We start from the raw sequence: 57,671 nt of genomic DNA, 5'->3' as shown, positions 1-57,671 counted from the left end.
CGGTTTATAAGTTCCTATCAATAGTTGGATTGAAATTTGTGGGTAACTTGTGAATTGTCATGAATTTGCAAAAATCCCGTTTCAGCTTTCTCCAGATTGCTCATTATTCTTATGTAAATGAGTATGCTTACCTGGGCAAAAAACCATGAGTTATTGGATTTAATCTTCGTAAACTCTGGCTTCTAAAGCATCGGGAAATTCCTGACAATACATCTCAAAATAGCTTTTTGGATTTTCCACAAAGTCACTTTTTCTGAGAATATCAGTAATTGAGATGATTCCTAATAGCTTACCTTTAATTACAGGAGCGCGACGGATGCCTGTATTGGCAAATAAGCGGGCTATATACTCCACACCAAGCTCAGGATTGACGACAATACAAGGCTTGGTCATAATTTCATAAACTCGCACTTGTTTGGAGTCTTGACCATAAGCACCAACTTTATAAACAATATCAGTTTCAGTGATCATGCCGTAGGGGTCATTTTCTGTGCGAGGTTCGACAATTAAAGATCGCAAATGGCGTTCTTTCATCAGTGCTACGGCTTCGGCTACGGTTGCTGAACCACGGATTGTGACAACTTCTGTGGTCATTATGTCTTCAGCTTTGATCATGGTTAAAATCCTGAAAGTAATGAGTATGAATTTGTGGGACTTTGATTGGGTAAATGTCTAAATATGGAGCAGATGGAAATAGATTCACTCATTTCTAATATTTGCTGCTTAGACACTTCTGGAGAAAGATTAGATGTCGTTAATGGTTGAAAATTACTTGGTATTCCAGGTGCGTAAGCTTCAATGACACTTCCATCCAGAGAGCGTATTACCATCAGGTAGTCACAAACTGGACACTCTGTGCGGATAATTTGATTAATCAAAGAATACTTGTGAGCTAGTTTTTCATCAGTTAAAAACTGACGTTTTGCTTCACTACCGCAATTAGGACATGGAAATATATACGCTCTCTGCATGGAGAAACCCCCTCAAGAATGTTAAAGTATTTTGTTTAAAGCTGTGGTGAATTTTTCATAGGGAACTACCCCAACAACTATTTCTGATAATTCACCGTTATTGAAAAACATAACTGCGGGAATACTGCGAATACCGTACTTTTTCGCAATGCTTTGGTTTTCGCCGTCACCAACGTCTAATTTGACCACTTTTACCTGATCTTTGTATTCTTCGGCTAGTTTATCCATTAAAGGAGCAACCATCCTACAAGGTCCGCACCAAGTTGCGGTACAGTCCATGACAAACAACTCCTTTGCCTCTAAGAGCGATTCAAATTCTGATTTTTGGATATATTTAACAAGACTTTCATTCAGACTTTCAGAAGTAGCCATAGGTTTCTCCAGCAAAAATTTAAATTGGTGATTATGTAGTTGTAAGATGGAAAATTGTCAAATAATTGAGGTTATTTGTTGAGGTAACACAAGGCTCAGAAGTTCTATAACTCTGATGCCATAGAAATTGTAATCTTTTGATTTTTCTTTTCTTTCGCATAAAATAGGAAATATTTTTCCAGCAGTTAAATTTTTTTATTTGCTGTTAAATAAGATTTGGCAACGGAATCTTGTAAAAACTGAGTTACTATTTCAACTGAGCGATCGCCATTAATCATGGTTAAACAATTTTGTTGGCGATAATACTGAATTAAGGACGCAGAATGCTCATGATAGATTTCTATTCGCTTGTAAATGTTATCATGAGTATCATCTAGGCGACTTTGTTGCAGTAACCTTGGCAACAAAACATCAATGGGGACATAAAAGCTAAAAACTTGGTCGTAAAGCTGTTTTGATGAAGTATTGTGGTTTTTAGCCTGGATTTCTAATAGTAGTTGATCAAGAAGTTTCGCCTGGGATAAGTTACCAGGAAATCCATCCAGAATCCAACCCTGTTGAGCAGAGGCATGATTTAAGCGTTGGCGGATGATATTCAGCAGGAAATCATCTGGAACTACATCACCTCTTTCTATATAGGGCTTGACTTTTAAGCCGAAAGAAGTCTCCTTGGCGATCGCCTGACGGCATATATCATCAATGGAAATATGCGGAATTTGCCATTGGCTTGACAGTGCTGCCCCCTGGGTACTCTTGCCAGCACCCGGTACTCCTAAGAAAATCAATCGCATTCAAACACCCCCTATTTCCAACCTAAGATGAGATGAAATCAACAACCAATACAATCCCCAAATATAAGATTCCTCTAGGAATAGCCAATATTTGAGATATCATATCTACAGAGGTGATTGAATTCTCAAAACTATGGCAACTGAAAAATCAAAAGACTCTTACCTGTGGGAAAAGCTAGACCAAGCCAGAAAAGCGAAAGCTGCCAGTGGCGGCTATGCCGGCTATGGTTCACCTGCTTTTGGTCAACAGTCAGTTAATGGTGAACTAGTAGAAAATCCATCTGAACAACAGATCATTGAATTAATTCGCCGTCACCACAAGTCAGGAAAATCACTTCCACAAATTGCCGCGTGGCTTAACCAGCAAGGATATACAACCAAGCGAGGCAGTCAGTGGCAACCTGTATCAGTTAAAAGGGTTTTAGACAGGCTGTATGGTAAAATACAAAGAATTTCCGGCATGGACGAAGACTGATGCCCACATTGGCTCTGATTTAGAACCACAACGTAAAAATGTTTTCTTTTGCCCTATTTGAATAGACAACTTTAAATTTTATCCTCTGTTTACCTTTTAATCGTTAAACCCTTTATATGTAAACTGTTTCCTCGATTTATCCTTTACATCCCTCGTATCATAACTGAAATTTGTAGAAATAATATGTATATGACAAAAAACTTTACAAAACTTCATAAATTAACTTCATCAGCTATTGTCAACCATGCAAATTGATGACCCACTCATTGGCGTTCCCTGCTTAGAAGAGGCGATAGATAGGCATCCACTGGTTGTTGCGCCCCATACTTCCCTAATTAATGTTGTGAATTTAATGAATCAGACGCGAGGTAATAGTTGTTTATTACCTGATTTTGATTCAGCAATTGGCTTTAGTTCCATGGGAGGTACGCGTTCAAGTTGTATTTTAGTCATGGAAGAAACAGAAATACTGGGTATTTTCACGGAGCGAGATATTGTCAAACTTACAGCGGCGGGTAGAAATTTTGCTGATGTGAAAATAGCTGATGTCATGGTGCATCCAGTCATAACCTTGGCGGAAACTGCATTTCGAGATATCTTTGCCGCACTGTTTTTGTTTCGACGATATCGCATTCGCCACTTGGTGATAGTCAATGCAGAGGAACAACTCGTGGGGATTGTCTCCCCAGAAAGTATTAGGCAAGTTTTGCGCCCCACCAACTTGCTGAAAATGCGGCGGGTGTCAGAAGTAATGACCACTCAGGTAATTCATGCACCACCTACAGCTTCTGTACTCAGCTTGGCGCAGATGATGGCGGAGAATCAAGTTAGTTGCGTGGTGATAGTCAAAACAGATTCCTGGAACGATGTCTTATCAGCCTTTAAACCAGTAGGAATTGTGACAGAAAGAGACATCGTACAATTTCAAGCATTGGGATTAAATTTGGCTCAAATTCAAGCAAAAACAGTGATGAGTACACCATTATTTTTGCTTAGTCCAGAAGATTCTCTCTGGTCTGCCCATCAAGAAATGCAGCAGCGACGAGTGCAGCGATTAGTTGTATCCTGGGATTGGGGAGCAAAGTTAGCGATCGTCACTCAAACCAGCTTGTTGCGAATATTTGATCCACTGGAGATGTATGGAGTCATAGAAACATTACAAATAACTGTAGCTCAATTAGAAACAGAGAAAGCTAAATCTTTCCATAACCAAAGTAACTCCACCGAACTACCACTACAGCCAGACTTAAAGCAGATACAGAAACAACATATAGTTGCTGACGAAAACTTAGATAACTTGATTGCTACTGTGCAAAGCCGGATAGAACATTTGATCAAAAACCCTGATTTATCCACAGAATTACAGCAAATGTATTTAGGTTTAGCGACAACGGAGATGGAAAAAATCCGCCATTGTCTTCATAGCTGAAAAAATATATAGGACTATTGGGCGTTGCTGATTAAGAGTATGATTTTGTTTCACGCAGAGGCGCAGAGAGTAAGAGTTTGAAATCATTGATTTTTCAATTTCATACCCTAATTCAGCAACGCCGACTATTGTTTAGTAAGCATTCTAAAAATAAGATGCGTTTGCCCTGGGTTCTGGAACTAGCTCTTCATTAGATTCCATATCAGTTACTGCATCTTTTACTAAATCTGTAATACCTTTGAGTGTAGCATTCTGATCTTTATGAAGATAAGACAGACTGGGAAATTCAGCACACAATCCCACGAATTCTTGATCTTCTTCCGACCAAGTAACTTTATATGTGTAGTGGGTATAGTTAACCATCTTCCATTTCCTCAATTTTTTTATAGGATAGGTAAGATGCTTATGATTAGCATTAAATAAATAATAGTATCAATATTAATACTATGTCAATGGGAGCGTTAAACTAATTTGACGTATAAAATCACAAAACCTCTATTCATAACCATTTACCAGATACAGCAGATTCCGCTCTAATGAGGTACAAACTTGAATTATGAAACTCTTGTAGTGCGGGCATCTTGCCCGCTGGATATCTACCTCATAACACCCGAAAGTGCTGTATTATTCAGAATAATCACTACCAGAACCAAACTTCCATTTATCTATTAACCGATGCCAATAATATCGGTTTTCTGGTGATAGATTATTAACTAATATTTCTAATCTTGGACTTAGAGAGAACAAACTAGTATACACAATTAAATTCACATAATGTAACATCCAATCCAACAAACTCAATAAACCAACTTGGGGAATGATTTTCGCAACTAATAAAGGATGAGATAAACCAGTTTTTAACAAAGTTTTTGTTAACGCCCCAAACTGAACAATATCTTGTAAAAAAGGTTTTAAAATAGGTGTTCCTAACTGCTGCATTTGGGCAAATACAGCGGAGAGTAATTGGTTAATTTGATTGGGGTCAATTTTTTGATTTACACCTACACTCATCGCTTTTTGGAATAACCAAGTTACACTTAAACTCGGTTGATAGGGTTGCAATATTGCCAAAGATTGGGCAGATAATTGATCAGTTTTTAATGCTTCTGCAATTCCTAAAGTCAACCTTTGTAAATGACGTACCATAGCCCCAAAACCACCAAAACTTAAAGGTGATTGATTTCCGCTACTATCTCCCACTGGTAAAATCCGATTCCAAGGGGTTTGCAGAGGACTTTGACGATAACTAGGAAAGAAACCAAACAACGCCCTTTGAAAATTTAGGCGATTAATTTCCACACCTTGATATTCTGGTAACAAGCGTAAATATTCGTCAAATAAAGTTTCTAAACTCAACCGTTGTGGATCTGCATCCATATAGGTAAATAAATATGTAGTTCTTCCGTCTTTTGCGGGAAATGCTTCCCAAAAATATTGACATTGATTTTCCAAAGCTGTGAAAGATAACAACAAGTCTCCTGAGTTATTTTCTGGATATCCTTTAGCACAAGTTCCCACAACTAAACAAAGTGCATCTGGTTTTTTTCCTTGACGCGCTTGTTGGCTAATGGGGGAAAGATTTCCCATAGCATCTAGTAACAATTTTGCAGTAAATTGATTATTGACTATGACTCCATTTGGGTGAACTACAATATCGCTAAATGGTGTATTTTCAAATAACTTTCCTCCAAGCTTAAGAAAGCGGGTTTTTAAGGTTTCGAGGAGATAAATAGGATTGACACCAATGTTAAGAACATCTTCTACCCAAACTTCTGTACCTCCTTGAAAGCTAACTCTTGCGGGGTTATATTCAGTGACGATAGCTTGTGCTAATTCGTCTGCTGTCAACAATTCCAATTCCCGAAATACTTCTAACTCTTTGCGAGAAATATTCCATTCCTGTTCTCTTCCGCGCAAAATTCCCCTTTCTAGTAAGGCTACGCCCACACCACGTACAGCTAAAGCGCAACCAATCAAAATTCCTAAAGTTCCACCGCAAATAATCACATCAAATTCTACAGATTCTAAATTTTTGGGATTTTCTGTAACTACGTTGGGTATGGGTGCGTTACCTGTTCGCAACGATGTTAATATGCTGTCAGTACGATGCAAGCCGCCTAAAACATCGCCTGGGAGTTGGGAAAGAATTTCTTCGGTTAGGGACATAAAATTTAATTCCATCTGTGTATTTGATGATATACTAAATTTATAACTATGTAATAGTTAGTTGATACAATAGCTAACAAATATGAAATCTATATTTTCACCAATATCAAAACAAGTAGAATTACCTCTAAAATTAGTAACTCATCAAAAACAATTCACTTTTATTGATCTTTTTGCTGGTATTGGTGGATTTAGAATTGCTTTAGATAAATTAGGTGGTCAATGTTTAGGCTATTCTGAAATAGACAAACAAGCAATTAAAGTTTATCAGCAAAATTTTATTAGTTACTTTAATAAACATGAAATTGAATTAGGAGATATCACAAAAATTAGTCAACTTCCACATAGTGTTGACATCATTGTTGGTGGTGTTCCCTGTCAACCTTGGTCTGTTGCCGGTTGTTTAAGAGGATTTGAAGACAAGCGAGGAAAATTATGGTTTGATGTAATTCGACTAGTGAATAAAAATCAACCGAAAGGATTCATTTTTGAAAATGTTAGTGGATTAGCAAGTCCTAAAAATCGGGATAATTTGGAACTGATTCTTAACGAATTGGCAAATACAGGATATTGCATGAAATGGAAAGTTCTTCATGCTTACGATTTTGGTTTACCTCAAAATAGAGATAGAGTTTTTATTGTTGGGATTAGAAGGGATATAGAAAGATGTCAGGAGTATAAATTTCCTAAACCTTTGAATATTCACCCAAAAGTTTTAGATATTTTGGATGAATTAAAAAATATTAATTTTGTTGAAAAAGTTAAACTAGATGCAAATACTTTATTTAAAGGTGTAATTCCACCATCAAGAACAAGATTTCAAAAAGATGATGAGTTAAATGATTTTTTCATTTTTTCTGATTTAAGAAATGGACATACAACAATTCATTCTTGGGATATTATCAATACTAGTGACAGAGAAAAAATAATTTGCTTAACACTTCTTAAATATAGAAGAAGCAAGAAATATGGCAATAAAGATGGTAATCCTTTATGTTTTGATGATTTCCGAGAAATCATCACTGATATAGAGATCAGTGAATTAAATATTTTAGTTAAAAAAGGAATATTCCGGTTAACATCTGATCATAAATATGAATTTGTAAATTCTAAAAATATGACAGGTATTAATAATATTTATAGAATTATTTTACCTACTGCTGAAATTTTCCCAACTTTAACTGCTACTGGTTCTAAAGACTATATTGCAACTGTGTCTATTCATGCTAATCATCCACAGGAATATAAAAATCTTTTCTTAGAAAAAATTTATCAACCGCAGAAATATATACCCATTACTGCAAAACACGCTTGTAAGTTACAAGGATTTCCTCTGAATTTTGAATACCATAAAAAAGATGAGGTTGCTAAAAAACAGTTTGGTAATGCTGTTCCTGTACCTGTTGTTGAATATGTAGCTAAAGAATTACTAAAGATTCTTGATATCTAACTAATTTGGATAAAAAATATCACGAAATTCTTCTGCAAAGTTTTCTTGTCCTAATTCAACAAAAAGTGATTGTAACTCCTCAAATGTATTTTCCTTTCCAGAACAAAAATCCCAAAATTCATTTTCAACCCATATATCTTGGGTAGTATCTAGAGGTGAACTAGATAGCATACTCTTTTGCTTTTCATACCAAGATTTTTTAAAAGGATTAAAAGAATGCAGAATTTAGAATTTAGAATTACGTTTTGCAACGGGGATTTTACCCCGACGCAAAACCCGCTGCTTTTAGAAGCAGGGGACTTTAACCCCCAAAGGTAAATTAAAAGGAATAGTGATACGTGCTTCTAAGTTAGCATGAGGATTTTTAGCAAATCTGTAAGCATACCATTCTAGAATTTGTTTGTTAAATCCTTTGAAACCACTTTGATTTGGTTGTGTAGTTTTAATATCAAAAACATATTCAATACAATTTTTGGAAAAATGAATATCTACACCTGTTCCAGAAGGAGGAGATTTGTATTTGATGATTTCTTCGGGATTAATTTTCAAAGCAGCTTGTTTAAGTCGCTGTATACATTCTTGCGTATCAACAATATTTCCATTATATTTATTTTCACGTTCGGAAATTAGCTTATTTAGTTCAATATCTAATTCTTTAGGAAATGGTTGAGGACGTAATATTTTTTCAGTAACGATTTCAAATCCATTTAATTCTGCTAAAGTTTTAGCTATAGGTTCCCAGCAAGTTGTTCCTAAACTTGTTTCTAGTCCACCAATCAGAGAACGTATTCGCCTTTCTTTGGGAAAAATATCATCTAATACTTGGTAATTTTCTATTTTCTTACCTTTGAAAAAATTCCTAATTGATTTTTTGAGATTTTCTTTAATTATCTGTTTAATATGCTTATCCATAATTCAATTAGTATGATATGTTTGTGTAATTATTCGCGCATAAACTGGATTAGATAAATATATAGTTTTAGCTAATTTTGTCATGTAAGAAAACATTACATTAGTTATGCGATTTCTGTGGACTGCTGAACGCTATCGCTTTGATCCCTTTTAAATTAAACATATTAATTTATTAATTTAGTGATAAGTACCTGGACAGAATTAATTACATATTGGTTATTTACCAATTCTTTGCCAGTCAAGGATTTCAGCCCGGATTTTTGTGTAATTAATTTTGTCCGATTACTTATATACGGTCATTCTCGTTATCTTATCAGTTTTGGATATATTTTGGCAAATGAAACTGATCTCAGAGTTTATGCCAATCTAGATATAGAAGTCTCTCAATAACTTAATTTACAGGAAACACCCATGAACCGTTCTCAAATAGTTGCGATTATTACAGGGGCAATTTCTATACTTCTGGCGATCGCATACCTAATTGTTGTCCAGATTATTGATTACCGGGATATGAAACCAGCGCCCATTAGCCAACTCAGCCCAGCAGTGATCATTGCGGAAAGTAATTTACCCAATTTGCAGCTTGACATAATTGCTAAAGTGTGAATTTGATCGGGGTGGAAAATGCCGCCCCTATACTATAGATACTATAGACAAATACAATCCATAGACTCAAAATAATAGTTACCATTTGATAATTCAATTGATTGAAATATAAGAATTCTTTACAAGAAATATCGTGAATTTGTTTAATTAGGTAATTCTTTTTTGGCACAGATAACGGTAAGCTATTTCTAACAATATTAAATCAAGATAAATTTTCATTATCTGTCATCACTAGGTTGAGAGGGATCAACGCTAGTAAGTCTGTTTTCTTTAATTTTTGCTGCAAACTATAGGAGTAATTGAATGGATCAATATTTGCTAGACACTATTTGGCTAATTCCGGTTTATGCTTTGATAGGTGGGCTTTTAGCCATACCTTGGTCGCCGGGAATCATTCGCAAAACTGGTCCTCGACCGGCGGGATATGTCAACGTGGTGATGACCTTTATCTCCTTTTTCCATGCCGTCTTTGCTTTCTTTGCTATTTGGAATCATCCAGCTAAAGAAGTATTTATTCCTTGGCTATCAACAGCAGGTTTAAATCTGACAATTAATTTAGAAATTTCTGCTGTCAGCATCGGGGCAGTAATTATTATTACCGGCTTGAACTTGCTGGCGCAGATATATGCCATTGGTTATATGGAAATGGACTGGGGTTGGGGACGCTTCTTTTCCTTATTGGGATTATTTGAAGCTGGTCTTTGTGCCTTAGTTTTGTGTAACGATTTATTTTTCAGTTATGTAATTCTGGAAATCCTGACTTTGGGAACTTACCTATTAGTAGGTTTGTGGTTTAGTCAGCCCTTAGTAGTCACCGGGGCGCGAGATGCTTTTTTGACCAAACGGGTGGGAGACTTATTTTTATTAATGGGTGTCTTGGGACTGTGGACACTTTCAGGGACTTGGAATTATACAGAGTTAGCTGCATGGGCGACTACAGCGAATGTTGACCCGACAATTATTACTTTAGTGTGCTTGGGGTTAATAGCTGGACCTATGGGTAAATGCGCCCAGTTTCCTTTGCATTTGTGGTTAGATGAGGCGATGGAGGGACCTGTTCCCAGTACAATTTTGCGGAGTTCGGTGGTGGTTGCCAGTGGGGCATGGGTATTAATTAAATTGCAACCTGTGTTTAGTTTATCACCTGTGGCATCTTCGGCGATAGTGGCGATTGGGGCGGTGACAGCGATTGGTGGGGCGTTAATTGCGATCGCTCAAATTGACATTAAACGCTGTTTATCCTATTCTGTCAGTGTTTACATGGGCTTGATATTTATTGCTGTAGGCACACAGCAGGATGAAGCCGCATTATTATTAGTCCTCACCCATGCCTTGTCCGCTGCATTATTAGTTATGAGTACCGGGGGAATTGTTTGGAACAGTGTCACCCAAGATGTTACCCAACTCGGTGGATTATGGTCACGCCGCCCCATGTCTGGGATAGCATTTATTATCGGTACATTGGGTTTAATTGGTTTTCCCCCTTTAGGTAGTTTTTGGGCATTGTTTAAACTAGCTGATGGTTTATGGGAAACACATCCGATTTTAGTAGGAATAGTAATTTTTGTTAATGCTTTAACTACATTTAGTTTAACTAGAGAATTTGCTTTAATCTTTGGTGGTAAACCCAAACAAATGAGTGAACGTTCTCCCGAAGCTTTATGGTTGATGGTTTTACCAATGATGGTTTTATCTGGCTTTGTTTTGCATCTACCTTTAGTTTTACAAAGTTTATCATTACTTCCCGTCTGGGCAACATTAAATAAAGACGTAGCCCTGCTATTAATTTGGTCTAGTATCTTCGGTTGTAGTATTAGTAGCATCATCTATTTAGGCAACATTCCCAAACCAATTCGTTTACCCTGGCAAGGTTTACAAAACCTATTTGCTTACGATTTTTACACCCCTCAAATTTACAAAGTTACCATTATTTTCGGCGTTGCCCAACTTTCTAAATTTGCCGATATGCTGGACAGATTTGTAATAGATGGTATCGTCAATTTTGTGGGTTTATTTTCTCTTTTAGGTGGTGAAGGCTTGAAATATAGCAACAATGGACAAACTCAATCTTATGCCTTAACAGTGCTTTTAGGAGTTGGTGTTTTAGGTGCTTGGGTAACATGGCCTTTCTGGGGAATTCAACTCATGGATTTAATTTTCTAACTATCTATAATTTAGATTGCTGATAATAATCTAAAATGATAGTATACCATCTAAATAAGATTAGGAATAATCCAGTGATTAACAAGCACCTTTCTCGCAGAAGCACTTGAATGAGATACATCATAGCCCCATCCTCGGACCCCCCACAGCGGGGGGAAGAAAAGGATAAACTTTTGATATTGGAGGGGGTTGGGGATGGGGTTCTTGTATCTCACTCAATTGAGAACCGCTATATTACCAATTACCAATTACCAATTACCAATTACCAATTACCAATTACCAATTAATAAATATGTTGAGTGTTTTAATTTGGCTACCAATTATAGCCGCTATAATCATCGGTTTTTATCCAGCAAAAAATATTCCTGCGAGTCAGATTCGGTTAGTATCTTTAATCGTCACAGGTTTAGTTTTGCTGTGGAATATTTTCATTTTGTTAAAATTTGATATCAGCAATCCAGGGATGCAGTTTACAGAATATCTACCTTGGAATGAAACATTAGGTTTGAATTATCAATTAGGAGTTGATGGACTATCAGTATTAATGTTGGTGTTAAATAGCTTACTCACTTGGATTGCTATTTATAGCAGCAGTAAAGATATAGAACGTCCTCGGTTATTTTATTCCCTGATTTTGTTTGTTAGTGGTGGCGTTGCTGGTGCTTTCTTATCAGAAAATTTGCTTTTGTTCTTCCTATTCTATGAATTGGAATTAATTCCCTTTTATTTACTAATTTCTATTTGGGGAGGAGAAAAACGAGCTTATGCAGGCATGAAATTCCTGATTTATACCGCCATTTCTGGGGCTTTAATTTTAGCCACATTTTTAGGAATGGTGTGGTTAACTGGTTCTCATAGTTTTGCCTTTGATGCTGTGGCAACTCAAAACATTTCTGCGGGAATGCAATTAGTATTATTAGCAGGAATAGTTTTAGGTTTTGGTATCAAGATTCCATTAATTCCTTTCCATACTTGGCTACCAGATGCTTATGTTGAAGCTTCCACACCTATCGCTATTTTGCTAGGTGGAGTCTTAGCGAAACTGGGAACTTATGGATTATTACGATTTGGCTTGGGAATGTTTCCTCAAACTTGGCAGATTATCGCCCCAACTTTAGCAATTTGGGGGGCAATTAGCGCGATTTATGGGGCAGTTGTAGCGATCGCCCAAACAGACATCAAACGCATGGTAGCATATAGTTCTATCGGCCACATGGGCTATATTTTACTAGCAGCAGCAGCCGCCACACCCTTAGCATTAGTTGGCGCAGTCGCCCAAATGTTTAGTCATGGAATTATTCTTGCTATTCTCTTCCATTTAGTCGGAGTTATTGAAACCAAAGTTGGGACAAGAGAATTAGACAAACTGAATGGTTTAATGAGTCCTATTCGCGGTTTACCATTAATTAGTGCCTTACTGGTTTTAAGTGGCATGGCTAGTGCTGGTATTCCCGGTTTAACAGGTTTTATTGCGGAATTTATTTCCTTTCAAGGCAGTTTTTCAACCTTTCCTATTCCCACAATTTTATGTGTAGTAGCATCTGGTTTAACCGCAGTTTATTTTGTTATTCTTCTCAACCGTACCTGTTTTGGCAAACTGCAAAATAACCTAGCTTACTATCCCAGAGTATTATGGAATGAAAAAGTCCCCGCGCTAATTTTGGCATTCTTAATTATCTTTTTAGGAGTACAACCAGTTTGGTTAGTGCGTTGGAGTGAAACCACAACTACCGCTATGGTAGCGGCAGTTCCCACCACCGCAAAAACCGTAATTGCCTTGAAGTAGTTATCTCGTTCCCAGTCTCCGACTGGGAATGCTATCACAGAGGCTCTGCCTCTAATTCTAATATTATTGAAGGCAGAGCCTTCTAGAATTCATTCCCACACAGAGTATGGGAACGAGAAATTCCCACACAGAGTATGGGAACGAGAAGAAAACTGTTCCGCAATCAAAAAAATTTTATTAACCAAAACAAAAATATTATGGTACAAACTCCAGCTAAACCAAATACAAAAATCCCACCTTCAAAACACGAATTTGCAGAAATTATTCATCGCTTAGAAGCTGGCGGTTCAATGTTGCCAGATACTCCAGAAAACCTCATGCAAATTATCGGTATTTATAAAGCTTATGCTGTACCAATGGATTTCTATTGGCGAGACTTACTTTATATTGCCGAAAGAGTATTTTTAGATCCTTTACCAGCTTTTAAATATTTCTTACCCCAAGAATATTTAGACTTACATAATCACTATGCCGGGGATGATGCTGATTTAAGAATTTGGCGAGGTATAGCCACTGCACACCCAGAACTTTTGGCATTTATGGAAAAAGGTGAAACTACCAAAATGCCGAAAATTTTCCATCATTTATTCCATGACAGAATTAACATGGAATTTGCGGAAGCTTGTATGCAGGCTATGTTATGGCATCGCAAAATGTATGCACCTGTTAATCAATTTGATGCCTATTTAGATTCCGAAGAATATAAAACTAATGCTGATAAAGCCATTAAAGCTTATTTTCGGAAAAATCCCCTCATGTTAGGACTTTATAAACTGTTTCCCGATATGTTTTTGGAACAGTGCCGGATGATGTCCTATTATTCTAATCTCGGACTTTTCTGGGAAGTCATGGCACCAGTATTTTTTGAAATGTCAGATATTTATGATGAAGGTGGTTTCCAAGGTGTACCTGATGCCATGAACTTTCTCGTAAATGGCATATTTGCTATTGCAGGTCGTCCCATTTATCATCATGTTTATATTGATGGTGAATGTTATGAAATCATCCCCAAATCTAAAGGTTTTACCTGGTTATATGAAGCCGCATTACCCTATGTAGAAGCTGTTTTTTATCGCACAGCACCATTTAGAGGTACAAAGTCTTATAATGCTCAAGCAGGACAAGTTCCAGAAGATCAAAAAGACTTCCATTATGGCATTCTTTACGCTGATGTCTTTCCCGTTGGTACAGCAGGTATTCCCCCCACATTATTAATGCAAGATATGTTGCACTTTTTGCCTCAATATCTTGTTGATTATTATCAAGAATATTGTCGAGGAGAAGAGGATATTTTGATTCAATTGGGGATTACTTTTCAACGTTCAATGTATAATGTCACATCGGCGGTAATTCAAGCTTTAAGAACTGCCCTTTTGTATCCCTTAGATGATGAAAACCCCAAGCATTTACAAGCAAATCGGGAATTTTTTGAAATGCAGCTAAATCGCTTTACTCGCACTGATTATGGTATGCGTGATGCAGCGAGATTACGGGACATTCAAACACAGGATTATAGATAAATGGTGTTGCTGATAGCCTGCGTGGCGTAGCCATATTGAATTGAGGTATAAAATTCCCAAATTTAACCCTTAAAACTCTTACCTTTGCGCCTTTGCGCCTTTGCGTGAGACTAAAATTCATACCCTTAATCAGCAACACCGATAAATTATTGTTTTTACCCGCCTTTGTTCTCTGAATAACTTTGATAACTAAGAAAGAAGCGGGTAGAGATTTTTTAATACCTCATGTCCTTGTCAGTGATTTTTACAACCACCTTTACCATGATGGTGGTCGTGATTATGTCCATGAGTGCAGCCTTGGAGGTTCTGCTGCATGAGGTGTTCACTCATTTGTTTTAAAGACTCATCTACGGCTTTTAAGCCTATCCATGCGTCAATTTTCTCAACATCAAAGCCTACTTCTCTTTTATCCCCTACTTGGATCAAGGGACGACGGATTAATAAGGGATCTCTCAGCATCATGACTAAAGCATTTTCAGCGGTGATGTTTTCAGGATTCACCTCTCCTGATTTTACAATAGGTGCGGCTTTATTGAACCATTCACTGACAGGGCGATCGCCAAAAAATGACCGCAATTTTTCCACTGTCCAAGGTTCTGTTAATAGGTTATATGCTACTACTTCATGACCTGCTGCTGTTAGCAAAACTTTTTGCTTTGTACCACCTTTACAGCCTGGTTTTTCATAGAAAATTACTCTGGCCATTGCCGTTTCTCCTATAAGGTTATAGTTGGATGTTTGGATAGGAAATAATTAACCGCAGATGAACGCAGATAAACGCAGATGGAAGATGATTATTTTGATTGATAGCTAACACTTAGATCCCCGACTTCTAAGATTAATTATTCATTTATTGACAATATCTAAAAAGAAGTCGGGGATCTTATTTTCTATAATATTTATCAGCATAATCTGTTATTTATTTTTTTGCTACTACTTTTAAAATCTTTTAGCAATGTGGTTAGTTACATCAAATTCAAATCTCTGTTTTGGGTTAGTTTCTCCATAAATATTAAATGTTATTGTTGGTTCTTCACCAATGGCTTGAACCTGATGTATTGTTTGCGGTGTAAAACTCACAATATCACCGGGGGATAAATTTATTTCTCCTGTTTTTTCAATTTTATCAGGAAATTCTGGATCATAACTACGTTTCCAAAATGTATTTTTTTCCTGACCTTTTAAGATTGCCACTATTCCCCATGTTCCATGATTATGAATAGTAGAAGTTGTTCCCGGTGCAAATGTTACTGTTTGTACAGTTAAAGGAAATCCTAATTCATCATATAATAGTAAAACAGAGATTCCCGTTTTTGGATCAGGTTGTAAAGATTGACTTTGTACCCAATAGGAATTTATCATTAATCGTCTTACCAACATTCTAATTTCTGGTAGTCGTGTTGATTCATCTTCGACATTTTTGAGAACATCTTCGACTTCAGTTAAAAAGCGATAGAGACGATAATTATCACGCAATAAATCCCATGATCTTGCTGATTTACAAACTTGATATTCTCCATTTTCAGCAACAAATAAATCCTGACCTTGCATAAATTTTAAAATATTGACTGTGCAGAATTAGGTAAAAAAATTATAGGAGGAGATGTTTGAGGCATTTTAGTTACAGGAGTCAAGGGAGATGTAGGCATTCCTGGTAGAATCACAGTATTCTGGGTAGAAAATGACGATATTAGCTGGGAATTTGAGTTGAAAGATAACCAATTATTCATGATTCGTAATTTGTTGATTGCTTGTAGTTGTCATATTTAATCGTCTTCTTCTGGTGGACGAGTTAAAATATCGAGAAGAATACCAGCACCAAAATCATTTTTTTGATCAATACTTTTTATTTTGGTACTGATTTCTTTCGCTTGTTCTATCTTTCCTAGTTTAGCTAATACCAAACCTGAAGCAGCATAAGCAGTTAAGTACAATCTGATTTCGGGTTCTTGGTGACGGTTAACTAGGATAGGTTTAAGTTCTTGCCAATTATCAGGTAGACTTTCCGCTTTTTTTATTCTAGCGGTTATTTTCTCTGCTGTTGTCAGTGCTAAGACATAATTATTTTTGTAGTAAAAATATCTATAAGCTGCAACTAAAACATCTGTGTTATCTTCTGTTTTAGCTAACGCTTGCTGCATATATTTTGTAGATTCTTCGGTGTTTTCCCAATTCTGTGCTGCTAAGATCAATAATTCTTTAACATCATCTGTTACATCAAACCATGAAAATCTATTCGTATGATTTTGCATAATAGGTAATTAATCCCATTTGTTCTGGAATATTCGGGATTTCCCATATCTACTATTTAACAGTTCATATTGTAGTCAGGTGGATAAATTTAATTATTTTATCGTTTTGGTAAAATGAGAGAAAATGAAGTCTGTCCAGATTGTGTAGGATCTAAAAGCCTTGATTTGTAGGTTGGGTTGTTCGCGTTAGCGTTGCGGAGCAATCAGCATGAAACCCAACAAATGCGTTAGGTTGCGCTGTCGCTTAACCCAACAAAGCAGAAAATGGACAAGGTATTGACTAAATAAAAGTATCAACGGATTCATTTTTTTAGTTAGTTGTGTTTATCATAGGTCTAGCTGGAAATATCAAGACAGGAGTTTTAGATATTGTTTGTTGGATAGCGGACACCATTTGGGTGCTGTCGCTGCTTTGGCATATCTTCATGAAAACAACACACAACTATGTTTTGATTTTGATAAACTTATTCTCAATGCAGATTTAGAATTTGAGAATAAGGAGTTTATTACTAGTTGTGCGATATCGCCAAGAAGCGCCATAAAAATCAGTCAGACCTTTAAGACTACCTGTTCTTTTTGGCTGTGGTACTGACGATTTTCCAATTAATCAATGTGTTGAAGATGCCTATCGAACAATGTCTTTACACCCTAGTAGTTCGTCAAATTTATTTTGACGGGTAATGGGAAAAAACTTCTGTTCTTCCCTCCCCTGCCCCCTACTACTCACCAGCAAAAGCTAGAACATCCTCAATTCAATTTTAACCGAGAACGGTTGTTTGAGAACGTTTGGAATAGGCGTTCTATTAGGCGTTTTCAAAGGCAGTCTATTCCTCAAAATATCTATTGGCAAATTTTGTAAGCAGTTCAACAACCAATCCCAACAGAGAATCTTGAGGAAATAGAAACTTACTCAGTGGTGCATGATATCGAGGGAATTTCACCAGGGTTATATAAAAATACACATCTCATTAAAGCAGGTAACTTTCGGGAAAAAACAGGTTATTTGTACATCAATCAAGCTATGGCTAGAGATTGTGCTGTAACGACAGGGCTATTTCATTCTTCTCTAGCCCGCCTCAGAATGAATTCTGAGTCTAATAGCAAAAGTCGTCTCAAGACGACTAAAGAAAAGTTCATAGTCCGTTTTAACGGACTTAATTTATTAGCCTTGAACTTCAGTTCAGGGCGGATTATGTTTAGAACGAAATAGCCCTGGCTGTAACGAGAGTTTTTTGTGTCCGATTATTTGAGTTATCAAACTGCTATGCAATTAGCCGGATTTGTCGGACAGAGAGTGTATTTATTTAGCAACTATTGGAGAATAGATTGGAGTGGTATTGGTGCTTTCTATGATGATGAAACCCAGTCCTTTCTAGAAACCAATAAGGACATCTTGTACGCAATGGCAATTGGTAAATAAATAGGAAAATAACGGGAAATGGCGACAACAGAACCTCAATTCCATGCTGATGATAAGCACCCTATACAGCCAACATCAGCAGATATTATGCTTCGGCAACAACTGGAACATTCAATTAGCAAATACTTTTATGAAGGATGCGATCGCATTATTCATAGTTTGTTGTCTAATTGTCGTTGGTATGCCACAACTCACGCGAGTATTTTGACTTTAGTAATTGAATGCCCTGACCAAGTTACTAACTGGCAAATTTTGCAACAAATTGTCCCTATGGCAAATGTTCTTTATGGCATTGTTAGTAGTGCCAAAATCCGGGTTTGTCCTCCCGATATTCAAACTGTACCCTTTGAAATGAGAGTAGATGAGTTGCCAGTTTATCGTGATTGGATCTGATGCAATTGAGGATTTGAGATTGTTGATTAAGCCATCACATTCTGTTGGATAATTATAATTAGTTCGGCAAAAACTAAATCAGCAGAACGTTGCACAATAGGACTTAATTCCAGTCCAAAATCCAGATTTTCAGCTTCAATTAAATAGACTGTCACCTCTTGGGGAAAATCATCTAAGAAGATTTTTCTCCCAGCAGCCAAGGCATGATCCCAACGAAAATCATGTAAGTTGTAACTAGGTTCGGGCAGTGCTTCTAGTTCATTCCCTGGGACTCTAAATATAGCACCTGCCTCTGAACCTGTGCAACTAGCATCAAGAATAATTAATTTTTCGCTACCTCTCGCTTGAAACATCACTTCCATTCCCGCAGTTCCACAATCAAAAACGCGGATGTTGGGGTGAGGATTTTGGGCGAGATGTTGCTGTAAACGTTGGGCAATAATTACGCCAACAGCATCATCATTCCGATTCAGATTGCCACAACCAATGATAGTTAGCATGGGATATTTATAATAGCATGAATATTATCAACTTCGCACAAAAAATTAAAATTTACGGAAATTATGACTACATCTTTGATCATTGACCTTATAGTAGCTATAGCAGCCAAGATCCCCGACTTCTTTTGTAATCATGTTTATAAACTATCAAGCAATGTTCAGAAGTCGGGGATCTGATATTTATTTTCTCTGCGTTTATCTGTAATGGCTAGTCAAAAATCATTCTTATCCATGACAGAATTGCTATATGCTAGTATTTCGTGATACAGAGACTAAAGGTAGAGGTATATTTGCCCAGCAAGAGTTTGCTAAGGAATGTGGATTAAATAAAATGCAGAAGTTGTGACAGGGGTATAGTAGACTAAAGAAGTAGGTATTAGGGAACAATATCGTGATAGAAATCTACTCTCCAATGCTAGAAAAGCAGATGCAAGATTACTATGAATCTCTATCGGAGAAAGACCGTAGGCGGTATGCAGCGATTGAAGCAAAAAAGCTTGGGTACGGGGGGATTGGATACATAAGTAAATTGTTGGGATGTAACTACAGAACAATCAATAGAGGGATGGAGGATCTGGAACAGCCGAGTAAAACCAGCAGTCCAAGAATTCGCCGTCCAGGAGGAGGAAGAAAAAAAGCACTGTTAACGATACCTGGAATCAATGAAGCATTCCTGACGGTAATAGAAACACACACAGCAGGTTCGCCAATGGACGAGGATATTAAATGGACAAACTTAACTCGTCAACAAATAGCAGACTTATTAGCCGAAAAAGGCATAAATATCAGTGTTACAGTTGTAGACCAATTACTCTGGGAACATAAATTTCGTAAACGCAAAGCAGTGAAAATGATTGCGTGTGGAAGTAGCGAAAATCGTAATGAGCAGTTTGAGAAGATTGAAAGCCTTAAAACCCAGTATTTTGCTGAGGGTAACCCAGTGATTAGTATGGACAGTAAAAAAAAGAGTTAATTGGCAATTTATATAGAGAAGGAAGTATTTATACTGATGCTCCAATCAAGGTATTAGACCACGACTTTCCATCTTTGGCAACAGGAATAGCAATTCCACATGGGTTATATGATTTAAAGGATAACATTGGTTTTATACAAATTGGTACTAGCCATGACACCAGCGAATTTGCCTGTGATTCAATCCGTTATTGGTGGAATAATTATGGCAAAAACCGCTACCAATTGGCTACCTCTATACTACTGTTATGTGATGGTGGTGGTAGCAACAGTTCTCGTTACTATGTATTCAAAGAAGCATTACAAGCTTTGGTGAATGAAATTGGAATTGAAATTCGCATTGCTCACTATCCTCCTTATACATCTAAGTACAATCCGATTGAGCATCGGCTGTTTCCACATCTAAGTCGGGCTTGTAAAGGTGTTATTTTCGACAGTGTTAACACTGTAGCTAAACTGATGGCAAAAGCTACTACTCAGAAAGGGTTACAGGTTTTTACGACCATCATTGATAAAGCCTACCAAACCGGTAAGAAAGTTGCTGAGGGTTTTAAAGAAACAATGGAGATTTTCTTTGATGATTTTTTGCCACAGTGGAACTATACTGCTAAACCACAACAACATTTAGAATTGTAAGTTATTTAATCCACATTCCTAAAGGAGATTTAATTGAAACATCCCCTGTGATTATTATTCCTAAACAGCAAGTTAAGTTAATTACTAAGACGGTATTATTAAATTATTATTTTGGTTGGCATGGAGAAAGCGGGGCAATAGGTTTAGGTTTTGCTTCTCTTTTTAATCATTCTTATCACCCCAATGCGGTTTATATTAAGAATTTTGCGAAAAATATCATTGATATTGTTGCTTATAAATATATTCGGGAAGGTCAGGAAATTACTATTAATTATAATGGACAGGTTGATGATATTTCTCCTGTATGGTTTGATGTGGAAGATTAAAGTAAGTAGGTTGGCGTTGAAAATTATCGTTATAGCAAGGCAAGAGGCAAGAGGCAAGAGTAAAGAAGTTTTCAGCGATTTTACGTTTCTTTACACAGTTTGGTTTTATTGTGTTCACCTACTTAGGTTGGGTTGACCTATGTTACCCAACATTTACCCATTTGGTTAAGTTAAGCCTGGGAATGAATTCCCAGTCTGATAACGAAAGCCTGGGAATGAATTCCCAGTCTGATAACAAAAGCCTGGGAATGAATTCCCAGTCTGATAACAAAAGTCGGCTCAAGCCGACTACATTTTTATGATTCTCCCCCAAAATTTTATCTTTAGTCAGCTTTAGCTTACTTTTGATATTAGCCATGGCTTCGCCACGCAGGCTATCAGAATTCATTCTGAGGTGAACTTTTGATATTAGCTTCAGAATTCATTCTGAGGTGGACTTTTGATATTAGCCATGGCTTCGCCACGCAGGCTATCAGAATTCATTCTGAGGTGGACTTTGTAAGCTGGGACGAATTTCGGCTAATGCTGTTTGGATACGTTCTGATAATGGCGGTTTAACTAAATCGTGATATAACAAAACTGCATAAACAATTTCATCATCTACAGCATGACGTAAGGCTGATATATTTTCTTGTTTAAGACTTTTAATTAAATTAGTTAGTGCTGCTTTATGTAGAGATTCAATTGCTCTTTGTAACCCTAATGCTACACAACGTTGACTTTCATCCCAGTTAGCAATAATCGCTTCAAACCGATTGATATCTGTAATCAATTCTTCAAGATTATTCATTATTTTTATGGATTTATCTGGGGTTAATTGGTTATTTTGAAATTAGTTTAGGGCGCAGGCCCTGCGCCCCTACGGATTTATTTATAGAGATTGTTAAAACCTCATTTCATTTTAAAATCTTGCAAGAGAAAGGGCATAATTGCACCTGTCGTTAAACTAGCTACACTAATGGGAATACAGAGGGGAATTGATGCTTGTGCTAATAATACTAATATAACCGTGCCAATACCACTAGCAATTATGGTTTGACGCAGAAAATATATAGGGTCACGGAATAGTTTACCCTTGAGAAATAACTTAATAGAAAACCAACTTAATTCTAACATATATGCTCCTAATGATTGGCTAATAAATTCAGGATAAATAACCCTAAAATTACCGCAGGAATTACTCCTGCTGGTGCAAATAAACTACCAATTGTGGCTGCAAATTGATATCCTATATCTTTACCCGCAAGGATAATTCCGCCAATTGCACCACCAATCATTGATAAAATTGCTGCGATGATTAACCAAGTAAATCCTGTGGTGAGATTTAATTCTGTATTTAAACTATGCAAAAATTTGACAAATCCTGGATCATTAACTAAATCAAACATAGTCATTCTCCTATTTTGGGGTTAATTTAAGGCAAATGCCTGGATTTCTGCGGTTAAATCTTGTAGGGCTTTGGCTACTATTTCGGCTTGTTCTAATTGCTTATGTTCTGTAAATATTCGCCAAGCTTCTTGATAGTATGCTTCTGCTTTTAAGAGATTTTGGGGATTCCCTAATTCTGGTTTTTCGAGGTCGTCGGGTAAGTTGAAGAGGAGGTTAGCTTTGTTAGAAATTGTATTAGCATATTCTAACGGTGTATCTTGAAAATTACGCACTTTTAAAGCTTCATCATAAGCTAAGACAGCGCGTAAATTATTTTCTACAGGATGGGAACTCACTAGATATTGTAAGGCATTTCCTAAATTATTTTGCAACATTGCATACTCTCTAGGATGGTCAATTATGTTAATATGCTTGAGGGCGATTTCAAAGGATTGGACTGCTAAACCTTGACGTAAAGATTCTTGTGCCGATGACATGGGCATGGAAAGATAGGCGATCGCTATGTTATTATACAAAATCGCATATTCTTGGGGGTAATCTTCCCAAGTAAATACCCGCAAAGCCTCATGATAAACATGAATACTCTCAGTTATCTGGGCTAAATTATAGGGAACTAAAGATTGGAAAACTAACCCCAAATTCATCTGCACTGCGGCTACTTCTTCCGCTGGGGCAAATTGTTGTAAAATGGGCAAAGCTTCCTCATAATCTGCCCGTGCTTGTTGCAGAAGTTGGGAATCCCCATCAGGAATCATCTGTAATGTCCCTGCAATGCCCACCTTAGCCCGTGCTTTCAGTAAAACATATTCCTCCCCACACATCTGATAAGCACGGTCAAATAGCCCAATTGCATTGTGTAAATCTTGGGCTGTTTTCGGCTTTTTTTGAAAGCCTGTGCCAATTTCTATCAGCATTTGGATTTTTTCTGCTGTTGTTGCTGACTCTAAAGATATGGATGCAATAGCAGCTTTTACTGCTAAATCTGTAATACTAGATATCATAATTGGCTGATTCTAATCGGTTGGGGAATTGAGTCAATTATTCTTACTATAAAGCAATTTATTATAAAAACTCTAGAGAGAAATTACTCATATTCATAATAGTTTTAACTCAGTTATCACCGCATTAACTGATTTTGGTATCACTATTTTACCAATTATTTTATTTGTCAACCATTATATATAATTCTGTTAATTATATCATTAAAAATCAACTAAGTAGGTGGGCGTGAAATAAGTAGGTGAGCGTTGAAAATTGTCGTTATGGCAAGGCAAAAGGCAAGAGGCAAGAGGCAAGAGTGAAGAGGGTTTGGGCGATTTTACATTTCTTTACACAGTTTGGTTTTATTGTGTTCACCTACTTACTTACACAGGACTATTAAAATTAAATAGCATTTCGGGATCTTCCAAAGGCAATACTTCGACATTCTCAGACCTTAACCACTGCTGAAAAGAACGTCCACCTGCTTCAATATACTGAATTAATTCCGGTAAACAACGACGGCGATAAAAACCACATAAAGGCTGCCAAATTTGATTATTTTGTACCAAAGCCGCTATTTTATCGTCTGGAATTGTCTCTAATTGAGATATCCAATTTTGTAATATTTCTAGTCGCAAATTTGGTAAATCACAAGCTAATAACAGAACCCAATTTGTGTCCACTGCTGCTAACCCTTGCATAAAACCTATAAGTGGTCCATGTGTTCGAGGTTCATTGCCAGTTTCCCCAGGTAAGGGAACTTCTGGAATCAATTGACTGTTAGGTGTGAGCAATTTTTGATAACGTTCTGGCCAAGGAGTGACGATATAAACTTTATCAGTACAAGCTTCTGCAATACTACAAATTAATTGCAACATGGGTACACCGCCCATGGGAATTAAGGCTTTATCTCTACCCATGCGAGTGCTTTTACCACCTGCTAAAACAATAGTCGTAACATCATACCGGGAATCAATATTCATGATGTTTGGATTCTATTTAATAAAAATTAACTGTATTTTCTCATAAATCATTTATAATAGCTACATATTATATAGGAATCCGGTTTGATTCCTGAATTTTCCGTTGAGTTAGGGAACAGGGAACAGGGAACAGGGAACAGGGAAGAAGGATTTCAGTATGTACCGAGTTCTGTTCAAAAATCAAATAGGAGTCCTATATTTTGTTTTTAACGAACCACAGAGGCACAGAGATCACAGAGGAAGAGAAAAGGAGAAATGTATGCTACGGCACGTTACATGAATACATCTTGTTTAGGATTGCTATATAAATCTATATTTTATAATTATCACCAATTTTATGACAGAATTTTTTGAATTTGAAGCGGATTTTATTGATTCTTGGCGTTGTATTCCTATGCAAGTGCGCTATAAACTAGATACTTGCGGTATTAAGCTGAAATTAGCCCAATGGAATCTGATGAATCAAGAATCACGTCAAAATTTAATGACATTACCTTGTGATACAGATATTCAAATTCATGATTATAGACATTATATTCAAGAGTTGGTATTGCAACTGACTGGTAAACCTGTGGCTGAATTAACAATTGAAGCTAATCCAGCATGGGTAGATATTAGCACTATTCCTCACAGTGTCCACGAAAAAGCTCAAGAAATAGGTGTGATAATTACAATTGAGGCATGGAAAAGCCTAACTATCTTACAACGGTTTGCCTTAATTAAACTCAGTCGTCCTAGTCATGAGAATAAAAACTTTTTACCGGCTTTGCAAGAATTTAATTTGTTGCCAAAATCCTAAATTCTGATATATTGCTATAGATGATACTTTTTAATTAGTTGGTAAAAGACAAATGATTAAACTCGACCAGTTTTTGAAGTTTTCGGGGATATCCTCTACCGGTGGTCAAGCTAAATGGATGATTGTTGATGGTGAAGTGAAAGTTAATGGGATAATTGAAACACGGAGAGGACGGAAATTAGTTGATGATGATGAAGTAACAGTAGGAGGAAAAACTTTAAAGGTGGGGGAAATACTCTCAGATACCGTTGATTAATGCTGACATATATAGTCTTAACCTTATATATTTTATTTACTATAATATCTCATAATGCTAATTCTTAAGTTTTATTTAAAAAAAGTTAATTGCTTTAAATAACATCTTAGTTTAAAATAATGAATATTGATCAATAGGTCGTTCTCTACAAGTAAATCCTTTGCAGAAGGGGAAATTATACCCCTATAGAATCTCTTCAATTGTGCATTATTAACACATCTAAAAATAAATAGCTAATGACTAATGTACTCTGGTTACAAGGTGGTGCTTGTTCGGGTAACACCATGTCATTTCTTAATGCCGAAGAACCTACAGCTTGTGATTTAATTGCTGATTTCGGTATTAAAATACTTTGGCATCCTTCCTTGGGAGTAGAATTAGGTGAAAATGTCCAAACCCTCTTATGGGACTGCATTTCCGGGAAGATTTCTCTGGATATTTTGGTATTTGAAGGTAGCGTAGTTAACGCCCCTAATGGTACAGGAGAATGGAACCGATTTGCCGACCGTCCCATGAAAGATTGGTTAGACGATTTAGCCAAAGTTGCGAAATTTATTGTTGCGGTAGGAGACTGTGCAACTTGGGGAGGAATTCCCGCTATGTCACCCAACCCCAGCGACTCTAAAGGACTGCAATTTCTCAAACGGGAAGAAGGCGGTTTTTTAGGTAAAGATTTTGTCAGTCAAGCTGGCTTACCTGTGATTAATATTCCCGGTTGTCCTACACACCCCGACTGGATAACGCAGATATTAGTAGCGATCGCCACTGGTCGAATTGATGATATAGTTCTCGATGAACTACACCGTCCCCAAACCTTCTTCAACACCTTCACCCAAACAGGTTGTACCCGCAACATTCACTTTGCATACAAAGCCACAACCGCTGAATTTGGACAACGCAAAGGTTGTCTATTTTACGACTTAGGTTGTCGTGGACCCATGACCCGTTCTTCCTGTAACCGCATTCTCTGGAACCGCGTCTCCTCCAAAACCCGCGCGGGAATGCCCTGTTTAGGCTGTACAGAACCCGAATTTCCCTTTTTCGACCTCGAACCCGGAACAGTCTTTAAAACCCAGACTGTCATGGGAGTTCCCAAAGAAATACCCCCCGGAGTCAACATGAAAGATTACGCAGTCCTCACCGTTGTGGCAAAAGACGCAGCCCCAAAATGGGCAGAGGAAGACTTTTTTACCGTTTAGTCATGAAAAAAGACCTAACCCCCCAACCCCCTTCCCTACCAGGGAAGGGGGAGTCAATTATTTCCCTCTCCTTGTAGGAGAGGGGTTAGGGGAGAGGTCGTGTAACTAATAACTAATAAAGGACAAATATGCCAATTCAAACTTTAGATATTTCACCCGTTGGTAGAGTCGAGGGTGATTTAGATGTGCGCGTCGAAATTGAAAATGGATATGTGACAAACGCTTGGACTCATGCCGAACTTTTTCGCGGTTTTGAAATAATTTTACGCGGTAAAGATCCTCAAGCGGGGTTAATTGTCACTCCTAGAATTTGTGGAATTTGTGGTGGTTCTCACCTCAGTTCTGCCTCTTGGGCGTTAGATACAGCTTGGGGAACAGAAGTTCCCAGAAATGCTATTTTAGCCAGAAACTTAGGGCAAATTGTCGAAACAATCCAAAGTATTCCTCGCTACTTTTATGGCTTGTTTGCCATTGATTTAACTAATAAAAATTATCGCCGTAGTCACTTTTATGATGAAGCTTGTCGGCGCTTTGCTGCTTTCACAGGTAAATCCTATGAAATCGGCATTACAATTTCTAGTAAACCGGTAGAAATTTACGCTTTATTAGGTGGACAATGGCCGCACAGCAGTTATATGGTAATAAATTGGGGAATCGCTGATATAGTCAGGATTTCTGAGGATAGGTCTGATTATTCCCTGGCTTTTCCTTAAATTAGACGATAGATCTACCCCCAGCTATGCCATAACCAAAGATAGCAAGCAGTAAATCCATTTATTTTTCTCTGCCAAAAGTTATTTGGTTTTCTCAAATATTACCTAATTTTTCCCTAACTCTAGATTAGCGATGCCTTCAGCGCACTGGAAGCAATTCCTAGGTCGCGCTTCGCTATCACATAACTGTGGTAAATTTTTAGTACGCAAAGAATAATCTAATGCACCCATCCTCTTTTAATCTTCTTACCCATTATGAATTTCAAACGATGGCAGGAACTCAAGCAAATCCTCACTGAAGACAAAGATTTGTCTAACATCTGGTCATATTACATGGATCATTTTGGGGATCATCCCAAATTCATCAACTTGGGTCAACCTGTCCAGAATCAATATATAGATGCAGTTGTCAAAACAACCTGTCAACAACTATTTGGTCAAAACGTCAAAATTACCAATTCTCTCCTTATCCATATTCCCCGACATCAATTTTTCCATGGCCCATTCCAAGCCAGCGGACGAATAGGTGGTGTGATTTTCTTTGAGGATATCAAAGTCGGTTTAATGGGTATTTCCGCACACTTTCCCCCAACCAGTGAGGTGAAATATTCCCGGTTTACCGAAGTAATGGATCTATCACCACCAACAGGTCATGATTTAAATTGAAGGGATATAGCATTTCCTAATCTAAATGATGCACAAAATTATCTGTGTTCATCTGCGTTTATCTGCGTTTGATTCTGACTTCCCTGCCATCCTTAACCCCAAAATCGTCTAAACTTAAAGAGTTCGCTAACTGCCAAAATCCTATGTCTCGCTGGTTTAATATTGCAAGTCCATGTAAACTCGAAAAACACTATACCATCTCAGCCACAAGTCGTCTTCCTGACCTATCAATGCTGATTGAACAAGAAAGTTATTTTGTCCTTCATGCACCGCGACAAACAGGGAAAACTACGGCAATGTTAGCCCTAGCACAGCAACTTACCGCCACAGGACGTTATGCAGCAGTCATGGTATCAGTAGAGGTGGGAAGTGCATTTAATCATGACCCAGGTGCGGCAGAATTAGCGATTTTGGGAACTTGGTATGATAATATTTCCATCCGTTTACCCAAAGAATTACAACCACCTGTTAAACAATGGCAACAAGAAGAACCAGGAAACAGAATTAAGGCTTTTTTACAAGGTTGGGCAAAAGCTTCACCCCGACATTTGGTAATATTGATTGATGAAATTGATTCTTTGCAAGACCAAACTCTAATTTCAATTTTACGTCAATTAAGAGATGGTTTTCCCAATCGTCCCGAAAATTTTCCTTCATCGTTAGGATTAATTGGTTTACGAGATGTGCGAGATTATAAAGTAGCATCTGGTGGTAGTGACAGATTAAATACATCCAGTCCTTTTAATATTAAAGTTGCTTCTATAACTATGAGAAATTTTAATCTTGAAGAAGTAGGAGAATTATATCAACAACATACAGCAGCAACAGGACAAATTTTCACACCAGAAGCAACAGCAACGGCATTTGATTTAACCCAAGGACAACCTTGGTTAGTTAATGCTTTAGCTAAAGAAGTTGTAGAAAAAATGGTTAAAGATAGAAATATTGCTATTACAAAAGAACATATTTTAAAAGCAAAGGAAATATTAATTGCTCGTCAAGATACTCATTTAGATAGTTTAGCTGAACGCTTACGAGAACCAAGGATAAAAGCAATTATTGAGCCGATGTTAGCAGGTTTAGAATTGGGGGATATACCCAACGATGATATTCAATTTGTGATTGATTTGGGATTATGTAAAATGCACCCCTACGGAGGTTTAACTATTGCTAATCCCATTTATCGGGAAGTGTTACCCAGAGTATTAACAGTAACACCAATGGCATCTTTACCAATGATTGCACCGACTTGGTTAACCCCAGAAGGTGAATTAAATATAGATGCTTTATTAACAGCATTTCTCAAGTTTTGGCGACAGCACGGAGAACCGTTATTAGGTAGCACTGGCTACCATGAAATTGCACCACACATTGTATTAATGGCTTTCTTACATCGTGTTATTAATGGTGGTGGAACTCTGGAGAGGGAATATGCAATTGGTAGTGATAGAATGGATTTATGTCTGCGTTACAAGGATGTAATGTTAGGTATTGAGTTAAAGGTATGGCGGGATAAAAAACGAGATCCTCAAACTGATGGTATTGAACAATTAGAATCCTATTTAGGGCGTTTGGGGTTGGATTTTGGTTGGTTATTTGTGTTTGATAGGCGTAAAAATGCCCTACCAATGGAGGAACGTTTGTCAACGCAGGTTGTGGTGACGGAAAATCAACGTCGGATTACTGTGATTCGGGCTTGAGTGTTATGTTTTTTGTTTCACGCAGAGGCGCAGAGGCGCAGAGGCGCAGAGAGGGGAGCGAAAAAAGGGAATTAAGTATTATTTTTTCTTTCTATTGAAATATAAACCCGGGTTTTTATCAATATAAATACGTAAATATTAATATTAAAGTTAAAATATTTACAGGTTTGCTTGAGTATAGAAGGATTGATTTATTTGGAAATTGAGCGAACTGCTTGCAGCAGCGCTAGTTCCCTCCGGGACGCTCCGCGAACGCGATCGCAATGCACAATCAAAATTATCCGAGGTGATAAGCGATCGCATTAACCCAATATTAGCGAACTGACAAGTCAGCGCTTACGCTATCGCAGTTAATCGCAGTTAAGGAAGCACAAGATAATTGATTTTGAGCGAACTGCTTGCAGCAGCGCTTCGCTATCGCTAGTTTCATTAAGAGCATAGAATACGACATAAAACATCTGCAATTGAGGCTTGAGTCTCTGATGTGAAAGATCCTAACTCACGGCGAATTAGGGATTGACGGAGGGTTACTAGGTGATCGAGACGTAAGGTTGATGCTTGCCGAAGTCCACTATTAAGGAAGTCTGGATGTTCCGGTTGCAGAATAATATCTGTGTTGAGGGGTGCTTGAGGAATGCGACTGGTGATGAGTGCAAAAATGATGTGCTGATAAATGCCGATCACATCTGTTAAACAGTAGGCAGGACGGACTTTACTGGAAGATAGGTCATCGAAAGGAAACTGAATCAGAACAACCTTACCTTTCATAGTTTACAGGTTGCCCATCTTCGAGGGTGTAAATGTCCTCTTCTGGATCGTTCAGGAAAGCAAAGCTAGGGTTGGTTGAGATTGCATCTAACCAGGTTTGTTCGTTGAGATCCTCCTCCTCTGGCATTAGCAGGATAATACGCACCCGACTGGCTTTGTCTTGGGGAAGGGGACTATCTAGCTGAATTTGTCCTTGTTTATTTAAGATACCTGTGGTTTCAATCGCACGCATGGTTTCAGGCGGAAAAAATCATTTGGTTCGATTTTAACACTTTCTTCGGTGCAACCAGAAGGTAAGTAGGTTGGCGTTGAAAATTGTCGTTATGGCAAGGCAAAAGGCACTCATGCAAGAGGCAAGAGTGAAGAGGGTTTGGGCGATTTTACGTTTCTTTACACAGTTTGGTTTTATTGTGTTCACCTACTTAATTAGTTGACACTCTCAGCGGCTAAAGCCGCTGAGATTCTGCGGACAGAGTAAACTTAGGTAATGCCCAAAGTTTAATTCTCGCTACGGTCGTCAGGTTGAGTCGAGGGAGGATATTATTCCTCGCCCCTCTCAGTTAGATCCGTGCGTACCCGTTTCCGTGTACACGGCTCCCGATGTTCTTAGCTTTCACTTTTGCTCATGTGAATATAATCGTGGCAGATGAAAGTGAATTGCTAGAAGGTTTTTAGTTTTCCAGTTTTGGTGGTTTCCATCTATATGATGTAAATGTACCTTCTCATCACTGAGCATTTTTAGACCACAATGACCACATTTATGGTTTTGCCGTTTAAGGCCTATCCGCAATAGTGGGGACTTTGAGAATCCGGGTTTTACCGTCCTTTTTGGGGATGGGTCTAAGCTTAGATTGCTGGATATTTCTGTTGTTAACATTGATGTAATATACCGTAGGCATAGCTCTGATGTTGTTGCACTTTGATAAATTCTCGCTCCTGAACTGAAAATTGACTTTTTTGCCTATTTTACTTGTGTACTAATTACTAAGAATTACAATGCCATCCGTAAACCAACAGTTATTTTCCCAATCTGGATTAAATTTGATTGCATTCACAGTTTCTCCGTCTTGTCTTTTACAAGTTGGTACAGTGTCTATGCTGATATTAGTTATAGCTCAGAAAGCTACAAGCGAGGCATTAATCAGCCTGGGTGAAGCAAGTGAAGAATTATTACGAGGCGATCGCCTACCTGTCCTTCCTTTTCCAGATGGTTATAAATTAGACAAGGATTAGAAATCATCCGTAGAACTCAAGCGTATTTTCATGATGAATGCCCAGAATATGCCCCAATTACCAATTCCCTCCCACTTTAACGCTGCAAAAGTCGGTGAAGTTTGGCGTGTACCTTATCAACAACGTGCTGCTGAATCTGAAACTTATGCCAAACAACAAAACATTCCATCAGCAGCTTTAGATAAAAACCGCATTTGTCTAAGTAGGTTGGCGTTGAAAATTGTCGTTATGGCAAGGCAAAAGGCAAGAGGCAAGAGGCAAGAGTGAAGAGGGTTTGGGCGATTTTACGTTTCTTTACACAGTTTGGTTTTATTGTGTTCACCTACTTATTATTAATAGATGTCCAAAATACCTTTTGCATTCCCTATTTTGAATTATTTGTAGGCGGAAAAACTGGAATTGGTGCAGTTGAAGATAATCAAAGACTGTGCGAATTTATTTATCGCAACTTGGGAATAATTACCAAAATTATTCCCACACTGGATACTCACACAGCCATGCAAATCTTTCATCCTATATTCTGGGTAAATTCCCAAGGAGAACACCCAATACCTGCCGCAACCAACATTACACCCACAGATATTGAAAACGGTATTTGGCAAGTTAATCCAGCGGTTGCTAATAGTCTCAATAATGGTGATGATGACTTGTTAGCAAAACAGGCTTTTCATTATGTTCAACAACTTAGCCAAGATGGAAAATACCCGTTAACAGTGTGGCCTTATCATTCCATGTTAGGTGGAATTGGTCATGCTTTGGTTGCATCAGTAGAAGAAGCAATATTTTTTCATAGTATCGCCCGTCAAAGTCAAACCCAATTTGAATTAAAAGGGGAAAATCCGTTAACAGAAAATTATTCTATTTTACGCCCCGAAGTTTTAACAGGATTTGATAATCAGCCAATTGGACAAAAAAACACAAATTTAATTAAACAACTTTTAGAATATGATGCGGTGATTATTGCGGGACAAGCTAAAAGTCATTGTGTTGCTTGGACAATTGACGATTTATTAACAGAAATTAAACAGGTAGATCCCACCCTCACAAAGAAAATTTATCTTTTAGCTTAACCGACAGAAGCCCCACGACTGACCCGAAGGGCAGCGTGGGATGAATGGCGCGTGAATTAACGACAGTTTTTCGACCAAAGCGACAGCAAGGGAGAAAAACATGGAGGCAATTCACAAATCTTGTGTTATAGTGTTTTATAGTGTTTTATAGTAAATTTCTTTCGCTCTAATATGTTAAAAGTTGTCAAAATCAGATTATATCCAGATGCCCAGCAGCAGCAGTCATTAGCACAAGCTTTTGGCAGTTGTCGTTGGTTATGGAACTATTTTTTGAATTTGATGAATGAAACATATAAAGAAACGGGTAAAGGACTGTCTGGATACGAAGTCAAAAAGATAATTCCTCAGCTAAAGAAAGAACATGAGAAGAACTTAAAAATAAAACAACAGCAATTATCCAGAAAACAAAAAGGCTCTAATAACCGCAATAAAACTAGAAAGAAAGTTGCTAGAGTCCATAGAAAGATAACTAATTGTAGAGAAGATTTTCTCCATAAACTATCTCGTAGGATAGTTAACGAAAACCAAGTTATTGTGGTGGAAAATCTTCATGTTAAAGGCATGATGCAAAATCACTGCCTAGCCAAATCTATTCAACAAGTTGGCTGGGGGATGTTTTGCACCATGCTTAAATACAAAGCAGAAAACGAAGGGAAGATTTATCAAGAAGTTGATAGATTCTTTCCTTCGTCGAAAACTTGTCATGTATGCCTTAATCAAGTGGGTAGTTTGCCACTTGATATAAGATTCTGGACTTGTGAAAAGTGCCAGACTAGACATGATAGAGATATTAATGCAGCAATAAACCTCAGAGATGAGGGACTACGAATTTTGACCTCTGGAACGGGGGATAAAGCGATGAAGTGTGGTCTTGGGGGTTTCCCCCATGAACAACTTCATCAAGAAGCCTGTCGCCCAGAAATAAGTCGCAGTAATAGAGGACGCAAGAAGTCTACTACTGTGCTTTCTGTTGGACAGGAAGCCGACACTGTACCGTCAGGTCAGTGTGGGTAGTTCACTATATTTTCAAAATAGCAAGCCATTTTTACTCCTGACTCCTGAATTATTATTGTATACTGATATGCTCAACGAAATTAAAGAATATTTACAATTACACTAAAGCCCATAAAGTCTTGACAAAACATAGAAATAATGGGTTAGCATAGGTAGTATTGACAAATATACCTCCCAAAATACACATCAATATACCAAATACATTAATCAGATCAAAAGGATTATGGGATGCCGACTGAAAATTTTTTTAAGTGATGAAGAAAAGTTAACTTTAGAAGAGTTGAGAAAGGCTAAGGATGTTCCTCAACGGACAAAAGACCGCGCTCAAGTTCTACTGTTGAATGCTCGTGGATTAAATAACGAACAAATTGCTCAAGGCTTAAACTGGGCAGTTTCTACAGTCCGTCAGACCCTACATCGGTGGCGAAAAATGGGTTTAGCCGGATTATGGGATGCTCCAGGTCGAGGCGGAAAACCTCGCTATTCGGAAAATGATTTAGAGTATCTAGAAAACTGTCTATTTGAAGAACCTCAGACTTATAACTCCAAACAACTAGCCAAAAAACTAGCATCCGAGCGACAAGTTTACTTGAGTCCTGACCGACTCCGCAGAGTTCTGAAAGCCAGAGGTAAGGGGCAGGGAGCAGGGAGCAGGGAGCAGGGAGCAGGGAGCAGGGGACAGGGGGCAGGGAGCAGGGGACAGGGAGCAGGGAGCAGGGGGCAGGGAGCAGAGGGAAATGACCAATGACCAATGACAACTAAGTATTTATTTCTAAAAAATAGGGTATTTTAATTACAAGAAAGAGGTAAAAAAGAAAAAAAATCCTGAAATCTATATAAATTAATAGTTTCATCTATCCACTTCGGGCTACAACACCTTAGAATGATTCATTGAAAAGTCAAGTCAATCGTATTTGCAGCGGTTTTGAGTGTAAATACTCTCAGGGAACGATTTTTGTATTTCTACAAACAGAGATTTAGGTAAAGATGCTTTAATGGTGCATCTTGAGAAATAATCTCTGATAAAACTTTAGGAGTTTAACATGAACAAAGGCGAATTAGTTGATGCAGTAGCTGAAAAGGCTAACGTTACCAAGAAACAGGCTGACCAAGTTTTGAGTGCTGCCATCGAAACTATTGTGGAAGCGGTTTCTTCCGGTGATAAAGTAACATTGGTGGGATTTGGTTCGTTTGAATCACGGGAACGCAAGGCCCGTGAAGGACGTAACCCCAAAACGAATGAAAAAATGGAAATTCCCGCTACCAGAGTTCCCGCTTTCTCTGCTGGAAAACTGTTTAGAGAAAGAGTAGCACCCCCAAAAGAGCCAAAAGAGTAAGTTCAGTTATAGGAAAAACATTTTTGATGCCACAACAAGCACACGGGGGAAATTTGGCTTGGGCAGCAGCACTGGCTGGCTGTTCCCCTGATGCTATTGTGGATTTCTCTGCCAGTATCAGCCCGTTGGGACCACCAAATAGTGTGATTACGGCGATTGTGTCTCAACTAGGTAGTTTGAGGAATTATCCTGACCCAGAGTATGGTGAATTACGACTTGCTCTGAGTCATTTTCATGAATTACCTACTGAGTGGATTTTGCCGGGTAATGGTTCAGCAGAACTATTAACTTTGGTGGGTAGAGAATTAGCACAATTAGCAGCAACGGTTGTACTAACTCCAGCTTTTGGCGACTATTACCGCACTCTTGCGGTTGATAATGCTAAAGTTCTGGAGTTTCCTGTGGATTTGGCAACGGTGAAAGGGAATGTTTCTCTATTGCCAGATTTCGGGCTGAAGACTTCAGGTTTTGGGTTATTGCTGAATAATCCCCATAATCCAACGGGAAAGTTATTCTCACGGGAATCTGTTTTACCATATTTGAAAAAGTTTGCTTTGGTGGTGGTAGATGAAGCGTTTATGGATTTTTTGCCGCCAGAAGAGGAACAAAGTTTGATTGGGTTGGTGCAGGAATACGAGAATTTGGTGATTTTACGATCGCTCACCAAATTTTACAGTTTACCAGGGTTAAGATTAGGATATGCGATCGCTCACCCTCAACGTTTAGCTAAGTGGAAATCATGGCGAGATCCTTGGCCTGTGAATACTTTAGCAGCCGCCGCAGCGATCGCCGCCCTCGAAGATACAGAATTTCAAAATCTCACCTGGAAATGGCTGCCAGGGGCGAGAAATCAACTATTTCAAGGTCTAGCCTCAATTCCTGGTTTAACACCCATAGAAGGCTCTGTTAACTACCTATTGGTAGAATCTCAACGACCTACTTCCCAGTTACAACAAAATTTGCTTCGGCAACACCAGATTTTAATTCGTGATTGCTTAAGTTTTAAAGAATTAGGCGATCGCTTTTTCCGTGTCGCAGTCCGTACAAAAGCTGATAATCAATGCCTATTAACAGCACTTGAAACAATTCAAAATCAATAAGTAAGTAGGTTGGCGTTGAAAATTGTCGTTATGGCAAGGCAAAAGGCAAGAGGCAAGAGGCAAGAGTGAAGAGGGTTTAGGCGATTTTACATTTCTTTACACAGTTTGGTTTTATTGTGTTCACCTACTTAGTCGGACAAAATTAAATTCACTCGTTGAGAGAGGGAACAGGGAACAGGGAACAGGGAACAGGGAACAGGGAACAGGGAACAGGGAACAGAAAAATCAATTGTGTAATTAATTCTGTCCCATTACTTAGCAGGAGTTCAGGAGGTAGGGGCGCAGGGCCTGCGCCCATTCAGAAGTATGGCTAACGCCACGCTTCGCTATCAGAAGTTCAGGAGGAAGAAGGAAGAAGGGAGAAGGAAGAATAAAATTACCCAACGACAAATGACAAATGACAAATATTGATTACGATATCGTTATTATTGGTGGCAGTATTGCTGGATACCAAGCTGCTTTAAGTGCTACTCAGCTACACGCTAAAGTTGCCTTGATTGTCAGCGCAGATTTTACTCATAACTATAATTTAAATTATCAATACATACTTAGCGAAATTAGTCAAACTACCCAGAAATATTATAATTTAGTAAATCTAGGAACTTACGAAAAAAATATTCACTTAAATCTGGAATTTCTGAACTGGAAAAAAGGAATGTTTTATGCAAATGCTGTTGCCAAAAATATTAATCAAATACATTCTTTGGCGAATTTAGCTGCCCAAGGAGTTGATATTATTGTTGGTAATGGTCAATTTCAGTCTTCTCCTCAATTAAGTTTTACAGTTAATGAAAGACGCTTATATAGTCGCACTTACTTACTCGCTAATGGTTCTCGTCCATTAATTCCTAATATTTCAGGATTAGATACTATTAAATATCTAACTTTAGCTAATATTTGGCAATTTTTAGAAAAAACCACATTACCCGAAAATTGGGTGATAATTGGTGGTATTCCTCAAAGTATAGAAATAGCCCAAGTTTTAGCCAGATTTGGTTGTCAAGTCACATTAATAGTCAAATATTCTAGCATTTTGCCTAGTCTTGATGCAGAAATAGCCAAATTACTAACAGCACAATTAGAAATTGATGGTGTACGGATTTTAACACAAACTCAAGTTACCCAAGTCCGACAAATAGATCATAAGAAATGGGTACAAGCTGGAAATCAAGCCATTGAAACCGATGAAATTTTCATTTGTGCTGGACAACAGCCAAATTTAGAGTATTTGAATTTACCAGCGGTGGGAGTAAAATGGCATCAATACCGCTTGGTTGTCAATGAAAAATTACAAACTACAAATCATCGGATTTACGCTTGCGGTGATGTGCTAGGTGGTTATGATATTCAGAATATTGGTAATTATGAAGCTAATATTGCTGTAAAAAATGCCCTATTATTTCCCAAACTAAAAGTTAATTATGAATTTGTTCCTTGGGGAATATATTCTCAGCCCAGGGTAGCACAAGTTGGTTTAACAGAAAAACAAGCTAAAAACCAATATTCTCAAAAGCAAGTTTTAGTTTTTAGGCAATATTTTAAAACAGCCACGGCGGCACAAATACAAGGAGAAATTACAGGTGTTTGTAAATTAGTAGTTTTGGAAAATGGAAAAATTCTGGGATGTTCTATATTGGGAATAGCAGCAGAAGAATTAATTAATTTAATTAGTTTAGCAATCTCACAAAATATGAAAATTCAGTATTTGGCTAAATTATCACCTATTTATCCCAGTTTTTCCGAAATTCTTATGGAAACAGCGCGAGAATGGCATAGACAAAGAATTAATCAGAACCGTACCTTTCCAGAATTGTTGCTAAGTTTCTTTAATTATCGTCGTGATTGGAATTTATAGTAGATTATGCTTGAGTGTAGCAAGAATGATCAGCAATTCTCATTTTGAAAAAAATAAGATAAAATTCTCTTAATTTAATGACAATTTTTTCAACATTATTTTCAGTGATTTTATGATTAGTAATCCAATGATGACCTGTTTTCAACATCCTTTCCACCTACCAAAAACCTGTACCAATTGAAGCCGCTGAAATTTAGGGTCTTCAAACCACTGCTGTGTCGTATGAAATTGTTGTACTAAATAATCTTTGGGTAAATTGGTACGTTGAGAATTACCAAAAATATTGATTGACAGAATGCCTATCCAGTATAGGTTACAGCCTTAGCGTAACTTTCTGTTCGATTGCTCATTTACCCTCAGTATTCATACTAGGTATTGAGCCGAGATACGTGTAAAAACCTGCAAGATGGTCTGGAAACGCTTACTGTGTCTACATTTCAAAGATTTCTGGAGGGAGATTAATCGCCGCCTCCAAAGGTTGAGGAATATTATGTAAATTCACCACATAATCACCGTATCTTTTGATATGTCTTGTAATATAAGGACTCAAAGCAGCAAGGTATCGCATAGGAATCACCTCACCCTGTGACATCAACGTTTGAATCGCCAACGACATATCCACCGTATTTTGCAAAATCACCGCACTGGCCACCAAATCCAGATACTTTAACCGCTTTTCCTGCTCAATTGGATCATTCTCAGTAATCATCCCTTGCTTACCAAAAAATACCCAATCCAGAAAACCATTGTACATCTCCACAACATTTGTTACCGCCGTAATTTCCCGTCTCAACGTAACATTAGAAATATAATCCAGCAGAAACATAGTCCGTACCACCTTACCCAACTCTTGAAAAGCTTGATAAAGACGATTTTTCCGACTGTAGCTCCCTAACTTACGTAACAGCGTCGAAGGCATCACCTTACCAGCCTTAATTGACAGTACCACCCGCATCATGTCATACCAATGAGTCTGAATTAAACTCCAATTGACAACACCCTTAAACAGCGGTTCAATATGCTGATAGCTCACATCCGTACCAGGACGCACAAAACTAAGATCCTGCCAATTACGGATACGTGGCATCAACTTAATACCCAGAAGATAGGAAATAGCAAACACAGGTCCAGATTGACCTTGAGTATCTGCGTGTAACGTATCCGGCTGAATATCCGAAAGATTTTTCAACAACCCATCCAAAATATAAACCGCTTCCCAAACCCCACAAGTAATGAAGTGAGTAAACAAAGCAATGTATTTATCAGAAACATGATGATAGGCAATACCACCATAGCCACCGTAACGGATATGATACTCACTGTGTAAATTATTTTCGTATATCTCAAACTTACTACCATCCGCTGCCGCCTTTTTCCCCGTCCCCCAACAAGAAGGTAAGCTGAAACGGTTATAAGCATTAATAATATCCCGAATTGCCGCTTCAATCTTGGCAGCACTAACATGGCGACGGTTAGTATAAGAAATTTCATGGGCAGTCACCATACCCCCCGAATGACGAGCCATTTGATTAGGTCCAAGATTGCAACCATAACCAAAAGTAGTAAAAATATAACGTTCCCCAGGGTCAGATATTTTGGCTTCACTTCCCGACATTAAACCAAAATGTCTAGTCCAATTCAACCAATGCTCAACATTGCATAATATGTCTAAAATACTCCGTTCCGGCATCAGCGCCCGGATTTTCGACTCCAATAAATCCACCTCTGGAGGTTGGGTAAATGATGGCGGTTTCTTTAATACAGGATTGCCTTCCTTATTAATTGTAAATTGTTTATCGACAGCACAAATATTATCTACTTTCTCAGCGACTTGTGTTAAACATAAGCGTAAATGTTCGACAAAATCCGTTGGATTAGCCGGAAAACCAATTAAGTCACAGTAATCTTTTATTAATGGTTCACACTCAACAGGACTTAATAATTGTTCGCGGAAATCCGCGTAGCTCTCCGACCCCACAACACAGGCATCTCCCGTTTTAAATTCAGTCGCCAAATTGTAAAAGATGCAAATTTCTAATTGCTGACGTACCAAAACCTCGGTGTCATCAATTTCGGCGACAACTAGCGCCCGCCAGTTATTACTAATAAAACCCAAATCAATATCAAAAGGTAAATATTTAGAGCGTTTGTGTTCATGATCTAACACAAATTGCAAAGCTTCAATCACTGATTCATCCGCAGAAGTAGAAAGAATATCTAGAGAACGCACTAAACTAAACAGTGCTTTGCGGTTGGCAGCATAAAACCGCCACATTAATGGTAAATAGTTATTGGTATTGTACGCCGCAATTTCATCTAATTTTTGCATCAGCAATTCTGCCCCACCATGTTCATCCAAAATTAACTGCACCTGTTCTCCAAATACAGCATTATCCTGGGTTTCCTTGGCTTGTTTGGATGCTTGCAATACTTGTCCCAATGTCGCTAACAACTCTGATGTTTCTGTCAGATGTTTATCCCGGAGTTCCTGCAATCGCAGTTTGGCATTATTTTGAATTTTCAGGATACGTTTAATAAACATCTCAACCAGATAATCACGAGTTTTTACCTGTGCTTCGTATAATAGACATAATAGCAATGTCCGCCGTTTGGGTAAATTAATATCTTGAAATTCCGTGATATCTAAAGTTCTAGCATAAGCGGCAAAATGTCTAACTTTGGTAGGAGTAATATTTTGTAGTAATCGCTTGGCATCTCCAAAAGTCATGAGCATATCAAACTTGTTTTGCAGGAGTTTCATCCCATTTAGTTTGGCACTTTTAGGTGGCGATTTTAATAAATTCAGGGTGGCATTTTCATCATCATCCTCATTGTCTATCACCACGAGTAATTGGTCTAAATAAGTTTGTTCGATAGTTGAAAGTCCTTGAGAACAAAGTGCAAATAACTGATTATTGACCATTGACCGAATATGGCGAATTAATCGGTCAAGGGTGCTAAATGCTGGTAATTCGTATCGTTCTTTCACTAATTCCTCAATTGCCACATTGATTAAATCAGCAGGGTGGTCTTTAATTTGGGCTGCTTCTGCAACTAATGTGGCTATTAATCTTTGACCAGTTTTATCATATTGTTTGACCCCTAAATATTCCCGAATAATATTTTTATAGGTATGACGTTGGCGTTCGGAGGGTATTGCTTTTACTGAGTCTTGTAACTTTAAACACGACCGTAAATGTTTAATTACTGCAATTGGGATCTGTTCAGGATGAGGGAAATATCCCAGACGTTGAAAGGATTTGAGCATCACCATTAACCGTAGTAATCCTTCATGGTTCTTGGTTTTAGACTTAACAAACTTGATTTCTGTGGGTGTCGGAGTATAAAGTTCTGCCAGTTCTTTGGGGTCAGGAAATTGTTTAAATTTGGGGTAAGCGGTACGGTCAATTGAAGCCATTCAAGTAATATTTATAACATAAAATTTAAGTTAGCCCAGAAAATGCTTTTATCCCTCACTCCTCTACCAAAGAGTATTTTATATTCTTTTGGGTAGAAATTGACAATGCCCATAAAAATGTTGTTTTTTAGCTCAAAAAGTTGTCAATAATTATGAATGTTATGGTGACTCAGTTCAGCTTTGTAGTTCTGGATTAATCAGCATATTTAAGGCGTGACGGGCGGCTGATTCAGCTTTTTGGGAGGTAACTTTCTGGTAGCGTAATGTGGTTTGAATGCTTTCATGTCCCATGAGTGAGCGTAATTCTTCTATGCTGATTAATCCTACTCGTTCTGTAGCATAAGTATGGCGTAAATCATGAATACGTACCCCGGTTAATTCGGGATTTGTGCTGGTAATTTCTCGCCAATAATCATGCAATGTATGATAGCTAATTCTACTGACTTTGAGGGTAACTGGATGTTGTGCTGTGAACAGTGCGTTGATGTTTTGATGTCGTGTGTGTTGGAAATATTTATTTAGTGATTGGGCGGCATCATTGCTATAAAAACACCACCGTTGTTTGTTGCCTTTTCCCAATACCTGAAATTTCTGATTTTTGATATCTATGTCTGATAAATTCAGGGCTAAAAGCTCTCCTATTCTGCATCCTGTGCGATGCAATAGATGAATTATTGCTGACAGCCGCAGGTTATCTTTGGTTGCTGTATAGAGGATATTTAGCTGGTCTGATGTTAGATATCTTATAGGAGTATCACTTTTATGTTCACCTTTTTCTCGTTGTGGGGAACGCTGTTTTAATCCGTGAATTGGGTTGATTTTTATATAATCTTGTTGGACGGCGAAGTTAAATAGACTTTGTAGTATTGCTTGATGCTTGTGGTGGGTTGTGTATTTTAAATGTGAGAGGCTATCTAGATACTCTACTAATGTTTGCTTACTGATTATTTCGATTGGCCAACTTCCATACTCTGCCAGGAAGTTTAAGAGGGTTAGTTCGTAGGTTTTTATGGTACTGGGTGCTAGTCCAGTCCGTTCTAAAAATTTGACGGCAACGGTGGCTAATGTGACAGCTTGCTTCACGGAAATTTGTGTGTTTTTAGCAAGGTTATTTATTCCTAAATTATATATGTTTTAGGGAGAAATATTGGCAGCGTTTTATGGATACTTTTAAAACTCCCAAACCCGGAGAATCTCTGTCCGACTATGTTTTGCGGATGAGAAAGGAACTCAATTTAACTCAGTTTGAGGTGGCGAATGCGGCTGGTGTTCATTCTCGTTCTGTGGGGAAGATTGAACGGGGATTGACAAGGAAACTCAGCCATAAAACTCTCAGCGGTCTTGCTTTGGCTTTCTCTGTGCCTGTTGAGTATTTGCAGGCTGTTGTCAGGGGAGAAGAGGTTCTGGCAATGGCAGCGATTAAGTTTTGCCCCCAATGTTGGAATCCTGGTGGTGTTGTGGATTTAATGTGGGGTAATGTTAGGGCTAGGTTTTGTTATCTATGCGGTACGCAATTACGGTCTAGTTGTGCCAATTGTGGTGAGTTGGTGGTGTCGTTGAGGTATAAGTTTTGTCCTCTGTGTGGAAAACCTTATAAGGATGGGGGTGAAAATTGATGAAAGCTAGACACAGTAAGCGTTTCCAGACCATCTTGCAGGTTTTTACACGTATCTCGGCTCAATACCTACTTATTTTTCAACCCGACTGTTTTTTTAGCCAGAGGCAATGGCTAACAAATAGTTACTTTGTACTATATTTTGAATTCCAAAATCGGGGCTAATACTTTATTTTTTTCAAAATGAGAATTGCTGAGATTTTCCTACACCAATTTCCAGTATGCTAGATATGAAACCAGAAACCCAACTAACCAGATTTATGGGGAAAAAGATTGTTACTAGGACTTACGCACTGTACAAATTAACCATGATGTGCATGAACGAAAATCCGTCGTTTCAGGCTTTTGGCGATTAACAATCCCCTGTTTTACCAGAAACATCAACCCCAAATGGCAATAACGGGGGGAAAATAGATTCTGTTGAGGATGGCACCCCAGCTATGGTAACACCAGAACCAGCAGAGGAAGTTGTTAACAACGCGTTACAGAGCGCGTTTGTTGGGAATGGCACACAGCTAGATCCAGTTTCAGGAGAACCACTGCTTCAAGGTAGTAATAATGGGTGGATAAGTGGCTCTGTTGATAATTTAATACCGGATACTGAAATACCAGAACCTGCACTCCGAAGTGTTAATTATGGGCAAGAAAATACCTTTGTTGACAATTCTACTGCTGATGAGGACTTAAGAATCGAGGAACTCAAGCGGGTAACAAATTCGTCTATATCTCGACTCAACTCGGTTTAAAATCCAACTAGTAAGCTAAATACTGAATTAACTCATGAACTTAACACGAACAGAACAGTATGACTTTCTCCCTCGTTTCTACCGTCTTGCGATCGCCAATATTCTTTCAAACCTGATGATTCCTCTAGCGGGTTTAGTCAGTGTAGCTTTTTTGGGTCATCTGCAAGAAATTGATGCCTTAGCAGGGGTTTGCATAGCTAATATCTTGTTTAACCTCGTCTATTTGATTCTTGAGTTCTTACGTATGGGAACCACTGGGTTAACCGCTCAAGCTGTGGGAGCAGATGATCAAGACGCTGCACTGCTAGTGGGACTACGCAATGGCTTAATCGCCTTGGGATTAGGTATCGTACTGTTAATTTTGCAGTATCCTTTGCGAGAGGTAGGTTTTTCGCTCTTGAGTGCTGATATTGATGTTAAAGCTGCCGGCATTGACTATTTCAATGCTCGCATTTGGGGAGCGCCTGCTGTTTTACTGAACTTCGTTCTCATTGGTTGGTTACTGGGACGAGAGGAAAATAGTAAGGTTGTGGTACTTTCAGTTATTGGCAATGCAGCCAATATAATTTTAAACTACTTATTTATTATTCAATGGGGTTGGAATAGTGTAGGGGCTGGAGTATCTCAAGCATCTAGCCAATACTTAATGTTGTTTATCGGCATCCTCTTAGCTAGTCGGAAAGTTCAGTGGCAAGAAATCCGCGCAGTTAGCCCACAAATCATGGATTTTTCAGAGTTGAAAACTATGTTGGCTCTCAATAGAGATATCTTGATTAGAACTATAAGTGAGATGTCTGTCTTTACTATTTTTAGTAATCTGAGTGCCATGATGGGAACGATACTCTTTACCCAAAATTCTTTATTAGGACAGATAACACATCTAAATGTTTACTTAACTAACGGAATGGGATTTGCTACCGAAACTTTAAGCGGAAACTTGAAAGGTAAAGATTCAAAAGAGAAATTGTTACCCTTGCTGAAAGTTTCAGTTGTCAGCAGCTTGTTGATAGGACTCACTGTAGCTACAATTTGTGTTTTCTTTCCCCAGGCTGTCTTTGGCATATTAACCAACCATACGGAAATTACTGAACATATTGATACCTATATTTGGTGTTTATGCTTCATACTTATATTCAATTCTGTTGCCTCAATGCTGGAAGGATATTTCTTAGGATTAGCAGAAGGGAAAATTGTTCGTAATGTCAGTTTGATCTCTGCTACTTTGGGATTTATCCCATCAGCTATAGCAGCTTGGTATTTTCACAACAACTATCTTTTGTGGCTATCCATTATATTATTTATGTTTGCCAAAATGGTGACAATGCTAGTGTATTTACCAAAATCTTTGAGTAGTGATACTGAAGTTAATGCAGTTTCTCTGACAACTGTTGAAAATTAAATCGGCTTAAAGAGGGAAGTGAGTTATACCAATTTTATGTAAGGCTGCACAGAATCATGAAATCCATTAATTCATCCGTATTTATCTGCATACCCTATGGCTGATGCCTCCGGCACGCTACCGCGAACGCCACGCAAGCTACGGGAAGCCGCTAACGCGGTTACATCTGCGTTTATCTGCGGTCAATTATTCTTGAAATCTTATTCTATGCAGTTTCATCTTAATTTGGTATTAGTGAGTTAATTACCACTTGCTGTCCTTCTTTTTGACCTTTGATGAAAACATTAAAGAATAAAGATTATTTTTCTAATTTTAGTTCTTGATCATATAATAATTAAAGTTTATTAAATTAGAGTTAAAATGAGAGAAGCGCCAGGGGCTGACATAATTATTCTCAACAGTCAGCAGCAAGTTTTACTTGTACTTCGAGATAATAAAAGCTCTATTCCTTTTCCTAACACTTGGGCATTCCTGGGAGGATATATAGAGAAAAATGAATCTGCAGAAGCAGCTATTCGCCGAGAATTAGTTGAAGAAATGGAACTGGAATTAGGCGAAATTAAATTCTTTAAGTCTTATTTTTGGCAAGAATGTGATGAACACATTTTTTGGACTCGGCTGGATTTAGATATTTCTCAAATAACCCTACACGAAGGACAAAAATTAGCCTATTTTAGTCGAGAGGAAATTAATCAGCTTGAATTTGCCTCTCACTATGATCAAATTCTGGCTGAGTTTTTTGATTTCTTAGCAATTAGTTTAAAATTAAGTATTGGTTAAAGCTAATGAAAAATTCAATTGCAGAAAATTTAAAGAATACACTACCAACAAATATCGCTCAGGGATTGGAAAGTGCTTTAGCTTATTTACCTGGAGGTAAAACAGCAACAATAGAAAAACCCCAATCAGAAGGATTATTTAATCATATCTTATTGATTACAACAGCCACAGATCGCTGCGTTTTTCGTGCCAGACGGGATATTTCCACTGAAGCTGGTGATGCTTATATGCAGTATATGTATGAAGCCACTGGCTTTATCCAAAATGGCGGTTCTTTTAAACTCAGAAATATTGGAGATGAAGTTGATTTTATCAAACGGGCATTAGCTGTCGGCTTACCAGTTCCTAAATTAATCCATGCAGATCAAGATTGGATGCTGATTGAATATGTAACAGGGAAAACTTTGTTGGAATTTCTAGAAACTGGAGAAGTCAAATTTTTGCCGAAGGTTCTACAAGAAATGAATTTAGCTCACAGACAGGGAATTATTTATGCTGATCGCTGGACTGGGAATGAAATGATTGATACCCAGGGAAATGTGCGAATGATTGATTTTGATATTGAATGGTTTTATCAAGGAGGTAATGATGGTACTCTGGAAGCATTAGAAATGGCATGGACTATTTTTAATGCCATGAGAGTAACTAGCAAACGAGATGAATTATTAACAATAGTAGAAACGGAAGTTTTACCATCATTAAAAGCATGGGGTTATGAAATCTCCAAAATGAAACAATTTATTGAAGGTTTATGCAAGTTTTATCTTGACCCCAATAAGCCCGGTAATCAATGGTCTTTACCAAAAAGTTTGTATGTGGCAATGGCTAAACCGGCGAATCGCTTAGTTGCGATGTTTACTGAAGCTGATTAGGGGTTGCTTTGAGTGAGATAATTTAAACCCCGCCAAATCATCAATGATGGCGGGGGTAGATATTACTTGAAGTTAATTTCCTTCATCACTTTCACGTTATAGTAACGACTATCTGTGAGAGAATTGGGAATTTGATTAGCTTTAAATGCTGAAGCTAAATCTTCGATCGCTTCCTTTATAGTATGTGCAGGGACAAATCCCAGTTCTTGCTTAATTTTTTCTGAAGAAATATGGTATGAACGCAGATCGTCGGTGGGTGTAGTCATAATTTCTACAGATTCTCCCACTACTTGACGGGTCATCTCGGCAATTTCCATCAAGGTATGATTTTCATAGCCAGCGTTAAATATTTTACCGTCAATCGCTTCATCTGACCATTGTAGAGATTTTAGATACAGATCGGTCATATCTTCAATATGGATATTGGGACGTTTTTGCTGACCACCAAAAACTGTAATTCTACCATTATTAATTGCGTGGTTAGTGAGAATATTCACCACTAAATCTAGTCGCTGACGGGGGGAATAACCGCAGACTGTAGCAGGACGCAAAACTAAGGTAACAAAACCTGGTTCTCGTTTACTCAATAAGACTTCTTCGCATAAAGCCTTATAACGAGAATAGTCTGTTAAAGGCATTAAGGGTAAGTCTTCTGTGACATTTTCTATTTCTTTGATGCCGTAAACACTGGAGGAAGAAGCATAAATAAACCGCTTCACTCCGGCATCTTTGGCAACGTCTACTAAGTCAAAAAAGGCATCGTAATTAATCGAACGGCCTAAGTCTGGATCTAATTCAAAGCTGGGATCGTTGGAAATACAAGCTAAATGAATGACAGCATCAGATCCTGGCATGATTTTTTCTAGAAGTTGGCGATCGCGGATATCGCCTTCAATCTCTTCTAAATGAGGATGATCTTTAACGGCATTTAATACATCTTTGCCATAAAGATACAAGTCTATTACCTTAACTCCATATCCAGCTTGCAGAAGTTTAGGAACTAAAATAGCTCCTACATAACCAGCACCACCGGTCACTAAAACTTGTTGAATTGGATTCATTGATTTACTCCTTAATTATCTTTTAAAATGTGGAAATTGTTTTAGCAAACTTTAATAAGCGTCCCTTGTCTACAGGCTTTTCATTTCCTAAAACATTGGCAGCGATCGCTCCGGCCAAATTTCCTAAAAATGATCCTAACTGCACAGGCAAATCTAACTTAGCACTCAAACTGGCTAGGGCAAAAAAGGCATCTCCAGCCCCGGTGGTATCTTTGACTTGTTGTGTCATGGCCGGAGTAATTTCCATCTCTCCATGAGTATTAATTCCCAAAGAACCAGCAGATCCTAAAGTTAACCAACCTTGTTGCGCCCCTAAATGATATTGCAACCGTTTTAGTAACTCTTCTCGATTACCATAACGATTAGAAAATGCCAGACGAATTTCCTGTTCATCTACACAAAATGTATCGGCTCGCTTATATTTACTAATTAGGTTATAACCGTAATTAGCACTATTAGTTTGACAGTTTAAGGCTAAAAATGGTGCTTGTGATTGAATTAATTCAATTGCTTCAGCATCAATTAATCCATGACCATAATCCGCCAAAACCACTAAATCGCAGTTTTTTAACAGTTTTTCCCAAGCATCTAAAAGTTTTTCTCGTTCTTGGGGTGCTAGTCCTTCTTCGTCTATCGAATTAATCGCAAATAATTGGGTATAACCCTTGGTTTTCCCTTGTTGTTCAATATAACGACACTTTGTTACTGTAGAATAGTTTTCTACACAATGTAAATTAAGATGCAGCGTACCATCAACATGATTAGCAATCAAATGATGTACATCTGGTTCATCACCAATGGTACTAGCTAGGGTGACAGATTTGGCAAAACTACTGAGATGGTTAGCGATCGCAAAAACTCCCCCCAAATGTTGTTCTTTTTTCACAAAGCGGGTTGATGGCGCTCTTCCTTTTGAGGTTAATCCCTGAACTGTACAGTGAACAAACTCATCAATAATAATATCCCCCAACACCAAAACATTGAGATCCTGCATTGCTTCTATCGCATTTCTAATATCCTCAAAAGCATATTGTTGACTAAAATCATTGGCATAACGTTTTAATTCTGGAGGGATAACATCAAGATAATTATTAATCAGTCGTGTAGAGCTAAAAGTAATTTCTTGAGTATAGCGAATGTCACCTCCGTAAGCTCTTACTTGAGCGATTTCTTTATCAATATTGTGGGTTACATCTTTCTCTGTTTCCGCATATTCATCTCCCTTGCAGTAAATATGAGGACGCACTTTCTCAATTACTTCCAAAGCTGTGACGGCGGGAGTTAAAATTACATAATCAACACAAGCTAAAGCAGCTATAGAATTAACACGCAACTCATCAGAAAATATTGGTCTTCCTGGTCCTCGGTTAATATAAGGAGTAGCAGTTAGGGAAATTACTAATAAGTCTCCCATTGCTTTAGCCGCTTGTAAATGAGCAATGTGTCCGGGATGTAGTAAGTCAAATACCCCATTACAGAGAACGATTTTCCGTCCTTTTTGATGGTAGACAGTGAATACTTCTGCACAAGTTTCAAAGTCAATAATTTTTTCTCTATATATTTCTAATTGCATCTTTATTTCATTGCTAATCTTGGTACAAAAGTTCACAGAAAAATCGAACAATTCAGAACTAGAACATCATTATTTACTTGATGATTCTAGGTTTAGATATCTGACAATTTTTGAAGAAAGAGGTCTACAATTCTAGTTCTTGTCACATATATTTAATATGCAATCATTAAATCTTGTTGTTTACCACAGATAGAATTTCTTCTATGTATAAATGGGATGAATATTTTAGGATACTTTTAGTTCATTTAAACTGAGATAGTTATCCACATTTGCACTAGGTAAAGCACCTTCTACCAAGCCATCAATAATGCAGTGACAAATACATAAGTGCATGATTTCTGCAAAACCATAGGACATCGTGGGAACATAAAAATTTAGATGTCCAAGTTGACGTAAGGGGTTGTTAGGTTGAAAGGCTGAAAGTGTAATCACATGACAATTCATTTTTAGTGCTTGGTAAACACCAGCAAGAATATTTTGTGATTGTCCAGAACTACTAATTGCAAACAAAACATCTCCAGACTGAGCAAATGTAGAAATGGGTTTGCTAAAAACTTGTTCGTAGCCAAAGTCATTACTAATACAGGTCACCAAAGCACCATCGTTAAAGCAAATCGCGGGAATATTACCATTACGCCAGTAGTCAATAGCCTGATGACTAGCTACGGCTGCACTTCCTCCATTACCGATAAATATCACTTTTCGACACTGCTGATTTTGCTTTTCTACTAAAGCCGCAGCCATATCAATTCCTTCTGAATTAGCAAAAGATTTACCTTGATGATCTGTGACTTGAAATTTCTCACCCAGGGTAGATAGTTGCTGGAAGTAATCATTAGAAAATGGATGAAGTCGCTGCTGTACTTTATTCATAAACACTATCAAGTAATTAATGTCATTGTTTTATGTATACCTAAGCCTTGCTACAAAGCGGTCTTTTCTGACCCAGGTTGGGACGGTCTACCACTTCTTCTCACATACCTCTAAGATACAAGGTTGGGTTAAGCGACAGCGCAACCGATTTGTTGGGTTTCATTCTATTGCTTCGCAATGCTAACGTTCCACAACCAAACCTACGAATCAAGACTTTTTCTAATTTGGAAAAGGTATTGTTTATGTATACTATTTTTTCTATTTTTGAAATCTAAAGAAAATATAAAGAATATCTAAAGAATAAATTTTTATGACTTACTCAATTAATGCCAATTAACATTATTTTCAGAAAATCTTTAAAGAATATTAAGAAAACAATAAAGTAGTAATATTTTTGTACAATCAATTAGTAAATTTTAAATAAGTAGGTTGGCGTTGAAAATTGTCGTTATAGCAAGGCAAAAGGCAAGAGTAAAGAGGTTTTGGGCGATTTTACGTTTCTTTACACAGTTTGGTTTTATTGTCTTCACCTACTTAAATGTACAGTTTAAAATATTAATGACAATAATAAAGGTGGCAAAATTTTTATTTGTGACTGATTTAGATCACACTTTAGTTGGTGATGATCTAGCTTTAGAGAAATTAAATCAGTGGTTAAGTAAACAGCGCCGTATTGACGGTACAGTTATCTGTTACACCACAGGGCGATCTCTCCCGCTCTATCAACAACTGATCGCTCAAAAAGAACTCTTAGAACCTGATATACTCGTCCTGGCAACGGGTACAGAAATTTACTACCCAGGCAGTGAAACCCCCGATTCTGAGTGGACAAACAAAATCTCCCTGGGTTGGGATAGAGAACAAGTAATAGAAATAACCAGCCGATTTCCTTGCCTAGTCCCCCAATCTCCCTTAGAACAAACGGACTTTAAGGTTAGTTATTATACTAATACTAAAGGATTATCAGTAACACTTCCGCGATTAAAAGCTATTTGGCAAAATCATGGTTTAGCAGTACAAATGATCGACGCTTTTGGTGGTGCATTTTTAGATATATTGCCTGAGTCAGCTAATAAAGCTGCATCTGCTGTTTTTGTGCAACAACGTTTAGGTTTTACCAATGAACAAACTGTTATTTGCGGAGATTCAAGTAACGATCTGGCGATGTTTGAAAATATGCTTTGTCCTGCTATTATCGTTGGTAATGCCCAGCCAGAAATATTAGAGTGGCATGAAAATTCCCCACCGGGGAATCGCTATCTGGCAAAAAGTCACTTTGCAAATGGCATTTTAGAAGGATTAAAATATTTTGGATTTTACAGAGAATAATTGATATGAAAACCATTGTTTATCAATCCTATCGGGGAAACGAAACACCAAATTGGCTGGAAACTTGTATGCAAACAGTCAAAAATTGGGCAGAATTAAAAGGCTTTGACTACCGAAGAGAAGATAACTTTTTTAACTACGTTCCCGATTGGTATATAGATAAATCTCAAGGTAAAATTAACGTTATTGCTGATTTAGCTAGATTAGAAATAGCGAAAAAATTTTTAGAACAGGGATATGAGCAAACTATTTGGATGGATGCTGATGTGGTAGTATTTGATCCCGATAATTTAAACATTGAAACGACAGAAGAATATTTAGTTTGTCGTGAAGTTTGGTTGGATACAGAAGATGATAAAAACTTTGGAGAAGGAGAGATATTTTGTACTGAAAAAGTCACCAATTCATTAGTTTACTTTACGCAAAAGAATAGCTTTTTAGATTTTTACATATATGGGACTAAATCCCTGGTAAAAAATCAACAAGGGAGATTATCCAGATTAGCGGTTAGCACCAAATTTTTAAGCAAACTTCATGAAATTATCGAATTACCACTATTTATGAATATGGGGCTTTTTAGTCCTATTCTGATGCACGCCATAGTGGAAGATAAAAGGGAGATTATTCAACTGTATCAACAAACTTTAAAATCTCCTATTTATGCGGCTAATTTATGTCTATCCTTTAGAAATCAATCTCATAAAGGCATCATGGTGACGGATGAACTCTTTCAAGAAACCATTGATAAACTAATTCAAACTAAAGGAGGGATGATCAACTGAGACTTCTCTCCCTAACCATCTTTCGTTAAACTGGGAATCACAAAAATAATAATAATTAGCCATCAAAAACTATGATATTAAGGTGGGAATAATGACAGTATCTTTCCTGGAAAATTTTAAACAACAAACCGAGTTAGAATTTAATATACTCAAGTTCCGCATAGAAAATTTTAGCAAACAAAAATTCAAATGTCCTGTTTGTGGTTATTATGGACCTTTTCGAGATTTAGCAATGTCAACAGGTTCAACAGCAAAGCATGAAAGATGTATTAGGTGTCGCTCTTGGACAAGACACCGTTTACAGAAGCTAGTGTTAGACGAATTATTTAAAGACTATGATCCCTCAACCAAAAAGATCTTACATTTTGCACCAGAAAGATTTTTTCGGAAAACTTTCCAAATCTTATTTAAGGAGTATGTTAGTGCGGATTTAATGATGGAAGGTGTAGATGTTAAATGCGATATGACTAACTTACCTTTTGAAGATGCAACCTTTGATTTTGTTGCTGCTTGTCATGTTCTTGAACATATTACAGATGACTATAAAGCACTTTCAGAAATCAGAAGAGTCCTTAAACCAAATGGTATTGCGATTTTACCGGTTCCTATTTTGGGTAAAAAGACTATAGAATATCCAGAAGCTAATCCTAATGAATGGGATCATGTGAGATGTCCGGGAGAAGATTATTATGATCGCTATTTAGATTTCTTCTCTGTTGTTAAACAATATACTTCTCAAGATTTTTCTGATGTCAATCAAATCTTTATCTATGAAGATCGAACTATATGGCCTAATGAACCTTGTCCTCTGCGTCCACCAACTCCGGGAGAAAAGCATACTGATGCCATTCCGGTGTGTTATGTGTAACCATGATTCATAAATAAGTTGAGTAGGTACGAAAAAACCAAACTATGTGAAGAAAGATTAACGATACTTTAACCCTTTTTTCTCATAGCTCCTGCCTCATCCTAAAGATAAATATTCATGCCCATCTGACTTGAAAATTGGGGAAGGTGAAAGGGCTTATTTTCATTCCTCGTGGTGTACGCAGTTCATGATGGCTACTTAGGAGCTTTATTTTCACCGCAATTAAACCATAATCATCAAGTTACTTATGCAGATTCATACACCTGATTGGGTGAAACACGCAGTTTTTTATCAAATATTTCCTGATCGCTTTGCTAGGAGCGTTCCAGTAGATCAAAATTGGTTACTCAATCTGCCTTTAGAAGATTGGAATGCTCCTCCGACATTTCATGGCTATAAAGGAGGAAATCTGTGGGGAGTGATTGAAAATCTCGATTATTTACAATATTTGGGTATTAATGCAATTTACCTAAATCCTATCTTTACCTCAGCTAGTAATCATCGTTATCATACCCTTGATTATTATCAAGTTGATCCTTTATTGGGAGGAGAGGAGGCATTTACAAGTTTATTAAAAGCTGCTCATAATCGTAGTATTAAAATCGTTTTGGATGGAACTTTTAATCATGCTAGTAGGGGCTTTTATTTTTTCAATGATGTTATAGAAAATGGTCAAAATTCCCCTTGGTTAGATTGGTTTAAAATTCAAGGATGGCCTCTTTCACCTTATGATGAATCTCTGCCTGCTAATTATGATTCATGGAACGGAATTAGAGCTTTACCAGAGTTAAATACCAATAATCCAACAGTACGCGAATATATTATGCGTGTAGCTGAATATTGGATTGAATTAGGTGCAGATGGTTGGCGTTTAGATTCAGCAGATTACATTAAGACTCCTGGTTTTTGGCAAGAGTTTCGGGAAAGAATCAAAGCAATTAATCCTGAAGCCTATATTGTGGGAGAAATTCCTATGAATGCAACTGAGTGGTTAGATGGCACACAATTTGATGGCGTGTCAAGTTTACCCTTTCTTAATGCTACCACTGCCTTTATTGTCGGCGATCGCCAGGTAAAAGGTCATTTTGCTGAATATGCACCACCACCACCTGCGGATGCGGCTAAATATGGGGAGGAAATTAATCAATTACTGCAACTTTATCCTTGGGAAATTCAATTAACTCAACTTAATGGTATTAATAATCATGATACAGCTAGGTTAATTGATGTAGCTGGAGGCGATCGCCCCAGTTTATATTTAGCAACGTTACTATTATTTACTTTTCCTGGCGCACCTTGCATATATTACGGCGATGAAGTCGGTTTAAACGGTGGTTATGATCCAGAATGTCGTAAAGGATTTCCTGATAAAAAACAGTGGGATCAAGATATTCTTGAATATCATCGTCAATTAATTAAACTCCGTCTTTCTCATCCAGCATTAAGAATAGGTGAATATCATACCTTGTACGCTCAAGGACAAGTTTATATTTTCGCTAGAAGGTTAGAAACAGAAATTTTATTAATTGCGGTAAATGCTGGTAATGAAATAGCAATGGCGAGTATTCAACCATCATGGCAAAATCAACTCAAACAAACATTATTTACATATCATTCCAGTCAAGAAAACTGGACTAAAGAAGCCGAATTTATTAACTTTAAACTTCCACCCCGTAGCGGATTAATTATTGGTTAATTAAGTCATGAAATATCAACAATCACTACTTTTAGCAACTGATTTAGACGGCACTTTTTTAGGTGGTTCTCAACAACAACAATCTGAATTTTATCAATATATTGAAAAACAACGCGATCGCCTACTTTTAGTATATGTCACCGGCAGAGAACTGGACTGGATCAGCAACTTATTAATAGAAAATCCTCATATTCCTAAACCTGACTATATCATTGGTGATGTGGGAACAACTATTGTACATGGTGAAACATTTGAGCCAATTTATCCTGTACAATATTGGATAATTAAACAATGGAATAATGCTAACGAAAAAATTAAAACCCTATTAGCAAATGAACCAGGATTAAAACTACAGGCAGTCAATCCTAAGTATCGTGTATCTTACTATTATGATTCTGAAAAATTGCAACCTAACACCATCCAAAAAGTAATCAATGCCGGATTTGATTGCATTATCTCATCTTATAATAATATCTATTTTTATTTTGATGTCATGCCCAAAGGAGTTTCTAAAGGACCAACTCTCTTGAAATTTTTGGAGGAAATAAAGTTTAATGCAGATGAAACCATAGCTTGTGGAGATACTCTCAATGATTTATCCCTATTTGAAACAGGATTAAAGGGAATTGCTGTGGGAAATTCTCATCCCAACTTAGTTGATAAAATTCAGACAATGGATAATGTTTACCATAGTCCTTATCCTGGTGTGATGGGTATTTGGGATGGTTTGAAATTTTACGGCAAGGATTAAATGTCAAATATATAGGACTCCTATTTGATTTTTGATGGCTTGCGTGGCGTAGCCATACAAAACTCGGTACACCTTAATATTCTGGAATCCTCTTGCCCTCCTACGCAGGAAAATTCAAGAATCAAACCGGATTCCTATATCAATACCTTAGCCATTTTATGCTTTGTTGGCTTAAACGACAGCGCAACCCATCTACGAATCAAGGCTTTTTTCAATGTGGACAAGGTATTGTTTGTACAATGCCTACCCTAGATATAATTTCAACAATCAAAAGGAACAAAAAAATGACTTTAAGAACTCTTCGCTTTCCTATTGATTTGGATGTTTACAAGTCTTTGAAGTTAGACCCGACTAATTCAACTTTGACTAATGAACAAAGAGAAATTCTGAAAGCTAATATTCAACTTTGTCGAGATACTATTGTTTTTTTTACCGCTGTAGCAGCAGCCAAAGGTGTGGGCGGTCATACAGGAGGAGCGTATGATACAGTTCCCGAAGTGATGATTTTAGATGCTTTCTTTCGGGGAGTAGCAGATAAATTTGTGCCAATTTTCTTTGATGAAGCAGGACACCGCGTTGCTACACAATATTTAATGGCAACTTTACAGGGTGATCTTGATGCAGAAAATCTCCTGCATTATCGAGAAGCCTATTCATTACTACTTGCACATCCAGAACGAGGACGCACTCCTGGTGTAAAATTTAGTTCGGGAAGATTAGGACACCTCTGGGCTTATGTGAATGGAGTAGCGATCGCACATCCTCATCAAGTAGTATTCTGTTTGGGTTCAGATGGTTCACAGCAAGAAGGAAATAATGCCGAAGCCGCCCGTTTAGCTGTGGCTAAAAATCTCAATATCAAATTAATTATTGATGATAACAATTCCACCTGTAGCGGATATCCAACAGATTATCTCAAGGGTTATAACGTCGGTCAAACTTTAGCTGGACATGGATTAACTGTATTAACTGGAGCAGGGGAAGATTTAGATGATTTATATACTCGTCTCTGTCAAGCTGTCACTATTAATGGACCAGTAGCAGTAATTAATAAACGTCCTATGACTCCCGGTATTGTTGGAGTAGAAGGCACACCTTTAGGACATGATGCCCTATCACCAGAGTTAGCGATCGCCTATTTAGAAACTCGCGGACATACATCAGCCGTCAATTACCTCAAAAAAGTTATTCCCCTCACACATACCTACTCTTTTACGGGTTCTAGCAGCAAAACACGCCATATTTTTGATGCTACCGTTGTCTCTCTTCTCAGTCAAATGACACCCACAGAACGGCGAGAAAAGGTAATGTGTATTGACAGTGATTTAGGAGAATCCTGTGGTATCAATAAAATTAGTCAAGCCTATCCAGAGATTTTCTATCATGGCGGCATCATGGAAAGAGGAAACTTCTCTGCGGCGGCAGGATTTGGCATGGAAGCAGGAAAACAAGGCATTTTCAGCACTTATAGTGCCTTTTTGGAAATGTGTATTTCTGAAATTACAATGGCACGGCTTAATAAATCCAACGTTCTTTGTCAATTTTCCCATAGTGGGATAGATGAATTAGGAGATAACACCTGCCATTTTGGGTTAAATAATATGTTTGCCGATAACGGTTTAGAAGACGCTTATCAAACCCGTCTCTATTATCCCGCCGACGGACATCAAATGAAAGCTTGTGTGGAAACTGTATTTGATCAACC

56 protein-coding genes and 7 pseudogenes (1 of these 63 only partly in view) are annotated in these 57,671 nt (G+C 37.7%); 39 read left to right on the top strand and 24 right to left on the bottom strand.

Features of this window, described 5'->3' with window-relative positions; all coding sequences use genetic code 11:
- Nucleotides 1–159 precede the first annotated feature (159 nt).
- From HEQ36_RS02370 to HEQ36_RS02355, 4 genes are all read right to left on the bottom strand, one after another.
- Nucleotides 160–615 carry a CBS domain-containing protein gene (locus HEQ36_RS02370; protein WP_053539616.1) on the bottom strand — a complete coding sequence of 152 codons (456 nt, stop codon included), beginning with the start codon at nucleotides 613–615 and terminating at the stop codon, nucleotides 160–162.
- A 2-nt stretch (nucleotides 616–617) separates the two neighbouring features.
- Nucleotides 618–971 (bottom strand): hypothetical protein, encoded by a 354-nt coding sequence (locus HEQ36_RS25945; protein WP_325064618.1) that lies wholly within the window; start codon nucleotides 969–971, stop codon nucleotides 618–620.
- Nucleotides 972–992: 21 nt separating this feature from the next.
- Nucleotides 993–1,343, bottom strand: a complete 351-nt coding sequence (trxA, locus tag HEQ36_RS02360) for a thioredoxin (RefSeq protein WP_168636466.1) — start codon at nucleotides 1,341–1,343, stop codon at nucleotides 993–995.
- Between the two features lie 185 nt (nucleotides 1,344–1,528).
- Nucleotides 1,529–2,134, bottom strand: coding sequence for a nucleoside monophosphate kinase (locus HEQ36_RS02355; protein ID WP_168636467.1), 606 nt, complete (start codon nucleotides 2,132–2,134; stop codon nucleotides 1,529–1,531).
- A gap of 133 nt (nucleotides 2,135–2,267) precedes the next feature.
- Between HEQ36_RS02355 and HEQ36_RS02350 the strand changes: the two genes are divergently transcribed.
- Together HEQ36_RS02350 and HEQ36_RS02345 are read left to right on the top strand one after the other, a co-directional pair.
- Complete coding sequence (locus tag HEQ36_RS02350; protein WP_015079420.1) at nucleotides 2,268–2,609, top strand: recombinase family protein; 342 nt, start codon at nucleotides 2,268–2,270, stop codon at nucleotides 2,607–2,609.
- Between the two features lie 244 nt (nucleotides 2,610–2,853).
- Nucleotides 2,854–4,038, top strand: coding sequence for a CBS domain-containing protein (locus HEQ36_RS02345; protein WP_168636468.1), 1,185 nt, complete (start codon nucleotides 2,854–2,856; stop codon nucleotides 4,036–4,038).
- Nucleotides 4,039–4,182: 144 nt separating this feature from the next.
- Here the strand turns inward: HEQ36_RS02345 and HEQ36_RS02340 are convergent, their stop codons facing one another.
- Nucleotides 4,183–4,401: a hypothetical protein gene (locus HEQ36_RS02340; protein ID WP_052150100.1), complete on the bottom strand. Its 219-nt coding sequence runs from the start codon at nucleotides 4,399–4,401 to the stop codon at nucleotides 4,183–4,185.
- 261 nt (nucleotides 4,402–4,662) lie between these two features.
- A complete protein-coding gene (locus HEQ36_RS02335) occupies nucleotides 4,663–6,204 on the bottom strand; it encodes an NAD(P)/FAD-dependent oxidoreductase (RefSeq protein ID WP_168636469.1) in 1,542 nt (513 codons plus the stop codon).
- Between the two features lie 82 nt (nucleotides 6,205–6,286).
- Between HEQ36_RS02335 and HEQ36_RS02330 the strand changes: the two genes are divergently transcribed.
- On the top strand, nucleotides 6,287–7,654 hold the full coding sequence (locus HEQ36_RS02330) for a DNA cytosine methyltransferase (protein WP_053539620.1): 1,368 nt from the start codon (nucleotides 6,287–6,289) through the stop codon (nucleotides 7,652–7,654).
- Here the strand turns inward: HEQ36_RS02330 and HEQ36_RS02325 are convergent.
- Nucleotides 7,655–8,566: pseudogene (locus HEQ36_RS02325) on the bottom strand (TdeIII family type II restriction endonuclease). It lies immediately after the preceding gene.
- 180 nt (nucleotides 8,567–8,746) lie between these two features.
- Between HEQ36_RS02325 and HEQ36_RS02320 the strand changes: the two are divergent.
- The 5 genes from HEQ36_RS02320 (at nucleotide 8,747) to HEQ36_RS02300 (ending at nucleotide 14,641) form a co-directional block, all read left to right on the top strand.
- Nucleotides 8,747–8,956, top strand: a complete 210-nt coding sequence (locus tag HEQ36_RS02320) for a hypothetical protein (protein ID WP_152540426.1) — start codon at nucleotides 8,747–8,749, stop codon at nucleotides 8,954–8,956.
- Nucleotides 8,957–8,977: 21 nt separating this feature from the next.
- Nucleotides 8,978–9,172 carry a hypothetical protein gene (locus HEQ36_RS02315; protein WP_039201149.1) on the top strand — a complete coding sequence of 65 codons (195 nt, stop codon included), beginning with the start codon at nucleotides 8,978–8,980 and terminating at the stop codon, nucleotides 9,170–9,172.
- A gap of 303 nt (nucleotides 9,173–9,475) precedes the next feature.
- Entirely contained in the window at nucleotides 9,476–11,335 is a 1,860-nt protein-coding gene (locus HEQ36_RS02310) for an NAD(P)H-quinone oxidoreductase subunit F (RefSeq protein WP_053539621.1), read from the top strand.
- A gap of 292 nt (nucleotides 11,336–11,627) precedes the next feature.
- The gene (locus tag HEQ36_RS02305; RefSeq protein WP_168636470.1) at nucleotides 11,628–13,121 is read left to right on the top strand and encodes an NADH-quinone oxidoreductase subunit M; all 1,494 of its coding nucleotides are present in this window, start codon (nucleotides 11,628–11,630) and stop codon (nucleotides 13,119–13,121) included.
- Nucleotides 13,122–13,318: 197 nt separating this feature from the next.
- The gene (locus HEQ36_RS02300; RefSeq protein WP_053541301.1) at nucleotides 13,319–14,641 is read left to right on the top strand and encodes a CO2 hydration protein; all 1,323 of its coding nucleotides are present in this window, start codon (nucleotides 13,319–13,321) and stop codon (nucleotides 14,639–14,641) included.
- 234 nt (nucleotides 14,642–14,875) lie between these two features.
- Here the strand turns inward: HEQ36_RS02300 and HEQ36_RS02295 are convergent, their stop codons facing one another.
- The 3 genes from HEQ36_RS02295 to HEQ36_RS02285 form a co-directional block, all read right to left on the bottom strand.
- Nucleotides 14,876–15,346: an ArsC/Spx/MgsR family protein gene (locus tag HEQ36_RS02295; RefSeq protein ID WP_168636471.1), complete on the bottom strand. Its 471-nt coding sequence runs from the start codon at nucleotides 15,344–15,346 to the stop codon at nucleotides 14,876–14,878.
- Between the two features lie 234 nt (nucleotides 15,347–15,580).
- Entirely contained in the window at nucleotides 15,581–16,192 is a 612-nt protein-coding gene (locus HEQ36_RS02290; protein ID WP_168636472.1) for a cupin, read from the bottom strand.
- 215 nt (nucleotides 16,193–16,407) lie between these two features.
- Nucleotides 16,408–16,893, bottom strand: coding sequence for a hypothetical protein (locus HEQ36_RS02285; protein WP_168466059.1), 486 nt, complete (start codon nucleotides 16,891–16,893; stop codon nucleotides 16,408–16,410).
- Between the two features lie 913 nt (nucleotides 16,894–17,806).
- On the opposite strand from HEQ36_RS02285, the gene HEQ36_RS25940 reads away from it, so the two are divergent.
- From HEQ36_RS25940 to HEQ36_RS02270, 3 genes and pseudogenes are all read left to right on the top strand, one after another.
- Nucleotides 17,807–18,103 carry a hypothetical protein gene (locus HEQ36_RS25940; protein ID WP_242032346.1) on the top strand — a complete coding sequence of 99 codons (297 nt, stop codon included), beginning with the start codon at nucleotides 17,807–17,809 and terminating at the stop codon, nucleotides 18,101–18,103.
- An 18-nt stretch (nucleotides 18,104–18,121) separates the two neighbouring features.
- Nucleotides 18,122–18,313, top strand: a pseudogene (locus HEQ36_RS02275) (SagB/ThcOx family dehydrogenase); the annotation flags it as partial.
- An 18-nt stretch (nucleotides 18,314–18,331) separates the two neighbouring features.
- Entirely contained in the window at nucleotides 18,332–18,706 is a 375-nt protein-coding gene (locus HEQ36_RS02270; protein ID WP_168503727.1) for a hypothetical protein, read from the top strand.
- Nucleotides 18,707–18,732: 26 nt separating this feature from the next.
- Here HEQ36_RS02270 and HEQ36_RS02265 read toward each other — a convergent pair whose 3' ends face one another.
- On the bottom strand, nucleotides 18,733–19,206 hold the full coding sequence (locus HEQ36_RS02265; RefSeq protein WP_053539627.1) for a hydrogenase maturation protease: 474 nt from the start codon (nucleotides 19,204–19,206) through the stop codon (nucleotides 18,733–18,735).
- A 412-nt stretch (nucleotides 19,207–19,618) separates the two neighbouring features.
- Between HEQ36_RS02265 and HEQ36_RS25935 the strand changes: the two are divergent.
- Nucleotides 19,619–20,814, top strand: a pseudogene (locus HEQ36_RS25935) (ISAzo13 family transposase).
- Nucleotides 20,808–21,140: an SET domain-containing protein-lysine N-methyltransferase gene (locus HEQ36_RS02250; protein ID WP_367272377.1), complete on the top strand. Its 333-nt coding sequence runs from the start codon at nucleotides 20,808–20,810 to the stop codon at nucleotides 21,138–21,140. Before HEQ36_RS25935 ends, HEQ36_RS02250 begins: the two are co-directional and overlap by 7 nt.
- Nucleotides 21,141–21,282: 142 nt before the next feature.
- Here the strand turns inward: HEQ36_RS02250 and HEQ36_RS02245 are convergent, their stop codons facing one another.
- The 6 genes and pseudogenes from HEQ36_RS02245 to HEQ36_RS02220 form a co-directional block, all read right to left on the bottom strand.
- Nucleotides 21,283–21,528: a hypothetical protein gene (locus HEQ36_RS02245; RefSeq protein ID WP_168636473.1), complete on the bottom strand. Its 246-nt coding sequence runs from the start codon at nucleotides 21,526–21,528 to the stop codon at nucleotides 21,283–21,285.
- Nucleotides 21,529–21,633: 105 nt separating this feature from the next.
- Nucleotides 21,634–21,930 (bottom strand): annotated as a pseudogene (locus tag HEQ36_RS02240) (hypothetical protein); the annotation flags it as partial.
- A gap of 101 nt (nucleotides 21,931–22,031) precedes the next feature.
- The gene (locus HEQ36_RS02235; RefSeq protein ID WP_053539628.1) at nucleotides 22,032–22,256 is read right to left on the bottom strand and encodes a hypothetical protein; all 225 of its coding nucleotides are present in this window, start codon (nucleotides 22,254–22,256) and stop codon (nucleotides 22,032–22,034) included.
- Nucleotides 22,257–22,264: 8 nt separating this feature from the next.
- Nucleotides 22,265–22,528, bottom strand: a complete 264-nt coding sequence (locus tag HEQ36_RS02230) for a hypothetical protein (protein ID WP_027401671.1) — start codon at nucleotides 22,526–22,528, stop codon at nucleotides 22,265–22,267.
- A gap of 21 nt (nucleotides 22,529–22,549) precedes the next feature.
- Nucleotides 22,550–23,530, bottom strand: a complete 981-nt coding sequence (locus HEQ36_RS02225) for a hypothetical protein (protein WP_168636474.1) — start codon at nucleotides 23,528–23,530, stop codon at nucleotides 22,550–22,552.
- 363 nt (nucleotides 23,531–23,893) lie between these two features.
- Nucleotides 23,894–24,493: a molybdenum cofactor guanylyltransferase gene (locus tag HEQ36_RS02220; protein WP_053539630.1), complete on the bottom strand. Its 600-nt coding sequence runs from the start codon at nucleotides 24,491–24,493 to the stop codon at nucleotides 23,894–23,896.
- Nucleotides 24,494–24,830: 337 nt separating this feature from the next.
- Between HEQ36_RS02220 and HEQ36_RS02215 the strand changes: the two genes are divergently transcribed.
- From HEQ36_RS02215 to HEQ36_RS02185, 7 genes and pseudogenes are all read left to right on the top strand, one after another.
- Complete coding sequence (locus tag HEQ36_RS02215; RefSeq protein ID WP_168636475.1) at nucleotides 24,831–25,292, top strand: nitrate reductase associated protein; 462 nt, start codon at nucleotides 24,831–24,833, stop codon at nucleotides 25,290–25,292.
- A gap of 52 nt (nucleotides 25,293–25,344) precedes the next feature.
- Nucleotides 25,345–25,548: an RNA-binding S4 domain-containing protein gene (locus tag HEQ36_RS02210; protein WP_168636476.1), complete on the top strand. Its 204-nt coding sequence runs from the start codon at nucleotides 25,345–25,347 to the stop codon at nucleotides 25,546–25,548.
- Between the two features lie 236 nt (nucleotides 25,549–25,784).
- Nucleotides 25,785–26,747: a hydrogenase small subunit gene (locus HEQ36_RS02205; protein ID WP_053539631.1), complete on the top strand. Its 963-nt coding sequence runs from the start codon at nucleotides 25,785–25,787 to the stop codon at nucleotides 26,745–26,747.
- 128 nt (nucleotides 26,748–26,875) lie between these two features.
- Nucleotides 26,876–27,388: pseudogene (locus HEQ36_RS02200) on the top strand (nickel-dependent hydrogenase large subunit); the annotation flags it as partial.
- 327 nt (nucleotides 27,389–27,715) lie between these two features.
- Nucleotides 27,716–28,126 (top strand): hypothetical protein, encoded by a 411-nt coding sequence (locus tag HEQ36_RS02195; RefSeq protein ID WP_053539632.1) that lies wholly within the window; start codon nucleotides 27,716–27,718, stop codon nucleotides 28,124–28,126.
- A gap of 143 nt (nucleotides 28,127–28,269) precedes the next feature.
- Complete coding sequence (locus HEQ36_RS02190) at nucleotides 28,270–29,826, top strand: AAA family ATPase (protein WP_168636477.1); 1,557 nt, start codon at nucleotides 28,270–28,272, stop codon at nucleotides 29,824–29,826.
- A gap of 202 nt (nucleotides 29,827–30,028) precedes the next feature.
- Nucleotides 30,029–30,151, top strand: coding sequence for a hypothetical protein (locus tag HEQ36_RS02185; protein WP_267902191.1), 123 nt, complete (start codon nucleotides 30,029–30,031; stop codon nucleotides 30,149–30,151).
- A gap of 104 nt (nucleotides 30,152–30,255) precedes the next feature.
- Here the strand turns inward: HEQ36_RS02185 and HEQ36_RS02180 are convergent, their stop codons facing one another.
- Nucleotides 30,256–30,594: a type II toxin-antitoxin system PemK/MazF family toxin gene (locus HEQ36_RS02180; RefSeq protein ID WP_053539634.1), complete on the bottom strand. Its 339-nt coding sequence runs from the start codon at nucleotides 30,592–30,594 to the stop codon at nucleotides 30,256–30,258.
- The gene (locus HEQ36_RS02175) at nucleotides 30,584–30,826 is read right to left on the bottom strand and encodes a hypothetical protein (protein ID WP_053539635.1); all 243 of its coding nucleotides are present in this window, start codon (nucleotides 30,824–30,826) and stop codon (nucleotides 30,584–30,586) included. Before HEQ36_RS02175 ends, HEQ36_RS02180 begins: the two co-directional genes overlap by 11 nt.
- A gap of 764 nt (nucleotides 30,827–31,590) precedes the next feature.
- Between HEQ36_RS02175 and HEQ36_RS02170 the strand changes: the two genes are divergently transcribed.
- The 8 genes and pseudogenes from HEQ36_RS02170 (at nucleotide 31,591) to HEQ36_RS02135 (ending at nucleotide 38,203) form a co-directional block, all read left to right on the top strand.
- Nucleotides 31,591–31,827: a hypothetical protein gene (locus tag HEQ36_RS02170; protein ID WP_039202995.1), complete on the top strand. Its 237-nt coding sequence runs from the start codon at nucleotides 31,591–31,593 to the stop codon at nucleotides 31,825–31,827.
- 33 nt (nucleotides 31,828–31,860) lie between these two features.
- Nucleotides 31,861–32,028 (top strand): annotated as a pseudogene (locus HEQ36_RS02165) (isochorismatase); the annotation flags it as partial.
- Nucleotides 32,029–32,153: 125 nt separating this feature from the next.
- Nucleotides 32,154–32,891: pseudogene (locus HEQ36_RS02160) on the top strand (isochorismatase); the annotation flags it as partial.
- 177 nt (nucleotides 32,892–33,068) lie between these two features.
- A complete protein-coding gene (locus HEQ36_RS02155) occupies nucleotides 33,069–33,911 on the top strand; it encodes an RNA-guided endonuclease TnpB family protein (RefSeq protein WP_053537839.1) in 843 nt (280 codons plus the stop codon).
- Between the two features lie 223 nt (nucleotides 33,912–34,134).
- On the top strand, nucleotides 34,135–34,659 hold the full coding sequence (locus HEQ36_RS02150; RefSeq protein ID WP_168636479.1) for a helix-turn-helix domain-containing protein: 525 nt from the start codon (nucleotides 34,135–34,137) through the stop codon (nucleotides 34,657–34,659).
- A gap of 295 nt (nucleotides 34,660–34,954) precedes the next feature.
- Complete coding sequence (locus HEQ36_RS02145) at nucleotides 34,955–35,248, top strand: HU family DNA-binding protein (RefSeq protein ID WP_027401744.1); 294 nt, start codon at nucleotides 34,955–34,957, stop codon at nucleotides 35,246–35,248.
- 26 nt (nucleotides 35,249–35,274) lie between these two features.
- Complete coding sequence (gene cobD, locus HEQ36_RS02140) at nucleotides 35,275–36,348, top strand: threonine-phosphate decarboxylase CobD (protein ID WP_168636480.1); 1,074 nt, start codon at nucleotides 35,275–35,277, stop codon at nucleotides 36,346–36,348.
- A 397-nt stretch (nucleotides 36,349–36,745) separates the two neighbouring features.
- Nucleotides 36,746–38,203: an NAD(P)/FAD-dependent oxidoreductase gene (locus HEQ36_RS02135; protein ID WP_168636481.1), complete on the top strand. Its 1,458-nt coding sequence runs from the start codon at nucleotides 36,746–36,748 to the stop codon at nucleotides 38,201–38,203.
- Nucleotides 38,204–38,633: 430 nt separating this feature from the next.
- On the opposite strand, the gene HEQ36_RS02130 is transcribed toward HEQ36_RS02135, so the two are convergent.
- Together HEQ36_RS02130 and HEQ36_RS02125 are read right to left on the bottom strand one after the other, a co-directional pair.
- Nucleotides 38,634–41,621 (bottom strand): Tn3 family transposase, encoded by a 2,988-nt coding sequence (locus HEQ36_RS02130; RefSeq protein ID WP_168636483.1) that lies wholly within the window; start codon nucleotides 41,619–41,621, stop codon nucleotides 38,634–38,636.
- A 174-nt stretch (nucleotides 41,622–41,795) separates the two neighbouring features.
- Nucleotides 41,796–42,704, bottom strand: a complete 909-nt coding sequence (locus tag HEQ36_RS02125) for a site-specific integrase (protein WP_290706539.1) — start codon at nucleotides 42,702–42,704, stop codon at nucleotides 41,796–41,798.
- Between the two features lie 77 nt (nucleotides 42,705–42,781).
- Between HEQ36_RS02125 and HEQ36_RS02120 the strand changes: the two genes are divergently transcribed.
- The 5 genes from HEQ36_RS02120 (at nucleotide 42,782) to HEQ36_RS02100 (ending at nucleotide 47,033) form a co-directional block, all read left to right on the top strand.
- Nucleotides 42,782–43,237, top strand: a complete 456-nt coding sequence (locus tag HEQ36_RS02120) for a zinc ribbon domain-containing protein (protein ID WP_168635408.1) — start codon at nucleotides 42,782–42,784, stop codon at nucleotides 43,235–43,237.
- Between the two features lie 439 nt (nucleotides 43,238–43,676).
- Nucleotides 43,677–43,982 (top strand): hypothetical protein, encoded by a 306-nt coding sequence (locus HEQ36_RS02115; protein ID WP_039203218.1) that lies wholly within the window; start codon nucleotides 43,677–43,679, stop codon nucleotides 43,980–43,982.
- A 34-nt stretch (nucleotides 43,983–44,016) separates the two neighbouring features.
- Nucleotides 44,017–45,381, top strand: coding sequence for a guanitoxin biosynthesis MATE family efflux transporter GntT (gene gntT / locus HEQ36_RS02110; RefSeq protein ID WP_168635303.1), 1,365 nt, complete (start codon nucleotides 44,017–44,019; stop codon nucleotides 45,379–45,381).
- 360 nt (nucleotides 45,382–45,741) lie between these two features.
- Nucleotides 45,742–46,161, top strand: coding sequence for an NUDIX domain-containing protein (locus tag HEQ36_RS02105; RefSeq protein ID WP_015078137.1), 420 nt, complete (start codon nucleotides 45,742–45,744; stop codon nucleotides 46,159–46,161).
- Nucleotides 46,162–46,166: 5 nt separating this feature from the next.
- Entirely contained in the window at nucleotides 46,167–47,033 is an 867-nt protein-coding gene (locus HEQ36_RS02100; protein ID WP_168635302.1) for a hypothetical protein, read from the top strand.
- Between the two features lie 62 nt (nucleotides 47,034–47,095).
- Here HEQ36_RS02100 and HEQ36_RS02095 read toward each other — a convergent pair whose 3' ends face one another.
- The 3 genes from HEQ36_RS02095 to HEQ36_RS02085 form a co-directional block, all read right to left on the bottom strand.
- Complete coding sequence (locus HEQ36_RS02095) at nucleotides 47,096–48,094, bottom strand: NAD(P)-dependent oxidoreductase (RefSeq protein WP_168635301.1); 999 nt, start codon at nucleotides 48,092–48,094, stop codon at nucleotides 47,096–47,098.
- Between the two features lie 22 nt (nucleotides 48,095–48,116).
- Nucleotides 48,117–49,667, bottom strand: coding sequence for a PfkB family carbohydrate kinase (locus HEQ36_RS02090; protein WP_168635300.1), 1,551 nt, complete (start codon nucleotides 49,665–49,667; stop codon nucleotides 48,117–48,119).
- A gap of 225 nt (nucleotides 49,668–49,892) precedes the next feature.
- A complete protein-coding gene (locus HEQ36_RS02085) occupies nucleotides 49,893–50,540 on the bottom strand; it encodes an SIS domain-containing protein (protein ID WP_168635299.1) in 648 nt (215 codons plus the stop codon).
- 573 nt (nucleotides 50,541–51,113) lie between these two features.
- Here HEQ36_RS02085 and HEQ36_RS02080 point away from each other — a divergent pair.
- The 6 genes from HEQ36_RS02080 to HEQ36_RS02055 form a co-directional block, all read left to right on the top strand.
- Nucleotides 51,114–51,869: a sucrose-phosphate phosphatase gene (locus tag HEQ36_RS02080; RefSeq protein ID WP_290706530.1), complete on the top strand. Its 756-nt coding sequence runs from the start codon at nucleotides 51,114–51,116 to the stop codon at nucleotides 51,867–51,869.
- Between the two features lie 5 nt (nucleotides 51,870–51,874).
- Nucleotides 51,875–52,651, top strand: coding sequence for a hypothetical protein (locus HEQ36_RS02075; RefSeq protein WP_168635297.1), 777 nt, complete (start codon nucleotides 51,875–51,877; stop codon nucleotides 52,649–52,651).
- A 91-nt stretch (nucleotides 52,652–52,742) separates the two neighbouring features.
- Nucleotides 52,743–53,519: a class I SAM-dependent methyltransferase gene (locus tag HEQ36_RS02070; protein WP_168635296.1), complete on the top strand. Its 777-nt coding sequence runs from the start codon at nucleotides 52,743–52,745 to the stop codon at nucleotides 53,517–53,519.
- Nucleotides 53,520–53,766: 247 nt separating this feature from the next.
- Nucleotides 53,767–55,215 (top strand): glycoside hydrolase family 13 protein, encoded by a 1,449-nt coding sequence (locus HEQ36_RS02065; RefSeq protein ID WP_168635295.1) that lies wholly within the window; start codon nucleotides 53,767–53,769, stop codon nucleotides 55,213–55,215.
- Between the two features lie 7 nt (nucleotides 55,216–55,222).
- Nucleotides 55,223–55,966, top strand: a complete 744-nt coding sequence (locus HEQ36_RS02060) for an HAD-IIB family hydrolase (RefSeq protein WP_015078126.1) — start codon at nucleotides 55,223–55,225, stop codon at nucleotides 55,964–55,966.
- A gap of 284 nt (nucleotides 55,967–56,250) precedes the next feature.
- On the top strand, nucleotides 56,251–57,671 hold the 5' portion of the coding sequence (locus HEQ36_RS02055; protein WP_168631788.1) for a transketolase C-terminal domain-containing protein. It continues 484 nt past the right edge of the window; 1,421 of the gene's 1,905 nt are visible here — the first part of the coding sequence; the start codon lies at nucleotides 56,251–56,253; its stop codon lies off the right edge, out of view.

The organism is Anabaena sp. 54, assembly GCF_017355725.1.
Classification (GTDB): domain Bacteria; phylum Cyanobacteriota; class Cyanobacteriia; order Cyanobacteriales; family Nostocaceae; genus Dolichospermum; species Dolichospermum heterosporum.
Note: the sequence above shows the minus strand (reverse complement) of the source record. Positions and strands in the feature narration are given on the sequence as shown.

Coding starts and splice junctions, on each gene's coding strand:
- HEQ36_RS02370 (WP_053539616.1), bottom strand. CDS start 615: ATGATCAAAGCTGAAGACATAATGACCACAGAAGTTGTCACAATCCGT.
- HEQ36_RS25945 (WP_325064618.1), bottom strand. CDS start 971: ATGCAGAGAGCGTATATATTTCCATGTCCTAATTGCGGTAGTGAAGCA.
- trxA (WP_168636466.1), bottom strand. CDS start 1,343: ATGGCTACTTCTGAAAGTCTGAATGAAAGTCTTGTTAAATATATCCAA.
- HEQ36_RS02355 (WP_168636467.1), bottom strand. CDS start 2,134: ATGCGATTGATTTTCTTAGGAGTACCGGGTGCTGGCAAGAGTACCCAG.
- HEQ36_RS02350 (WP_015079420.1), top strand. CDS start 2,268: ATGGCAACTGAAAAATCAAAAGACTCTTACCTGTGGGAAAAGCTAGAC.
- HEQ36_RS02345 (WP_168636468.1), top strand. CDS start 2,854: ATGCAAATTGATGACCCACTCATTGGCGTTCCCTGCTTAGAAGAGGCG.
- HEQ36_RS02340 (WP_052150100.1), bottom strand. CDS start 4,401: ATGGTTAACTATACCCACTACACATATAAAGTTACTTGGTCGGAAGAA.
- HEQ36_RS02335 (WP_168636469.1), bottom strand. CDS start 6,204: ATGTCCCTAACCGAAGAAATTCTTTCCCAACTCCCAGGCGATGTTTTA.
- HEQ36_RS02330 (WP_053539620.1), top strand. CDS start 6,287: ATGAAATCTATATTTTCACCAATATCAAAACAAGTAGAATTACCTCTA.
- HEQ36_RS02315 (WP_039201149.1), top strand. CDS start 8,978: ATGAACCGTTCTCAAATAGTTGCGATTATTACAGGGGCAATTTCTATA.
- HEQ36_RS02310 (WP_053539621.1), top strand. CDS start 9,476: ATGGATCAATATTTGCTAGACACTATTTGGCTAATTCCGGTTTATGCT.
- HEQ36_RS02305 (WP_168636470.1), top strand. CDS start 11,628: ATGTTGAGTGTTTTAATTTGGCTACCAATTATAGCCGCTATAATCATC.
- HEQ36_RS02300 (WP_053541301.1), top strand. CDS start 13,319: ATGGTACAAACTCCAGCTAAACCAAATACAAAAATCCCACCTTCAAAA.
- HEQ36_RS02295 (WP_168636471.1), bottom strand. CDS start 15,346: ATGGCCAGAGTAATTTTCTATGAAAAACCAGGCTGTAAAGGTGGTACA.
- HEQ36_RS02290 (WP_168636472.1), bottom strand. CDS start 16,192: ATGCAAGGTCAGGATTTATTTGTTGCTGAAAATGGAGAATATCAAGTT.
- HEQ36_RS02285 (WP_168466059.1), bottom strand. CDS start 16,893: ATGCAAAATCATACGAATAGATTTTCATGGTTTGATGTAACAGATGAT.
- HEQ36_RS02270 (WP_168503727.1), top strand. CDS start 18,332: ATGGCGACAACAGAACCTCAATTCCATGCTGATGATAAGCACCCTATA.
- HEQ36_RS02265 (WP_053539627.1), bottom strand. CDS start 19,206: ATGCTAACTATCATTGGTTGTGGCAATCTGAATCGGAATGATGATGCT.
- HEQ36_RS02245 (WP_168636473.1), bottom strand. CDS start 21,528: ATGAATTCTGATAGCCTGCGTGGCGAAGCCATGGCTAATATCAAAAGT.
- HEQ36_RS02235 (WP_053539628.1), bottom strand. CDS start 22,256: ATGTTAGAATTAAGTTGGTTTTCTATTAAGTTATTTCTCAAGGGTAAA.
- HEQ36_RS02230 (WP_027401671.1), bottom strand. CDS start 22,528: ATGTTTGATTTAGTTAATGATCCAGGATTTGTCAAATTTTTGCATAGT.
- HEQ36_RS02225 (WP_168636474.1), bottom strand. CDS start 23,530: ATGATATCTAGTATTACAGATTTAGCAGTAAAAGCTGCTATTGCATCC.
- HEQ36_RS02220 (WP_053539630.1), bottom strand. CDS start 24,493: ATGAATATTGATTCCCGGTATGATGTTACGACTATTGTTTTAGCAGGT.
- HEQ36_RS02215 (WP_168636475.1), top strand. CDS start 24,831: ATGACAGAATTTTTTGAATTTGAAGCGGATTTTATTGATTCTTGGCGT.
- HEQ36_RS02210 (WP_168636476.1), top strand. CDS start 25,345: ATGATTAAACTCGACCAGTTTTTGAAGTTTTCGGGGATATCCTCTACC.
- HEQ36_RS02205 (WP_053539631.1), top strand. CDS start 25,785: ATGACTAATGTACTCTGGTTACAAGGTGGTGCTTGTTCGGGTAACACC.
- HEQ36_RS02195 (WP_053539632.1), top strand. CDS start 27,716: ATGAATTTCAAACGATGGCAGGAACTCAAGCAAATCCTCACTGAAGAC.
- HEQ36_RS02190 (WP_168636477.1), top strand. CDS start 28,270: ATGTCTCGCTGGTTTAATATTGCAAGTCCATGTAAACTCGAAAAACAC.
- HEQ36_RS02180 (WP_053539634.1), bottom strand. CDS start 30,594: ATGAAAGGTAAGGTTGTTCTGATTCAGTTTCCTTTCGATGACCTATCT.
- HEQ36_RS02175 (WP_053539635.1), bottom strand. CDS start 30,826: ATGCGTGCGATTGAAACCACAGGTATCTTAAATAAACAAGGACAAATT.
- HEQ36_RS02170 (WP_039202995.1), top strand. CDS start 31,591: ATGCCATCCGTAAACCAACAGTTATTTTCCCAATCTGGATTAAATTTG.
- HEQ36_RS02155 (WP_053537839.1), top strand. CDS start 33,069: ATGTTAAAAGTTGTCAAAATCAGATTATATCCAGATGCCCAGCAGCAG.
- HEQ36_RS02150 (WP_168636479.1), top strand. CDS start 34,135: ATGGGATGCCGACTGAAAATTTTTTTAAGTGATGAAGAAAAGTTAACT.
- HEQ36_RS02145 (WP_027401744.1), top strand. CDS start 34,955: ATGAACAAAGGCGAATTAGTTGATGCAGTAGCTGAAAAGGCTAACGTT.
- cobD (WP_168636480.1), top strand. CDS start 35,275: ATGCCACAACAAGCACACGGGGGAAATTTGGCTTGGGCAGCAGCACTG.
- HEQ36_RS02135 (WP_168636481.1), top strand. CDS start 36,746: ATGACAAATATTGATTACGATATCGTTATTATTGGTGGCAGTATTGCT.
- HEQ36_RS02130 (WP_168636483.1), bottom strand. CDS start 41,621: ATGGCTTCAATTGACCGTACCGCTTACCCCAAATTTAAACAATTTCCT.
- HEQ36_RS02120 (WP_168635408.1), top strand. CDS start 42,782: ATGGATACTTTTAAAACTCCCAAACCCGGAGAATCTCTGTCCGACTAT.
- HEQ36_RS02115 (WP_039203218.1), top strand. CDS start 43,677: ATGGTAACACCAGAACCAGCAGAGGAAGTTGTTAACAACGCGTTACAG.
- gntT (WP_168635303.1), top strand. CDS start 44,017: ATGAACTTAACACGAACAGAACAGTATGACTTTCTCCCTCGTTTCTAC.
- HEQ36_RS02105 (WP_015078137.1), top strand. CDS start 45,742: ATGAGAGAAGCGCCAGGGGCTGACATAATTATTCTCAACAGTCAGCAG.
- HEQ36_RS02100 (WP_168635302.1), top strand. CDS start 46,167: ATGAAAAATTCAATTGCAGAAAATTTAAAGAATACACTACCAACAAAT.
- HEQ36_RS02095 (WP_168635301.1), bottom strand. CDS start 48,094: ATGAATCCAATTCAACAAGTTTTAGTGACCGGTGGTGCTGGTTATGTA.
- HEQ36_RS02090 (WP_168635300.1), bottom strand. CDS start 49,667: ATGCAATTAGAAATATATAGAGAAAAAATTATTGACTTTGAAACTTGT.
- HEQ36_RS02085 (WP_168635299.1), bottom strand. CDS start 50,540: ATGAATAAAGTACAGCAGCGACTTCATCCATTTTCTAATGATTACTTC.
- HEQ36_RS02075 (WP_168635297.1), top strand. CDS start 51,875: ATGAAAACCATTGTTTATCAATCCTATCGGGGAAACGAAACACCAAAT.
- HEQ36_RS02070 (WP_168635296.1), top strand. CDS start 52,743: ATGACAGTATCTTTCCTGGAAAATTTTAAACAACAAACCGAGTTAGAA.
- HEQ36_RS02065 (WP_168635295.1), top strand. CDS start 53,767: ATGCAGATTCATACACCTGATTGGGTGAAACACGCAGTTTTTTATCAA.
- HEQ36_RS02060 (WP_015078126.1), top strand. CDS start 55,223: ATGAAATATCAACAATCACTACTTTTAGCAACTGATTTAGACGGCACT.